Origin of the sequence: Nocardioides glacieisoli (assembly GCF_004137245.1) — a bacterium.
Classification (GTDB): Bacteria; Actinomycetota; Actinomycetes; order Propionibacteriales; family Nocardioidaceae; genus Nocardioides; species Nocardioides glacieisoli.
In genome coordinates this window covers 166,922-223,264 of record NZ_SDWS01000007.1, presented here as the reverse complement: position 1 = coordinate 223,264, position 56,343 = coordinate 166,922, and the positions used below count along the sequence as shown (strand labels likewise).

At 71.9% G+C, this 56,343-nt stretch carries 54 protein-coding genes (2 of these 54 only partly in view); 26 read left to right on the top strand and 28 right to left on the bottom strand.

The features are described 5' to 3' along the window. From pdhA to EUA06_RS16150, 4 genes are all read right to left on the bottom strand, one after another. Positions 1–1,016, bottom strand: the 5' portion of a protein-coding gene (pdhA, locus tag EUA06_RS16165) for a pyruvate dehydrogenase (acetyl-transferring) E1 component subunit alpha (protein ID WP_129477643.1). It extends 145 nt beyond the left edge of the window; 1,016 of the gene's 1,161 nt are visible here — the first part of the coding sequence; its start codon is at positions 1,014–1,016; its stop codon lies off the left edge, out of view. Positions 1,017–1,417: 401 nt separating this feature from the next. Then, complete coding sequence (locus EUA06_RS16160) at positions 1,418–1,984, bottom strand: hypothetical protein (RefSeq protein WP_129477641.1); 567 nt, start codon at positions 1,982–1,984, stop codon at positions 1,418–1,420. A gap of 1,126 nt (positions 1,985–3,110) precedes the next feature. Next, positions 3,111–4,259, bottom strand: a complete 1,149-nt coding sequence (locus EUA06_RS16155; RefSeq protein WP_129477639.1) for a hypothetical protein — start codon at positions 4,257–4,259, stop codon at positions 3,111–3,113. 198 nt (positions 4,260–4,457) lie between these two features. Continuing rightward, positions 4,458–5,447, bottom strand: a complete 990-nt coding sequence (locus tag EUA06_RS16150) for a glutathione S-transferase family protein (RefSeq protein WP_129477637.1) — start codon at positions 5,445–5,447, stop codon at positions 4,458–4,460. Between the two features lie 46 nt (positions 5,448–5,493). Here EUA06_RS16150 and EUA06_RS16145 point away from each other — a divergent pair, with 46 nt between their 5' ends. The 3 genes from EUA06_RS16145 to EUA06_RS16135 are packed head-to-tail and all read left to right on the top strand — an operon-like array spanning position 5,494 to position 8,140. Then, positions 5,494–6,279, top strand: a complete 786-nt coding sequence (locus EUA06_RS16145; protein ID WP_129477635.1) for a metallophosphoesterase — start codon at positions 5,494–5,496, stop codon at positions 6,277–6,279. Positions 6,280–6,329: 50 nt separating this feature from the next. After that, positions 6,330–6,902: an ArsR/SmtB family transcription factor gene (locus EUA06_RS16140; protein ID WP_129477633.1), complete on the top strand. Its 573-nt coding sequence runs from the start codon at positions 6,330–6,332 to the stop codon at positions 6,900–6,902. Further along, the gene (locus EUA06_RS16135) at positions 6,899–8,140 is read left to right on the top strand and encodes an MFS transporter (protein WP_129477631.1); all 1,242 of its coding nucleotides are present in this window, start codon (positions 6,899–6,901) and stop codon (positions 8,138–8,140) included. Before EUA06_RS16140 ends, EUA06_RS16135 begins: the two co-directional genes overlap by 4 nt. Here the strand turns inward: EUA06_RS16135 and hisC are convergent. Together hisC and EUA06_RS16125 are read right to left on the bottom strand one after the other, a co-directional pair. Continuing rightward, a complete protein-coding gene (hisC, locus tag EUA06_RS16130; protein WP_129477629.1) occupies positions 8,130–9,200 on the bottom strand; it encodes a histidinol-phosphate transaminase in 1,071 nt (356 codons plus the stop codon). The genes EUA06_RS16135 and hisC overlap by 11 nt on opposite strands. After that, positions 9,197–9,763 (bottom strand): VanZ family protein, encoded by a 567-nt coding sequence (locus EUA06_RS16125; protein ID WP_129477627.1) that lies wholly within the window; start codon positions 9,761–9,763, stop codon positions 9,197–9,199. The genes hisC and EUA06_RS16125 overlap by 4 nt, the downstream gene beginning before the upstream one ends. A 44-nt stretch (positions 9,764–9,807) precedes the next feature. Here EUA06_RS16125 and EUA06_RS16120 point away from each other — a divergent pair, with 44 nt between their 5' ends. The 5 genes from EUA06_RS16120 (at position 9,808) to EUA06_RS16100 (ending at position 13,782) form a co-directional block, all read left to right on the top strand. Next, entirely contained in the window at positions 9,808–10,197 is a 390-nt protein-coding gene (locus EUA06_RS16120; protein WP_129477625.1) for a phage holin family protein, read from the top strand. A gap of 5 nt (positions 10,198–10,202) precedes the next feature. Further along, positions 10,203–10,727 carry a low molecular weight protein-tyrosine-phosphatase gene (locus EUA06_RS16115; RefSeq protein WP_242498192.1) on the top strand — a complete coding sequence of 175 codons (525 nt, stop codon included), beginning with the start codon at positions 10,203–10,205 and terminating at the stop codon, positions 10,725–10,727. Next, positions 10,727–11,590 (top strand): fructosamine kinase family protein, encoded by an 864-nt coding sequence (locus tag EUA06_RS16110; RefSeq protein ID WP_129477622.1) that lies wholly within the window; start codon positions 10,727–10,729, stop codon positions 11,588–11,590. Before EUA06_RS16115 ends, EUA06_RS16110 begins: the two co-directional genes overlap by 1 nt. A 99-nt stretch (positions 11,591–11,689) precedes the next feature. Beyond that, positions 11,690–12,385, top strand: a complete 696-nt coding sequence (locus EUA06_RS16105) for a response regulator transcription factor (RefSeq protein WP_129477620.1) — start codon at positions 11,690–11,692, stop codon at positions 12,383–12,385. Beyond that, the gene (locus EUA06_RS16100; protein ID WP_129477618.1) at positions 12,382–13,782 is read left to right on the top strand and encodes a sensor histidine kinase; all 1,401 of its coding nucleotides are present in this window, start codon (positions 12,382–12,384) and stop codon (positions 13,780–13,782) included. Before EUA06_RS16105 ends, EUA06_RS16100 begins: the two co-directional genes overlap by 4 nt. Here the strand turns inward: EUA06_RS16100 and pabB are convergent. The 5 genes from pabB to EUA06_RS16075 are packed head-to-tail and all read right to left on the bottom strand — an operon-like array spanning position 13,765 to position 20,349. Beyond that, the gene (pabB, locus tag EUA06_RS16095) at positions 13,765–15,030 is read right to left on the bottom strand and encodes an aminodeoxychorismate synthase component I (RefSeq protein ID WP_129477616.1); all 1,266 of its coding nucleotides are present in this window, start codon (positions 15,028–15,030) and stop codon (positions 13,765–13,767) included. The two genes, EUA06_RS16100 and pabB, sit on opposite strands and share 18 nt — an antisense overlap. Continuing rightward, positions 15,027–15,587, bottom strand: a complete 561-nt coding sequence (locus EUA06_RS16090; RefSeq protein ID WP_129477614.1) for an anthranilate synthase component II — start codon at positions 15,585–15,587, stop codon at positions 15,027–15,029. The genes pabB and EUA06_RS16090 overlap by 4 nt, the downstream gene beginning before the upstream one ends. Positions 15,588–15,603: 16 nt before the next feature. Then, positions 15,604–17,265 carry a sulfatase-like hydrolase/transferase gene (locus EUA06_RS16085; protein WP_129477612.1) on the bottom strand — a complete coding sequence of 554 codons (1,662 nt, stop codon included), beginning with the start codon at positions 17,263–17,265 and terminating at the stop codon, positions 15,604–15,606. A gap of 43 nt (positions 17,266–17,308) precedes the next feature. Continuing rightward, positions 17,309–19,219, bottom strand: a complete 1,911-nt coding sequence (locus EUA06_RS16080; RefSeq protein ID WP_129477610.1) for an anthranilate synthase family protein — start codon at positions 19,217–19,219, stop codon at positions 17,309–17,311. A gap of 44 nt (positions 19,220–19,263) precedes the next feature. Next, the gene (locus tag EUA06_RS16075; RefSeq protein WP_129477608.1) at positions 19,264–20,349 is read right to left on the bottom strand and encodes an NAD-dependent epimerase/dehydratase family protein; all 1,086 of its coding nucleotides are present in this window, start codon (positions 20,347–20,349) and stop codon (positions 19,264–19,266) included. A 71-nt stretch (positions 20,350–20,420) separates the two neighbouring features. Between EUA06_RS16075 and EUA06_RS16070 the strand changes: the two genes are divergently transcribed. After that, entirely contained in the window at positions 20,421–21,359 is a 939-nt protein-coding gene (locus EUA06_RS16070) for a DMT family transporter (RefSeq protein ID WP_129477606.1), read from the top strand. Between the two features lie 19 nt (positions 21,360–21,378). On the opposite strand, the gene EUA06_RS16065 is transcribed toward EUA06_RS16070, so the two are convergent. After that, positions 21,379–22,068 carry a hypothetical protein gene (locus EUA06_RS16065; RefSeq protein ID WP_129477605.1) on the bottom strand — a complete coding sequence of 230 codons (690 nt, stop codon included), beginning with the start codon at positions 22,066–22,068 and terminating at the stop codon, positions 21,379–21,381. 210 nt (positions 22,069–22,278) lie between these two features. On the opposite strand from EUA06_RS16065, the gene EUA06_RS16060 reads away from it, so the two are divergent. Next, positions 22,279–22,512: a hypothetical protein gene (locus tag EUA06_RS16060; protein ID WP_129477603.1), complete on the top strand. Its 234-nt coding sequence runs from the start codon at positions 22,279–22,281 to the stop codon at positions 22,510–22,512. A 13-nt stretch (positions 22,513–22,525) separates the two neighbouring features. Here EUA06_RS16060 and EUA06_RS16055 read toward each other — a convergent pair whose 3' ends face one another. The 4 genes from EUA06_RS16055 to EUA06_RS16040 form a co-directional block, all read right to left on the bottom strand. Continuing rightward, positions 22,526–23,350 carry a DUF6461 domain-containing protein gene (locus EUA06_RS16055; protein WP_129477602.1) on the bottom strand — a complete coding sequence of 275 codons (825 nt, stop codon included), beginning with the start codon at positions 23,348–23,350 and terminating at the stop codon, positions 22,526–22,528. Between the two features lie 119 nt (positions 23,351–23,469). Next, a complete protein-coding gene (locus tag EUA06_RS16050; protein WP_129477600.1) occupies positions 23,470–24,942 on the bottom strand; it encodes an HNH endonuclease signature motif containing protein in 1,473 nt (490 codons plus the stop codon). 162 nt (positions 24,943–25,104) lie between these two features. After that, the gene (locus EUA06_RS16045) at positions 25,105–26,013 is read right to left on the bottom strand and encodes a LamG domain-containing protein (protein WP_129477598.1); all 909 of its coding nucleotides are present in this window, start codon (positions 26,011–26,013) and stop codon (positions 25,105–25,107) included. 82 nt (positions 26,014–26,095) lie between these two features. Then, entirely contained in the window at positions 26,096–28,273 is a 2,178-nt protein-coding gene (locus EUA06_RS16040; protein WP_129477597.1) for a HelD family protein, read from the bottom strand. A gap of 100 nt (positions 28,274–28,373) precedes the next feature. On the opposite strand from EUA06_RS16040, the gene EUA06_RS16035 reads away from it, so the two are divergent. Then, the gene (locus EUA06_RS16035) at positions 28,374–29,336 is read left to right on the top strand and encodes a hypothetical protein (protein ID WP_129477595.1); all 963 of its coding nucleotides are present in this window, start codon (positions 28,374–28,376) and stop codon (positions 29,334–29,336) included. Between the two features lie 6 nt (positions 29,337–29,342). Here EUA06_RS16035 and EUA06_RS16030 read toward each other — a convergent pair whose 3' ends face one another. The 3 genes from EUA06_RS16030 to EUA06_RS16020 form a co-directional block, all read right to left on the bottom strand. After that, positions 29,343–29,771 carry a hypothetical protein gene (locus EUA06_RS16030; RefSeq protein ID WP_129477593.1) on the bottom strand — a complete coding sequence of 143 codons (429 nt, stop codon included), beginning with the start codon at positions 29,769–29,771 and terminating at the stop codon, positions 29,343–29,345. A gap of 60 nt (positions 29,772–29,831) precedes the next feature. Continuing rightward, the gene (locus EUA06_RS16025) at positions 29,832–30,533 is read right to left on the bottom strand and encodes an SDR family NAD(P)-dependent oxidoreductase (protein WP_165354419.1); all 702 of its coding nucleotides are present in this window, start codon (positions 30,531–30,533) and stop codon (positions 29,832–29,834) included. Between the two features lie 71 nt (positions 30,534–30,604). Beyond that, positions 30,605–31,384, bottom strand: a complete 780-nt coding sequence (locus EUA06_RS16020; protein WP_129477591.1) for an enoyl-CoA hydratase-related protein — start codon at positions 31,382–31,384, stop codon at positions 30,605–30,607. A 56-nt stretch (positions 31,385–31,440) separates the two neighbouring features. On the opposite strand from EUA06_RS16020, the gene EUA06_RS16015 reads away from it, so the two are divergent. From EUA06_RS16015 to EUA06_RS15950, 14 genes are all read left to right on the top strand, one after another. Beyond that, on the top strand, positions 31,441–32,982 hold the full coding sequence (locus EUA06_RS16015) for a molybdopterin-dependent oxidoreductase (protein ID WP_129477589.1): 1,542 nt from the start codon (positions 31,441–31,443) through the stop codon (positions 32,980–32,982). 222 nt (positions 32,983–33,204) lie between these two features. Further along, positions 33,205–33,858, top strand: a complete 654-nt coding sequence (locus EUA06_RS16010) for a fasciclin domain-containing protein (RefSeq protein ID WP_129477587.1) — start codon at positions 33,205–33,207, stop codon at positions 33,856–33,858. A 34-nt stretch (positions 33,859–33,892) separates the two neighbouring features. Further along, positions 33,893–34,507, top strand: coding sequence for an ECF RNA polymerase sigma factor SigK (gene sigK / locus EUA06_RS16005; protein ID WP_129477585.1), 615 nt, complete (start codon positions 33,893–33,895; stop codon positions 34,505–34,507). Beyond that, positions 34,504–35,220, top strand: coding sequence for an anti-sigma factor (locus EUA06_RS16000; RefSeq protein ID WP_129477583.1), 717 nt, complete (start codon positions 34,504–34,506; stop codon positions 35,218–35,220). The genes sigK and EUA06_RS16000 overlap by 4 nt, the downstream gene beginning before the upstream one ends. Positions 35,221–35,222: 2 nt before the next feature. After that, positions 35,223–37,226, top strand: coding sequence for an FAD-dependent oxidoreductase (locus EUA06_RS15995; RefSeq protein WP_129477581.1), 2,004 nt, complete (start codon positions 35,223–35,225; stop codon positions 37,224–37,226). Then, a complete protein-coding gene (locus tag EUA06_RS15990; protein ID WP_129477579.1) occupies positions 37,223–38,584 on the top strand; it encodes an SAM-dependent methyltransferase in 1,362 nt (453 codons plus the stop codon). Before EUA06_RS15995 ends, EUA06_RS15990 begins: the two co-directional genes overlap by 4 nt. Next, positions 38,581–39,903, top strand: a complete 1,323-nt coding sequence (locus EUA06_RS15985; RefSeq protein ID WP_129477577.1) for an SAM-dependent methyltransferase — start codon at positions 38,581–38,583, stop codon at positions 39,901–39,903. The genes EUA06_RS15990 and EUA06_RS15985 overlap by 4 nt, the downstream gene beginning before the upstream one ends. After that, positions 39,897–40,673: a DUF1295 domain-containing protein gene (locus EUA06_RS15980; RefSeq protein ID WP_129477575.1), complete on the top strand. Its 777-nt coding sequence runs from the start codon at positions 39,897–39,899 to the stop codon at positions 40,671–40,673. Before EUA06_RS15985 ends, EUA06_RS15980 begins: the two co-directional genes overlap by 7 nt. A 68-nt stretch (positions 40,674–40,741) precedes the next feature. After that, positions 40,742–41,293, top strand: a complete 552-nt coding sequence (locus EUA06_RS15975) for an RNA polymerase sigma factor (protein WP_207208385.1) — start codon at positions 40,742–40,744, stop codon at positions 41,291–41,293. A 34-nt stretch (positions 41,294–41,327) separates the two neighbouring features. Continuing rightward, positions 41,328–42,323 (top strand): hypothetical protein, encoded by a 996-nt coding sequence (locus EUA06_RS15970; RefSeq protein WP_129477573.1) that lies wholly within the window; start codon positions 41,328–41,330, stop codon positions 42,321–42,323. A gap of 209 nt (positions 42,324–42,532) precedes the next feature. Further along, positions 42,533–43,003, top strand: a complete 471-nt coding sequence (locus EUA06_RS15965; protein WP_129477571.1) for a helix-turn-helix domain-containing protein — start codon at positions 42,533–42,535, stop codon at positions 43,001–43,003. Beyond that, the gene (locus EUA06_RS15960; RefSeq protein ID WP_129477569.1) at positions 43,000–43,464 is read left to right on the top strand and encodes a VOC family protein; all 465 of its coding nucleotides are present in this window, start codon (positions 43,000–43,002) and stop codon (positions 43,462–43,464) included. Before EUA06_RS15965 ends, EUA06_RS15960 begins: the two co-directional genes overlap by 4 nt. Continuing rightward, positions 43,461–43,940: a cupin domain-containing protein gene (locus EUA06_RS15955; protein WP_129477567.1), complete on the top strand. Its 480-nt coding sequence runs from the start codon at positions 43,461–43,463 to the stop codon at positions 43,938–43,940. The genes EUA06_RS15960 and EUA06_RS15955 overlap by 4 nt, the downstream gene beginning before the upstream one ends. Then, complete coding sequence (locus tag EUA06_RS15950; protein WP_129477565.1) at positions 43,937–44,500, top strand: protein-L-isoaspartate O-methyltransferase family protein; 564 nt, start codon at positions 43,937–43,939, stop codon at positions 44,498–44,500. Before EUA06_RS15955 ends, EUA06_RS15950 begins: the two co-directional genes overlap by 4 nt. Here the strand turns inward: EUA06_RS15950 and EUA06_RS15945 are convergent. Further along, entirely contained in the window at positions 44,476–45,600 is a 1,125-nt protein-coding gene (locus EUA06_RS15945) for a heparan-alpha-glucosaminide N-acetyltransferase domain-containing protein (protein ID WP_129477563.1), read from the bottom strand. The genes EUA06_RS15950 and EUA06_RS15945 overlap by 25 nt on opposite strands. A 158-nt stretch (positions 45,601–45,758) precedes the next feature. Here EUA06_RS15945 and EUA06_RS15940 point away from each other — a divergent pair, with 158 nt between their 5' ends. Further along, positions 45,759–47,219 carry a phospholipase D-like domain-containing protein gene (locus EUA06_RS15940; RefSeq protein WP_165354418.1) on the top strand — a complete coding sequence of 487 codons (1,461 nt, stop codon included), beginning with the start codon at positions 45,759–45,761 and terminating at the stop codon, positions 47,217–47,219. Here EUA06_RS15940 and EUA06_RS15935 read toward each other — a convergent pair. The 8 genes from EUA06_RS15935 to EUA06_RS15900 all read right to left on the bottom strand — a co-directional run. Then, positions 47,201–47,590 carry an MmcQ/YjbR family DNA-binding protein gene (locus EUA06_RS15935; protein ID WP_242498191.1) on the bottom strand — a complete coding sequence of 130 codons (390 nt, stop codon included), beginning with the start codon at positions 47,588–47,590 and terminating at the stop codon, positions 47,201–47,203. The two genes, EUA06_RS15940 and EUA06_RS15935, sit on opposite strands and share 19 nt — an antisense overlap. A gap of 222 nt (positions 47,591–47,812) precedes the next feature. Then, positions 47,813–48,973 carry an acyl-CoA dehydrogenase family protein gene (locus tag EUA06_RS15930; RefSeq protein ID WP_129477557.1) on the bottom strand — a complete coding sequence of 387 codons (1,161 nt, stop codon included), beginning with the start codon at positions 48,971–48,973 and terminating at the stop codon, positions 47,813–47,815. Further along, positions 48,970–50,910: an ATP-binding protein gene (locus tag EUA06_RS15925; protein WP_129477555.1), complete on the bottom strand. Its 1,941-nt coding sequence runs from the start codon at positions 50,908–50,910 to the stop codon at positions 48,970–48,972. The genes EUA06_RS15930 and EUA06_RS15925 overlap by 4 nt, the downstream gene beginning before the upstream one ends. Continuing rightward, entirely contained in the window at positions 50,907–52,547 is a 1,641-nt protein-coding gene (locus tag EUA06_RS15920) for an acyl-CoA carboxylase subunit beta (RefSeq protein WP_129477826.1), read from the bottom strand. Before EUA06_RS15920 ends, EUA06_RS15925 begins: the two co-directional genes overlap by 4 nt. Before the next feature lie 14 nt (positions 52,548–52,561). Continuing rightward, positions 52,562–53,032, bottom strand: a complete 471-nt coding sequence (locus tag EUA06_RS15915; RefSeq protein WP_129477553.1) for an SRPBCC family protein — start codon at positions 53,030–53,032, stop codon at positions 52,562–52,564. Positions 53,033–53,043: 11 nt separating this feature from the next. Continuing rightward, entirely contained in the window at positions 53,044–54,177 is a 1,134-nt protein-coding gene (locus tag EUA06_RS15910) for an acyl-CoA dehydrogenase family protein (RefSeq protein ID WP_129477551.1), read from the bottom strand. Next, positions 54,174–55,895 (bottom strand): acyclic terpene utilization AtuA family protein, encoded by a 1,722-nt coding sequence (locus EUA06_RS15905; protein WP_129477549.1) that lies wholly within the window; start codon positions 55,893–55,895, stop codon positions 54,174–54,176. Before EUA06_RS15905 ends, EUA06_RS15910 begins: the two co-directional genes overlap by 4 nt. Continuing rightward, a protein-coding gene (locus tag EUA06_RS15900; protein ID WP_129477547.1) for a TIGR03084 family metal-binding protein crosses the window boundary here: on the bottom strand, positions 55,892–56,343 show its 3' portion. 328 nt of this gene lie beyond the right edge of the window; 452 of the gene's 780 nt are visible here — the last part of the coding sequence; the start codon falls outside the window, past its right edge; its stop codon occupies positions 55,892–55,894. The genes EUA06_RS15905 and EUA06_RS15900 overlap by 4 nt, the downstream gene beginning before the upstream one ends.

Genomic DNA, 56,343 nt, shown 5'->3' with positions numbered 1-56,343 from the left:
AGGTGGTGGCCCAGCTCCTTGGCCTCGGCGTCGAGGTCGTCGAAGAACTGCTGGTCGACCAGGCCGTTGCGGCGCAGGTAGACCTTGAGCCGCTCGATCGGGTCCTTGAGCTTCCAGTGCTCGAGCTCGTCGTTGAGGCGGTAGCGCGTCGGGTCGTCAGTCGTCGTGTGCGCACCCATGCGATAGGTGTACGCCTCGACGAACGACGGGCCGTTGCCCTCGCGGGCACGCTGCAGCGCGGCCTTCGTGACGGCGTACGTCGCCAGCACGTCGTTGCCGTCCACGCGGATGCCCGGGAACCCGAACCCCAGCGCGCGCTGGTAGAGCGGGATGCGGGTCTGGCGCTCGATCGGCTCCGAGATGGCCCACTGGTTGTTCTGGCAGAAGAACACGACGGGCGCGTTGTAGGACGCGGCGAAGATGAACGCCTCGTTGACGTCGCCCTGCGAGGACGCACCGTCACCGAAGTGGGCGAGCACGGCCGAGTCACGCTCCGGGTCGCCGGTGCCGACGACACCGTCGCGCTGCATGCCCATGGCATAGCCCGTGGCGTGGAGCGTCTGGGCACCGATGACGATCGTGTAGAGGCCGAAGTTGTTCTCGTTGGGGTCCCAGCCACCTTGGTCGACGCCGCGGAACAGGCCGAGCAGCCGCAGCGGGTCGACGCCCTTGCAGTAGGCGACGCCGTGCTCGCGGTAGGTCGGGAAGGCGTAGTCCTGGGGGCGCATCGCGCGACCGGCGCCGATCTGCGCGGCCTCCTGGCCGAGCAGCTGGGCCCAGATGCCGAGCTCGCCGTGGCGCTGGAGAGCGGTGGCCTCGACGTCGATGCGTCGCGTCAGCACCATGTCGCGGTAGAGACCGCGCAGCTCCTCGGCAGAGAAGTCGTGGTCGAACTCGGGGTGGTGGACGCGCTCACCCTCGGGCGTCAGCAGCTGGACGAGGTCGGGACCACCGTCGGACTGGGAGGGCCCGAAGACCTCTGCCAGGTCGGGGCCGAAGCTCACAGGATCGGACAACGTAGATCTCCTCACAACAGCTAGCGGCAGTCACGGGATCGCCGGACGCCGACGGCTTGCAGGGGTGGTCGTCGGCGTGTGTGACCACGACCACATGGTGGGCCAAACGTAACGGCCGCAGCCTGCCAGCACCAATCAGGAGGGCGGGTTCCCACCCCCTCACCCCACCGGTGGTCCGGGCAGCAATGAGCCGGCGCCGACGGGATCGTGGGTTCCCCGTCGACGCCGGCTCGCCTCCATTGGGGGGTGGAGGTGCGGGCAGCGCTGGGCGCCGCCCGGCCAGGAAGCTCATGCCTGCGCCGTCACAGCACTGCGGCGCCGCGGCTGGACCTCGGGGGTCCGGCCACGACGCCACGTGCGGTGAGTGGTTGGCCGTTGCAGCGCCAACGACAAACCGTCGGTCAGAGGCAGTTGTTGCTGGCGATGGCGCCCTCTGCGACGACGTCAGCAAAGATCTCGGTGCAGTCGGCGTCCAGCAGGCGATACTCGACCCTTGCCGAGAACGTGCTTGAGTTTCCGGTCACCGCCGACACGATGATGAACTGCAGATTCTTCGCTCCAGCCGGCACAGTGATGGTGCCGTTCGGCTCGCCGCCGGGACACGCGGCCGCCGGCGCCAGGGACACCTTGTTGCACAGCGTCGTGTAGATGCCGGTCACACCCTTGTACGCGCCTGAGGTCGTCGGCGTCGGCGCCGTGCCGGTGTTAACGGTGTACATGCCCGTGACCTGGAACTGAATGGGACTCAATGTGGGATTGCTGACGAGCAAGGGCACCTCGATCGTCTTGATCACGCCGCACCCCTTCTGCGATGCGCCGGTGTTTGCGCAAGCACCGCGAAGGTTGACGGTCGGTGGCACGTAGGGCGGCGGCGACACGGCGAACGCCGGCGCCTGTGTGGCGACCGCGACGACCGGGACGGTCCAAGCGGCCCCCCGGACGACGGTGCGGCGTGAGAAGTCAGACATGGTGGATCCCCTTGAATAGGCGTGGTTGACGTGATCGGCGCCCCATAGCCGACGACCACTGCCTGCCTCCTCGCCCCCAAGACGAGCGGCATGCGTGTTGCTAGGTACCAGCGTGGGGGCCCCGTCAGCCGCAACACAGGGGGTGAGCCAAGGTGGAGGGCTATCTGCACCCGGCCTTGACAAACCCTCGGGGTATCACGGGGATTTGTGCCGGATTGGGCAAGGCGTGTGCTAGACCGCTCCACCCCTACGAGGCGAGCCCCGGTGGCGGTCGTGCGGCGTAGTCCCCGTCGAGCGAGCTGCTCGAGGTGGCCCCGGACAGCCCATCTGATGGGGACCACCGGAGGTCCGGACATGGATGAGCCGGCGCCGACGGACTCGTGGGTGACCCGTCGACGCCGGCTCGCCTCCATTGGGGGTGGAGGCTCGGGCGGCGGAGACCGCTACCCGGAGAGGAGGGTCGCCACTGTCCCCTGGAGACAGGTGGCACGACCCCCGAAAGGTCCTCCCGGGCGCGCTCGTGTGCCGAGCGGCGGTCGGGTGCTCGTCAAGCCGATCAGGTGCGCGCGGGCACCGATATGTGCACGGGCGCGCTGTCGGCCGTCGCCCGGGGTTGCACGGCCGTCAGGCCTCCTGCGGTCAGGAAGATGGCGAGCAGCGCCAGTGCGAGCCGGCGCATCAGATGTGGTTGCCGCGACGCGGCGGGTTGTAGGCACGGATGCCCTTCTGCGAGATGACGTACATGAAGATCCCCTTGCTGCAATGCCGTGGATGCAGGACCGGCGCCCCAAAGCCGTCGACCACCGCGCGCCGTCCGCCCCCCAAAGGCGAGCAGCGCTTTTGCTTCGGCGACCACTGTCACCCAGGCGCGTACGGCACGACACCCTCTTCGCCGAGGCGGCGGGCTAACTGCACGAGGCCTTGACGCAGTCTCGTGGTATCTGCCCCGTTAGCGGACGACTGGACCAGACCGATGGGTCAGGCCGCGGCGAGAGGCGTACGCCGACCGGACCGCGCCGGGGCGCACGACAAGGCCGGCGCCGACGAGCTCGTGGGTACTCGTCGGCGCCGGCGGCCTCCGTGTGGGCGGAGGCGTCGAGGGCCAGGCGACAGCCTGGCGGCGGCCTCAGCTCGAGCTGCGGAGGCCGGTGTCGGGCAGCACGCCGGGAGCCTGGCAGCGCTGCGGGAGCTGGGTGCGCTCGATCTGCCGGGACCCGGCCTTGAGCACGACCACCGCCCGAGCAGCGCCCCGGGCGGCGACCGTCTTCCGGCCGAGCGACTTCACCACGAAGCGGTGCATCTTCGTGCCGACGCGCAGGTAGTAGAAGACCGCGCGACCCGACCGGTTGTCCAGGTGGGCGCGGACCGTGCCCTGGCAGGTCGTCCGGACCCGGCCGACGGCCTTGCCGAACGACTGCTCGCCCAGCACCTCGGGCTCCTCGCAGACCCTGACGGTCTCGCTGTCGGTCGTGGCATCGGCGGACTCGCCGGCGACGTTGGTGTGGTCGGCGCACGGACCGGAGCCGACGCCGAGCGCCAGCGACGACGTACGCACGAGCACGCGGTGGTCCGGAGCGGCCCAGACGTCGTCCCAGTCGAGCGTGCCGAGGACGACCGGCGCTGCGCCGTCGCTGGAGGTGGTGACCGTGGTCAGCTCGTCGGTCTTCTGGTCGACGGCGTAGTCGGCCTGGGCCTGCGCGCTCGCCGTCCCGGCGGGGCGCGCGAGCTCCGGCTGCCCGGTGGCGTCCCACGCCACGGTCGCCGTGGTTGCGGCCGGACCGGTCGGCGCGCTGCCGGGAGCGCAGCTGTACGCGAACGAGCTGGCGCCGGACGGGAGCACCACCTGGAGGCCGGCGGCCGGCGAGGTGTCGGTGGCGGCGATCGTGCACGCCCCGGCCCCCGCAAGCTCGGCGGACAGGGTGGCACCGACGGGCTCGCCCGGGTTGGTGACGCCGACCGTGCCGGCGACCTCGAAGCCCGAGCGCGCCGGCGGGCCGAGGGCGGTCACGCCGACTGCGTAGCGCACGGTGGCCGTGCCGCCGGCGGGCGCGTCGGCGCGGTTGCGGTCGACGGCGTTGAAGACCTGCCACGCGTGGTCGAGGTCGTAGGTCGCGGCGACCGAGTTGGTGACCACCGGCGCGGACTCGTCCGCCGCGGTCGCCGCGGTCGGGGTCGCCACGACCGGCAGGACCAGCGCGAGCGCGGCGTAGCGGCCGAGGCGTCGACCCGGGTGCGCGGAGGCACCGGAGGTCGGCGAGCCGAAGAGAGTTCCCACAGTCGTCCCCTGTCGAGCTGCCCGGGCTGCGCCGGGCGGCCGTGCTCCCCACGAGTCGGCCTTCGAGGTGCAACAGTGGGGCACCGACACGCCCCTCGGGCACGGCTAGGCCGAAACGCAGGCTTACCTACAGAGGTCCTTGATCGAAATCACCGGGCTCGACGCCACACGTCCAGTCAATCGTCCCCCTGGTCCCACTCAGCCCCGTCCGTGCGGCTCCTGCCAGACGGCCGGGTCGGGGCCGTCCGGCACGATCTGCGTCGGGTTGATGTCGGTGTGGACGACGTAGTAGTGCCGCTTGATCTGGTCGAAGTCGACCTCGTCGCCGAAGCCGGGCGTCTGGAACAGGTCGCGGGCGTAGGCCCACAGGTGTGGCATCTCGGTCAGCTTGTTGCGGTTGCACTTGAAGTGGCCGTGGTAGACCGCGTCGAAGCGCACCAGCGTGGTGAAGAGCCGTACGTCGGCCTCGGTGATGCGGTCGCCCATCAGGTAGCGGCGGTCGGCGAGACGCTCCTCGAGCCAGTCCATCGCGGTCCACAGCCGCTCGTAGGCATCGTCGTACGCCTCCTGGGAGCCGGCGAAGCCGCAGCGGTAGACACCGTTGTTGACCTCGGTGAAGACCCGCTTCATCACCGCCTCCATCTCCTCGCGGAGGTCGGCGGGCCACAGGTCCGGAGCGTCGGGGCCGTGGTGCTCGCGCCACTCGAAGAAGAGGTCGTGGGTGATCTGCGGGAAGTCGTTGGTGACGACCTTGCCGGACTCGACGTCGACGATCGCCGGCACCGTGATGCCGCGGGGGTAGTCGGCCTCGCGGGCGAAGTAGGCCTGCTGCAGGCGCTCGATGCCGAGCACGGGGTCGACCCCGCCGGGGTCGAGGTCGAAGGTCCAGCTGCGCGCGTCGTGGGTCGGCCCGGGCGCGCCCCAGGAGATGACGTCCTCGAGCCCGAGCAGGCTGCGGACGATGATCGAGCGGTGCGCCCACGGGCAGGCGCGGGCCGCGACGAGGCGGTAGCGATCCGGTGCGACGTCCCACACCTCGACGTCGCGCGGGCTGTCCTTCGACCCGCTCGGGAACTGCTCGTCGAGCGGGTCCGCGGACGCCTCGCCAGCCAGGATCCGGTCGGGGAGGTAGGACATGTCGCGTTCGAAGGGCTTGCCCTTCGTGGAGTAGGTCGCCGTGTCGTTCATCCTTCAACCATACCCACGCACACCTCGGCGTCGGTACGGTGCGAGCGTGCCTGCGACCTTCGCGACCAGCGACCCCCACGGCCACCTCGCGGAGCTGACCGCTGCCCTGCGGGAGGCGGGCCTCCTCGACGGGGAGTCGCGGTGGTCGGGCGGTGACGCGCGGCTGTGGGTGCTCGGCGACCTGCTGGACCGCGGTCCCGACGGGCTCGGCGTCATCGCGCTCGTGCGCCGCCTGGTGGACGAGGCCGCGCAGGCCGGCGGCGCGGTGCTCCCGGTGCTCGGCAACCACGAGGTGATCGCACTCGGGATGCGGCGCTTCGGGGACGCCCGGATCGTGCACCGCGGGTTGGTGCGGACGTTCGAGTCGATCTGGGCGCGCAACGGCGGGCGCGACACCGACCAGGCGGGGATCGACGACGAGCTGTTCGACTGGCTCGCCGGGCTGCCGGCCATCGGGCTCGACGGCGACCACCTGCTCATGCACTCCGACACGACCGCGTACCTCCAGTGGGGCGGCTCGGTCGAGGCGATCAACGACGCGGTGCGCGCGACGCTGGCCGACGACGACCCGGTCGCGTGGTTCGACGTGCTCGTCCGCCTCTCCCAGCGCCACGAGTACGCCGGCAGCGCCGGCCCGCTCGCCGCCCGGCGTCTCCTCCACACCCTCGGCGGGGAGCGGATCGTCCACGGACACAGCATCATCGGCGACCTCTTCGGTGAGCGCTGCGACTCCTACAGCGAGCCGCGCCTCTACTGCGACGGCCTGGCGCTCGACATCGACGGAGGGATCTACGAGGGCGGGCCCTGCCTGGTCGCCCGCCTGTCGGTATGATCCACAAAGAAGTGTTTGCAAATAACCCTTTGCAGTCGTAGCGTGCCGCCATGGGCTCCTCCATCACCCCCGACATCGCCGGGCTGCGCGCCCTCAGCCATCCCGTCCGGCTGCGGATGCTGACCATCCTGCGCGGCGAGGGACCGGCCACCGCGACGTCGCTCGCGCAGCGCCTCGGCCTCAACACCGGGGCCACGAGCTATCACCTGCGCCAGCTCGCCCAGCACGGGTTCATCGAGGAGGACGCCGAGCGCGGCAACGCCCGCGACCGCTGGTGGCGTGCGGCGCACGAGAGCACCCGCACGGACTTCCGCGAGGAGGGCATCGTCGACAGCGACGTCGAGGCCTACCTCACGACCGTGGCACTCATGTACGCCGACCGGATGCGCGCGGCGGTGTCGGAGATGTCGTTCCTCCCCGAGCCGTGGCGCAAGGTCGGCACGCTGAGCGACTGGGAGCTGAGGGTCACCCCGGCGCAGGCCGAGGCGCTGGTGCACAGGCTCGCCGAGCTGATCGAGGAAGCGCCCCATTCCGACGCCGGCGACGCCGCCCCGTTCGTGGTGAACCTCAACGCCTACCCGCGTCCCGGCCAGGTGTGGGGCGAGGAGGACGAGGCGCGATGACCACGCGCACGCCGGTCGTCGGCGCCCTCGTCGCCGAGGGCCTCTCCTTCGTCGGCACCCGCGTCTCGATGATCGCGATCCCGTGGTTCGTCCTCTCGACCACGGGGTCCGCGACCCAGACGGGCCTGGTCGCCGCGGCCGAGATCACCCCGCTGGTGATCTTCAAGGCTCTGGGCGGTCCGCTGCTCGACCGGGTGGGCCCGCGCCGGGTCACCCTCGCGTGCGACCTCCTCTCCGCCTTCGTCGTCGCCGCGATCCCCCTGCTCCACGGTCTCGGGATGCTCGGCTTCCCGACGCTGCTCGCCCTGGTCGCGGTCGCCGGTGCGCTCCGCGGACCGGGTGACGCGGGCAAGTCCGCGATGACCCCCGAGATCGCCCGGGCGGCGGGCTGGTCCCTGGAGCGGGTGTCCGGCCTGGCCGCGGCCGTCGAGCGCACGTCGACGATGGGCGGTGCGGCGCTGGCGGGCCTGCTGGTCGCCGGCGTCGGCGCGGCCAATGCGCTCTACGTCGACGCCGCATCGTTCCTCGTCTCCTTCGTCGTCTTCGCGATCGCCACCAGCGGCCTCGGGCGGCCCGTCCCACGGGAGGCCGACCTCGCCCCGACGTCGTACGTCCACGAGCTCCGGCAGGGCTGGGACTTCCTGCGCACCGAGCCCGTGCTCGTCGCGATCTGCGTGATGGTGGCGGTCACCAACCTCGTCGACCAGGCCTACACCGCCGTCCTGGCGCCGGTGTGGGCGAAGGAGTCTGGCGCCGGAGTGGCCGTGCTCGGCACCCTGTTCGCCGTGATGAGCGGCGCCTCGGTGCTGGGAGCCCTGACGGCGGCGCGGTGGGGCGAGACGCTGCCGCGCTACCGGACGTACGTCATCGCGTTCCTGATCTGCGGTGCGCCGCGCTTCGTCGTGATGGCGCTCGAGTCCCCGCTGTGGGCGGTCTTCGCGGTGACCTTCGTCGCGGGGGTCGCGTCGGGCTTCCTCAACCCGATCCTCGGCGCGGTCATCCTCGAGCGGATCCCGGCCCCGCTGCTCGGGCGGGTCTCGTCGCTCAACACCGCCATCTGCTGGTCGCTGATGCCGCTCGGTGGCGTGCTCGGCGGGCTCGCCGTGGCCGGCCTCGGTCTCTCACCCGCCCTGCTCATCGCCGGTGCGGCGTACTTCGTCACCACGATGGCGCCGACCCGCGTGCCGTCGTTCCGCCGGATGGACCGCGCCCCGGCCGAGGAGTCCGTCAGGGTGTGAAGCGGGCGGCCACCTCGACCACACGGTCGAAGGCCTCGGTCTCGCCGATGCTCACCCGCACACCGTCGCCGGCGAACGGGCGCACCGAGATCCCGACCTCCCCGCAGGCCGCGGCGAAGTCGAGCGCCCGGTCGCCCAGCGGGAACCAGACGAAGTTGCCCTGCGCGTCGGGCAGCTCCCAGCCGATTCCGCGCAGCCGGGCGACCAGGTCCTCGCGACGCGCGACGAGGTCCTCGACCCGCGCCATCAGCTCGTCGGCGGCCGCCAGGGACGCGATCGCGGCGGCCTGCGCGACGTGGCTGACCCCGAAGGGCAGCGACACCGCGCGGAGCGCGCCGGCCAGCGGCGCCGGGGCGACGGCGTACCCGACCCGGAAGCCGGCGAGGCCGTAGGCCTTGGAGAAGGTGCGGGTCAGCACGACGTTGTCGTGGCGCCGGTAGGTCGCGACGCCGTCGATCGCGTCGTCCATCCGCACGAACTCGAGGTAGGCCTCGTCGACCACGACGACCACGTGGGTGGGGACCTTCGCGATGAAGGCGTCGAGGTCGGACTGCGTGACGGCCGGGCCCGTCGGGTTGTTGGGCGTGCAGACGATGACGACCTTCGTGCGGTCGGTGACCGCCGCGGCCATCGCGTCGAGGTCGTGGTGGCCGTCGGCCCTCAGCGGCACCTGGACGCTCGACGCGCCACCGGCGGTGACGGCGATGGGGTAGGCCTCGAAGGAGCGCCAGGCGTAGACGACCTCGTCGCCGGGCTCGCAGAACGCGTTGACCAGCTGGTAGATCAGGCCGACCGAGCCGGTCGCCGCGGCCAGGTCCTCGACCGGCACGCCCATCGCCTCGCCCAGCGCGGCATAGAGCGCGGTGCTGCCCATGTCGGGGTAGCGGTTCATCTGCGCCGCGGCCTCGGTCGCCGCCTCCAGCACACCGGGCAGCGGCGGGTAGGGGTTCTCGTTCGACGACAGCTTGTAGGACGTGAGGCCTTCGCGGGCGACGGGCGGCTTGCCGGCGACGTACGCCGGGATGGCGAGCACGTTGGGCCGGGGCTGGGGGGAGGTCACCCGAGCACCTTAGTAACGCGGCCGCGCCACGGTTTCAGGACGGGGAGCAGGAGGACGCCGACGAGGACGCCCACGCCCGCCCCGAGGATGTTGTCGACCATGTCGGTCACGTCGCAGGCGCGGTCGATGCGGGCCAGCTGGAGCTGCATGAGCTCGACCCCGACGCTGTACGCCGCCAGCAGCGCGAGGCCGATCGGAGCGAGCACCACGCCCGACCACCAGCGCCCGACCGCCAGCACGAGGAACATCCCGGCCGGCACGAAGAGCAGCACGTTGAGGGTGCGCTGGTCGAACCCGAGGCCCTCGAACGCCGCGCCGTTGGGGCCGCCGTAGTCCCACGAGCACGAGTCGCTCCGGCTGTCGGCGGGCACGATCCCGACGTCCGCACGGGTCGGGACCAGCGTTGCCACCGCGATGGCGGCCAGCGACCAGATCAGTCCCGAGATCGCCACCGCGGAGACCGTGCCGAGCCGCGCGCGCAGCGCCAGGCCGACGACGGCCGAGACGATGCCGGCAGCGAGGACGCCCAGCACCATCACGCCCGTCCCGCCGATCGTCACCACGGCGGTGAGGCTAGCCGGTGGAGCCGGTTGGCTACCCTCGCCACATGCGCTTCGTGACGTGGTTGCTGACCTATGCCGCCGGGCTGGCCGTGGCCGCCTGGCTCCTCGACGGGATCTTCTTCGACGGCCCCGCCAACGGGCAGGCCGAGATCCAGGAGAAGATCGTCCCGCTGTTCGTCGTGGCGTTGATCCTCGGACTGGTCTCGACCTTCATCGAGCCGGTCATCAAGCTGATTTCGCTGCCGTTCATCATCCTCACGCTCGGCTTCCTGCTGCTCGTGATCAACGCGCTGATGCTGATGCTCACCGCCCGGCTGGCCGACGCCTTCGACCTCGGCTTCCACGTCGACGGCTTCTGGAACGCCCTGCTCGGCGCGATCATCGTCACCGTCGTCGGCTGGGGCGTCCGGACGGCGCTGCCCTCCCGGGACTGATGCCGGTGCCGCACCTCCCTCCCCACCTTCCGCCGCCCCGCACGCCGGGGAGCTATCGCATCGCCCTGGTCTGCCTCGGCAACATCTGCCGCTCCCCCACCGCCCACGTCGTCCTCGAGCACCGGCTCGCCGACGCCGGCCTCGACGACCGGGTCGAGGTCGCCTCGTCCGGCACCGGCGGCTGGCACGTCGGCAACCCGATGGACGAGCGCGCCGCCGCGACCCTGACGACCGCGGGCTACGACCCGACCCGGCACCGGGCACGGCAGTACGACACGACGTGGCCCGAGGCGTACGACCTGGTGCTCGTGATGGACGAGGCCAACCTCGCCGACGTCGGTGGGCGCACGGAGCGGATCGGGATGTTCCGCGACCTCGATCCGATCGATCCCGGTGGCGAGGTGCCCGACCCGTACTACGGTGGGACCGACGGCTTCGAGGAGGTGCTGGCGATGGTCGAGCGCACGAGTGACGCGATCGTGCACGCCCTCCCCGACACCCTGGAACCACCGGCCCGGGACCACGCCTGATGGCTCGTCAGCCACTGGCGGCCAAGCGCGCCGAGGAGCTCCTCGGGGCGTCCGTCGTCGCGACCTCACCCGTCGCCGGCGGCGACATCGCGACCGCGACCCGGCTGCGCCTCTCGTCCGGGCAGACGGCGCTGATGAAGACGCTGCCGCACGCGCCCGAGGGATTCTTCGAGGCCGAGGCGGCCGGCCTGCGCTGGCTGTCCGCGGTGGAGGACGGCGTACCGGTCCCCGAGGTGCTCGCGGCTGCGAGCGACTGCGTGATCCTCGCGTGGGTCGAGCAGGGCTCGAAGACCCCGGCCGAGGCGGCCGCGACGTTCGGCCAGCAGCTGGCCCGCACCCATGCCGCCGGCGCCGACGAGTGGGGCCTCGACCACGACGGCTTCATCGGCCGGCTGCCGCTGCCCAACAAGACCGCGGGGTCGTGGGCGGAGTTCTACGCCGTGCGTCGGCTGCTGCCCTACCTCAAGCTGGCGCGCGACCGCGGCTCGATCACCGACGGTGACGCCGCCGTCGTCGAGTCGGTCGTCGGGCGGCTCACCGAGCTGGTCCCCGAGGAGCAGCCCGCGCGTCTGCACGGCGACCTCTGGAACGGCAACTGCCTCTGGGGCCAGGACCTCGCCATCCACGTCATCGACCCGGCGGCCTACGGCGGGCACCGCGAGGTCGACCTGGCGATGCTCCACCTCTTCGGGCTCACCCACCTGCCGCGGGTGGTGGCGGCGTACGACGAGACGCACCCGCTCGCCGACGGCTGGGAGGACCGGTTGGGCCTGCACCAGCTCTTCCCGCTCCTCGTGCACGCCTGCATGTTCGGCGGGAGCTACGGGGCGCGCGCCGGGGCGATCGCGGCGCGCTACGTCTGACCCACCAACGGGTCGAGTGCGCACGCGGCAGCAGTCTCCACACGGCTCCGCACTCGACTTCTCAGGACGACCTCAGGAGCCAGTGGCATCCTGTGCACCGTGACGGACACCAAGCCCCGCGTGCTGGTCGTCGACGACGACCGCGCGGTGCGTGACTCGTTGCGCCGGTCGCTGGAGTTCAACGGCTACGACGTCGTGCTCGCCGCCGACGGCGCCGAGGGCCTGGTGGCCGTGGGTGCCCAGCACCCGGACGTCGTGGTGATCGACGTGATGATGCCGCGGCTCGACGGGATCGAGACCACGCGGGCGCTGCGGGCCGCCGGCAACGACGTACCGATCCTCGTCCTCACCGCGCGCGACGCCGTCGGCGACCGGGTCGAGGGCCTCGATGCCGGGGCCGACGACTACCTCACCAAGCCCTTCGCGCTCGAGGAGCTGCTCGCCCGGTTGCGCGCGCTGCTGCGCCGCATCGTCCCGGACGCCGAGGGCGACGGAGAGGTGCTGTCCTTCGCCGACCTCACGATGGACGTGTCGAGCCGCGACGTGGCGCGTGGCGGGCGGCCGATCGAGCTCACCCGCACCGAGTTCACCCTGCTCGAGATGTTCCTGCGCCGACCCCGCCGGGTGCTGGACCGGTCGTTCATCCTCGAGGAGGTGTGGGGCTACGACTTCCCGACGAGCGCGAACTCGCTCGAGGTCTACGTCGGCTACCTGCGCCGCAAGACCGAGGCGGAGGGCGAGCCGCGGTTGATCCAGACGGTGCGCGGCGTCGGTTACGTGCTGAAGGAAGCATGAATCCCGAGGAAGCCCTCGCCCAGGGGCGGTGGCACTACCGCCGCTCGCTGGCGTCGCGCGTCGCGGTCCTCACCACCGTGGCGCTCGGGGTGTCGATCGCGATCCTGTCGCTGACGGCGTACGTCGTGATGCGCCAGCAGCTCATCAGCTCGCTCGACCAGTCGTTGCTCAACCGCGCCCACAAGGCCACCAGCGACACCACCCTGTCCGCGATCGCGGCCGGCGACGTGCCCTTGTGGGTGCTCGGCGCCGCGGACGTGCGGATCATCCTGATCAACTCCGAGGGCCGCGGGATGTCCGGCACGGCCATCCCGACGTTCACGCTGGGCGCGCCGGAGTACACCGTCGTCACGGGGCAGCGCGAGTCGGTGGTGCGCACGCTCGTCACCGAGGAGGGCGAGCGCTACCGGGTCGCGACGGTCCGCGCCGGGAGCGGCCAGGCGCTGATCCTCGCTCAGCCCCTGACCGAGACCGACCGCACGCTGGGCAAGCTCGGGGGCGTCCTGTTCGTCTTCGGCGCGCTCGGCGTGCTGGCGGCGATGCTCGCGGGGTGGCTCGTGGCCCGCAACGGACTGCGACCCGTACGCCGCCTCACCCAGACCGTCGAGCGGATCGCCGAGACCGAGGACCTCGCGCCCCTCCGGGTCGAGGGCGACGACGAGGTCGCACGGCTCGCCACGGCGTTCAACCAGATGCTGCTGGCGCTCGGCGCCTCCCGCGACCGGCAGCGGCGGCTGGTGGCCGACGCGAGCCACGAGCTGCGTACGCCCCTCACCTCGCTGCGCACCAACCTCGACCTGCTCCGCCAGGCCGAGGGCAACATCGCTCTCCCCGCGGAGGCACGGCTCGAGCTGCTCGACGACGTGCGCGGCCAGATCGAGGAGCTCAGCGCGCTCGTGGGTGACCTCGTCGAGCTGGCCCGCGACGAGCCGATGACCCACGTCGTCGCGCAGGTCGACCTGGCCGACGTGGTGGACCGGGCCGTGACGCGCGTACGCCGTCGCGCCCAGGGCATCTCCTTCGACATCGCGACCGAGCCGTGGGTGGTGGTCGGCGACTCGAGCAGCCTCGAGCGTGCGGTGACCAACCTGCTCGACAACGCGGCGAAGTGGAGCCCTTCCAACGGCACCGTCACGGTCCGGCTCTCCGAGGGTGCCCTCGTCGTCGACGACCAGGGCACCGGCGTCGCCGAGTCCGACCGTCCCCACATCTTCGAGCGGTTCTTCCGGTCCGACGAGTCGCGCGCGATGCCCGGTTCCGGGCTCGGCCTGGCCATCGTGCGGCAGGTCGTCGACCGGCACGGTGGCCGGATCGACGTGGCCGAGTCGCCGGAGGGCGGGGCTCGCTTCGTGCTGTGGCTGCCGGGGGTCGAGGCGCGCTCACTCGAAGACGCGTAGCAGCCGCTCGGCCTTCCACTCCGACTCGGCCCACTCCTCGTCGACGTCGGAGCGCACGGTGATCCCGCCGCCCGTCCCGACGCGCCACGTGCCGCTGCCGTCGGTCGTGAGCGAGCGGATGACGACCCCGAGGTCGGCCGGGCCGTCGCCGCTGATCCAGCCGAAGGCGCCGGCGTACACCCCGCGCGGCGACGACTCGACCTCGCCGATGATCTCCATCGTGCGGAGCTTGGGTGCCCCCGTCATCGAGCCCGCGGGGAAGAGCGCGCGCAGCGCACCGACGGTCGTGACGTCGTCGCGCAGCCGGCCGCGCACGGTCGACACCAGCTGGTGCACCGAGGCATAGCTCTCGACCTGCATCAGCGCCGGCACCTCGACCGATCCGACCTCGCACACCATCGACAGGTCGTTGCGGAGCAGGTCGACGATCATCAGGTTCTCGGCGCGGGTCTTGGGGTCCGTGGCCAGCCGCTCCCTCAGGGCGTCGTCGTCCTCGGGCGTCGCGCCGCGCGGTGTCGTGCCCTTGATCGGCTTGGTCTCGAGGTGCCGGTCGGGCGTCACCAGGGCGTACCTCTCCGGCGAGCTCGACAGCAGCCACCCCCGCGCGCCGTCGACGTCGTGCTGGAGGAACCCGCTGTACGGCGCGGGGTTGAGCTCGCGCAGCCGGAGGTACGCCGTCACCGGGTCGAGGTCGTCGGTGATGGTCAGCCGGTGGGTGAGGTTGACCTCGTAGGAGTTGCCCGCGTGGAGGTGCTCCTGGACGCGCGTGAAGGCGTTGGCGTACGGCTCGGGGGTGGGACTTGTCAGGCTCTCGCTGAACTTGTCCGGCCGTGCACGGGCCGACATGTTCAGCGATCCCCGGTCAGCCGGGGATTCCGAAGGAGGGTGCTCGAACACCCGCACCGCCGTCGGCCGCATCCAGATCGCGTCGGGCAGGAGCGGATCGGGTGCGGCGGGGAGGTCGGGGCGCGAGGCGTAGCCGAGGTAGCCGAACCACTGCTCGCCGGCGCGCATGCGCGCCTCGAGGACGGTGAAGATGTCGTCGCCCACGACCGTCGACGTGCCGCCGACGTGGAGGAGCACCTCGCGCCGGGAAGCCGACCACGACAGCGACTCGTTGTGGTCCGCGAGCCACCCGATGATCGACCGGCGGCCCGACCACTCGCGCGCACCGCCGCCGTCGAGCCAGAAGCACCGCTGGTGCTGGGCAGCGACGTCGAGGAAGAACGCGGTGGCGTCATCAGTCATCGCAGGAAGTTCCCCACGAGTTCCGCGCCGTGCTCCGACAGGATCGACTCGGGGTGGAACTGCACGCCCTCGAGCGGCAGTTCGCGGTGCCGCACGCCCATCACCACGCCGTCCTCGCTCCACGCCGTCGCGACGAGCGACGGAGGCAGGGCGATCGCGCCGAGCGAGTGGTAGCGCACGGCGGCGAAGTCCTGCGGCAGCCCGGCGAACACCCCGTCGCCGTCGTGGTGGATCGACGCGACGTCGCCGTGCGACGGCTGCAGGCGCGAGACCTGGCCGTCGTACGTCGTCACCAGGCCCTGCATCCCGAGGCAGACCCCGAGCACCGGGCGGGACGCGTCGAGCAGGACCGCGGTCCCCACCGCGAAGTCGGACGGGACGGCCGGATGGCCCGGCCCCGGCGACAGCACGACGTGGGAGTGGCGCAGCACGTCCTCCGGCGCCACCTCGTCGTGCTGGACGACGCGCGGCAGCACGCCGGTCACCGCGGCGACGAGGTGCACCAGGTTCCACGTGTAGGAGTCGTGGTGGTCGACCACGATCACGTCCGGCGTCACGCGCCAGACAGTAGTGCTACCGGCGCACGGCGCGACACGCCTCCGACACCGGCTGCGCACCCGTCTCCCGGCACTGGTCGAAGGCGGCCAGCCTCGCCATCAGCAGGTCGATCTCGGGTTGGCGCTTCTTGCTGGTGAAGGTGTTGCGCTTCTCCCACCGGTCCTGGCGATAGCTGTAGTACTCGTAGCCCCACGACGTCCGCTTGCGCCGCGGGTCGAGGTCGAGCCGCACCAGCAGCGCGAGGCGGCTGCGCACCGCGGTGAAGGACGGGATCCGGTCCAGCTCCGAGCCGCTGAAGGCGGCGTCGGGGTCGCCGCCGGTGAGCGTCTGCTGCGTGTGCTCGAGGAAGGCGTACGACTGCCGCACCAGCCCCGGCTGCGCGAAGGTCGGCGCCAGCGACAGCCCGCTGCGGTAGGGCGCCGGCGGGAGGCCGGCGAGCTCCTCGAAGGTCGGGGCGAGGTCGATGTTGCTGGTGACCTCCTTGCGCTGTCCGGGCACCACGCCCGGCCCGGTGACGAGGAGCGGCACCCGCACGTCGGTGTCGTACGCCGTCCCCTTGCCGCGCGCGAGCCCGTTCTGCCCGAGGTGGAAGCCGTTGTCGGAGGTCAGCACAACGTAGGTGTCGGGGCCGACCGTCCGGAGGATCTTCGAGATCAGCCGGTCGGCAGACTGCGACATCCGCGCGCGGTCGCGCAGGTCGCGGACGGCGACGGCCTTCGACAGCGGGGCGCCGGTGTTCCACGCGCGCGCCTTTTTCCCGGACGCGGTGCGCGGCCGGTTGTCCGACGTGTCGTCACCGAAGCCCGGCAGGTCAGCGGCGGTCAGCTTGGCGCACGCCACCCGCCCGCAGCTCCGGGCACCCTCGCGATCGCGGAACATCGGCGGGAAGAGCGGGTCTCCGGGGTAGTGCCCCTTCGGGTTGGTGCGGTTGTGCGGCGCGTAGAGCGACACCTCGAGGAAGTACGGCGCCTCGGCGGCCTCGTTGGCGGCGAGGAAGTCCATCGCCAGGTCGCCGGTCACCGTGCCGGCGTACGCCTCGTCCTTGGCGCTGTTGCTCGCGCTCGCCGGCGGCGCGTCGTGCTGGACCAGCCGCATCCGGCCGTCGACGACCGACGTGCTGGCGAAGTCCCAGCCGTCGTAGGCCGATCCGAAGACCGTGTTGAAGGTCGACCAGCCGGGCACCACCGGAGGCAGCTCGCGGCCCGGCGACCACTCGTACTCGTTGAGGAACTTGCCGACGAACCCGGTCGTGTAGCCCGACTCCTGGAGCCGCACGTTGATGGCGCGCTCGGGGTTGCCGTTCGCCGCGTAGGCCGCCCAGCCGCCGAGCATCGACCGGCCCGCGTTGCTCGTGTTGGTGAGGACGCCGGTCTGGTGGGGGTACTGGCCCGTGAAGAAGCTCGACCGCGACACGCAGCACAGCGAGTCGGTGACGAAGGAGTGCGGGTACGACGCCCCCGTGCGACGCATCGTCTGCACCGACCGCATCGTCTGGGCGAGGTCCATCGAGAAGTCGTCGAGCATCACCACGACGATGTTGGGCCGGGCGTCCGGCGCTGCGGGCGCCGCCCCTGCCGGCGTCGGTCCGGCCGCGGTCCCGAAGGCCGCTGCGCCGGCGACGAGCGCCGCGATGCAGAGGCTCGACCATGCTCGTCGTGCTCGTCCGAAGTGCTGCACGTGTCCCCCGTGGTGGTCCCGAACCGATGTCCAGTCGGTGACCCTACGTCGCCTGCGTCTCCGACCTCAGCAGGTCACGCACCGAGGCGTGGAGCAGGTCGTAGCCGTTCTCGGTGAGGATCGACTCGGCGTGGAACTGGATGCCGCGGTAGTGCGGGCCGATCACGGCGTGGATGTCACCGGTGGCCTCGTCCGCCTCGACGCGCACACCCTCGGGCAGGGCGCCTCTGTCGGGCACCCGGCCGACGAAGGTGTTGTAGAACCCGACCCGCTCGGTGCGGCCGTCGAGCTGCACCGGCGACTGCGTGCCCTGGAAGACCACGTCCTTGTAGTCGAGGTCGAGGCCGAGCCGCTGGCACAGCGTCTGGTGGCCGAGGCAGACCGCGAGGAAGGGCTGGCCGGAGGCGAGCAGGTCGTCGACGGCCCGGCGGAAGGCCGCGATCTTCGGGTGGTCGCCCTCGCGCGGGTCGCCCGGCCCGGGCCCGACGATGACCAGGTCGGCTCCGTCGAAGGCCCCGGTCGCGTAGTCCTCGTGGCGGACCACCCGTGCCGTCATGCCGAAGACGCCGAGCACGTGGACGAGCATGTTCACGAAGTCGTCCTCGCCGTGCAGGATCACCACCGACCTGCCGGCCAGCGACGGGTCCGGGGGCTCGCCGGCCTGATCGGTCAGCCAGAAGCGGGAGAGCCGCTGGTTGCGCGTCCCCAGGGCCAGTACGACGTCCTCGTCCCGCGCGAGCTCGGCGATGTCCGTCCCGTCGGAGGTCGCTGCCGGCGCCAGCCCGAAGGCGCTGAGGATCCCCCCGGCCTTGGCCCGGGTCTCGGCCACCTCGTAGGCGGCGTCGGAGTCGCGCACCAGGGTCGCGCCCGCGGTCACCTTGAGCTCGCCGGTCGGCGAGACGTCGGCGGTGCGGATGAGGATCGGGCTGTCCATCGTCGGGGTGCCGTCGGGCGATCGGCCGAACAGCGCGAGCGCGGCGCCGTAGTAGCCACGGCCCTCGGGCTCGTAGTCGGCGATCAGCCGGCAGGCGTTCTCGACAGGGGCGCCCGTCACCGTCGCGGCGTACATCGTGTCGCGCAGGATCTCGCGGTGGTCGCGGTCGGAGCGCCCGGCGAGGAGGTACTCGGTGTGGATCAGGTGCGTCATCGGCTTGAGGAACGGCCCGAGCACCTGGCCACCCTCGTGGCAGATGTCGCACATCATCTTGAGCTCTTCGTCGACGACCATGAAGAGCTCGAAGACCTCCTTCTCGTCGGCGAGGAACTCGAGCAGGTTCGCCTTGAGGTCGTCGCCGTGGCCCGCGACGCGGAACGTCCCGGAGATCGGGTTCATCCGGACGTCGCCGGAGCGCACCGACACGTGCCGCTCGGGGCTCGCACCGATCAGGAACCGGTCGCCGGTGAAGAAGCAGAAGGTCCAGTACGCCCCGCGCTCGCGCTCCATCAGCCGACGCAGCACCGTCAGCGCCTTGGTCGCGTCCCAGTCGGCGAGGACGGCGCGGTAGTGGCGGCCGATCACGAGGTTGGCGCCCTCGCCCTGGCCGATCTCGTCGCGGATGATCGACTCGACGACCTTGCCGTAGTCGTCGTCGGACGTCGCGAAGCCGCCGCGGTCGGCGAGCTCGACGGGCACGTCGGGCAGTGCGGCGAGCAGCTCGTCGACCGACACCTCGTGCTCGGCCTCGATGTCGACGACCGTCAGCGGGGCCCCGTCGTCGATCGCCGCGAAGCCGCGCTCGCGCACCTGCCGGAACGGCACCGCGACCAGCCGGTCGGCGCTGCGACCCGGCTCAGGGGCGCCGGTCGCCAGCGGGATGTCGAGCAGGCTCGCGACCTCGTGGGGCGTGCCGCCGACCAGACCTGCCGTCGGTGCCGCCTTGCGCCGGATGACCGCCCACGCGCCGTACCCCTGGATCTGCTCCAGGAGGTCGGCGACGGTGGGGGTCGAAGTCATGGCCGAAACCCTACGGCGGCACGGAGGGCCGGCCGGCCGGCGTCTCAGTCCAACTGAGTCGCGATCCACTCCTGCAGACCCGCGACACCGTCGCGCAGGCTCACCCGCGGCTGCCAGTCGAGGGACCGCAGGGTGTCCTCGACCGTGCAGGAGGCGTGCCGGACGTCGCCGTCGCGGTACTGGCCGGTGACGTGCGGCTCCGGCGCCGAGTGGTAGCGGGCGATCTCGCGGGCCAGGTCGCCGATCGTGGTGCGTACGCCGCTGCCGACGTCGACCGTCCGCATGTGGTCGGCCGGCTGGTGCGCGATCGCGGCGACGAGCGCGCTGACGACGTCGTCGATGTAGACGAAGTCGCGGGTGATGTCGCCGTCCTCGTAGAGCGGGATCGACTCGCCCTCGCGGGCCAGCCGCGAGAAGAGCGAGACGATGCCCGTGTAGGGGTTGGACAGCGACTGGCGCGGGCCGTAGACGTTCTGCAGGCGCAGCACCGAGAGGCGGGTGTCGTGCGAACCGGTCCACGCGGACAGGATCTGCTCCTGCGCGAGCTTGGTCGCGCCGTAGACGTTGATCGGGTTCGGGTGCGTGCCGGCCACGGTGTTGGGCACGTGGGCGGCGCCGTCGCCGTGGTCCCACTGCCCCGCCTCGAGCTGCGCATGCGTGCGCAGGCCGGGCTGGAAGGTCGAGCCGTCGGCGTTGCGCCACACGCCCTCGCCGTAGACCGCGCGCGAGCTGGTGAGCACGAAGTGGCCGGGCACGTGGCCGGCCCGGGTGAGGGAGTCGAGCAGCTGGGTGGTGCCGACGACGTTGACCATGCCGTGGCGGGTGCTCTCCGAGAGCGACTGCGCGGTGCCCGTCTCCGCGGCCAGGTGGACGACGGTGTCGGGACGCAGGTCGGCGACGACGGCGTCGAGGTCGTCGGCGCTGGTGACGTCACCGATGCGCAGGTCGACGGAGTCAGGCAGGTCGGCCGGGGGCTGCGAACCCGGGTGCACCTGGGGGTGCAGGTTGTCGAGCACGACCCACTGCTCGGCGGAGTCGGCGAGCTGCCGCGCGAGGGTCGTACCGATGAAGCCGGCGCCACCCGTGACGAGGACTCGACCACCTGCTTGATTCAGCCGCGATGAGGACATGGCCCACACCCTAGGAGTCGAGGGGCGAAACCCGGATGTCGAGGCGGCGTGGCGCTGACAGACTCCCGTCCATGAGCCAGGGGTCGCGGTCACACCTGCGCGGCCTGCTCGAGGTCGGCGCTGCCAGCGTCCTGTGGGGCACCGGCGGGCTGGCCGTGCAGCTGATCCGCGAGCACGAGGCGCTCTCGCCCGTCACGATCAGTGCCTGGCGGATGGCGATCGCGGCCGCGGTGCTGCTGGTCGCACTCGTCGCGCTGCGGCGCGGTGGCGAGCTCGTCGATCTCGCCCGCCGGCACCCGCGCCAGCTGCTCGTGGTCGGCGCCGGCACGGCGGCCTACCAAGGTTTCTACTTCGTCTCCGTCACCCAGGTCGGCGTCGCCGTCTCGACGGTCGTCAGCCTCGGGCTCGCGCCCGTGCTGCTCACCGTCCTCGAGTCGGCACGGGACCGCCGCGCGCCGGCGCCGTCCCGGCTCGGCGTGCTGGGCGCGGCCCTCGTCGGGCTCGTGCTCGTCAGCGTCGCCGGGCACGCGTCGTCGACCGGCCCCGACCCGGTGGCCGGAGTGCTGCTCGCGGTCGCGTCCGGGACGACGTACGCCCTCACGACCGTGGCGGGCGGATCGGTCAGTCGTACGTCGTCGCCGCTGGTGCTGACGAGCGGCATGACCCTCGTCGGGGCGGCCGTCCTCCTGCCCTGCCTGGCCGTCGTCGACGGGCCGCGCGTCACCACCGACGTGGTGGCGCTGGCGTGGTTGGTCTACCTCGGTGCGCTGACGATGGCGCTGGCCTACGTCCTGCTCTACTCCGGGCTGCGCGTCGTCGCGCCGAGCACCGCGGTGACCGCCAGCCTGGTCGAACCGGTGACCGCTGCGGTGGTCGCGGCGGTGGTGCTCGGGGAGGCGCTCGGCCCGGTCGCCGTCGTGGGGATCGTGCTCGTGCTCGGCGCCGTTGCCGGCCTCGGCCGACCTGCCGCTGCCGCCGGGCCGGTGCTGCCGGACGCGCGCCTGCGCTGACACCCGCGCGGTCGGTCGGCTACGACGCGCTGCGCACCAGGCGTACGCCGGTCGCGATCAGCCACACGAGCCAGGCGGCGTACCCCGGCATCCCCACGAACAGGAGCGACGAGCCGTCCGCGATCGGCAGGCAGGCCGTCCCCGCGACGACCAGCAGTCCTCCCCCGGCCAGGCCGAGCCACCGCTGCCACGGCGCCGTCAGCCCGCCCGCGTGGGTGGCCAGCGCGACGGCGACGAAGGTGGTGCCGAGCGCCGGCATCACCAGCGCGAAGGCGCCCGCGTGCATCTGCCAGACGAGCTCGAGGAGCGGGGTCGGTTCAGTCAATCCGTCCGCGGCCAGGACGACGCCGATCCAGAGGACGGCGTAGAGCGCGAAGACCGCCGAGAGGACCGCGCCCGCGGCCACGGCGAGCCGCGACCAGGCTGCTCCCGCTCCCCCGCGTCGCTCGACGAGCCCGACCATGCAGACGAGGAGACCGAGCAGCAGGGGCAGGTTCAGCGCCTCGAGGCCGACCGCGATCGCGACCGCGCTCCGGTGGTCCGCGTGGAAGGCGAGCACCTCGGTCATCGGGTCCGCGTAGCTCGGTGCTCCGACCCAGATCACCACGGCGTTCTGGACCGCCAGCGAGGCCGCCAGTGCGAGCGCCAGAGCGCCCGCGATCTGCTCGTCGCGCGCCACCCGGACGTCCGGCAGGGTCGTCGTGCTCATCTCGTTGCTCCTTCGCCGCGGTCGGACGACCGCGTGCCTCCACGGTCGCCGACGCGGACGTCGGGCGGATCGTCCTCGGAGCCCGATCTCGACCGGCCGGATGACCGGTCTGCGGCTCGTACTTCCGGCCGATTCAGACGCGGGGCAGCGCGCTCTGGCGGGTCATCCGGAACATCAGCGGAGGGACGGGGCGCGTGGCAGGATCCGCGCATGATCCGACGTACTGGCCAGCAGGTCGACGACCCGACTCCGTCGACGGCGGCCTTCGCGCTTGTTCCTGGCGTCGTCCTGACCTTCCTGGGGGCGTGGACCCTCGCCGAAGCAGAGCTCCCCCTGCTCCTAGGACTGGCGCTCCTCGTCGTGGGGGTCGCGTTCCTGCTGACCGGCGCGATCGCCAAGGGCGTCGCCTGGGGCCTCGACCTCCACATCACGGGTGAGAGCTGAGGCGGCGTGAGGGTCAGTAGTCCTCCATCACTCCCCACGGCACCGGCACGACGTACCACTCGTCGGCGTCCAGGACCGACGGCGTCGCGCGGACGCCGGTGACCTTCTCGCTCATCGCTTGGGCGACCGCCGCCCAGTCGGCGATCTCGACCATCGGGCCCTCCGGGTCGGACCACGCGAGCCTCGCGAGGTCACGCACCTCGGCGGGGATGTCGTCGAGGCTGTCGACGAACGCGTACTCGAACGCGTCGAACACGATCTCGCCGTCACGCGCGTAGCCGAAGCGCGTCATCGCCTCGATGTTGTCCGTGGCCACTGCGCTGACCGCGCCACCCTCGGACAACGCCGCCAGGAGCCGCTTGGGAGGGTCCGCGAAGCCGGTGTCCTCCCAGGCGACGACACCGTCGCCCACCTGCAGGAAGGCGTACGCCGAATGGTCGAAGTCGACCTCGGCGTCGAGCTGCTTCGCGGCCAACGGCTGCGCGCCGGGACCGAGCAGCCGCTCCTTGGCCTCGGCCACCGTCAATGGAGCGGCGACGATCCAGGTGCCCTCGTCCATGCGGTCGGCGCCCTTGGCGTGCAGGTAGTGGTCGGCGAGCGCCGCGTCCTCGGCCGAGAGGGCAGCCAGGTTGGCGTCGAGCTCGGTCCGGTCGAGCTCGGGCGGCTCGTAGGTCGGAGCCGGCGTCCCGGTCGGCGTCTCGGGTGACGTCTCGGTCGCCGTCCCGGACGGGGACGGCTGCCCGGCGGCACCTGAGGAGTCCTGCTCGCCGCAGGCAGCCGCTCCGAGCACGCCGAGCAACAGCACCACGGCGTACCCCAGCCGTCCCCCTGAACGCATGACCTCAGTGTCGTCGACGCAGTGCGGCCGCGGAAGAGAGGTGGACGGAGCTGCTGCGAGCACGTCCGAGCATGGCCATGCCCCCGCCATCGTGAGGACTGGCGGGGTGCGGGGCGGCGTCATCGTCGGCGGGGTCGTGGGATGCCGGGTGGGTCGGGGTGGTCGTTGTGGATCGGGGTGGTTCCGGTGGGGTCGCGTCGGAACTGGTGGCCGTGGGGGCTGGTCCACTCGAAGCAGCCTGGTCCGGTGACGCGGTAGCGCCAGGCGGTGTGGGTCTTGAGTCGGTGGTGGAACCGGCACAGACACGCGAGGTTGTCGGACGTCGTGGGTCCGGGTTGTGGTCGGCCTTCGGCTGCGGCGTCGTGGTCGAAGGCGATGACGTGGTCGATGTCGCAGCCCCGTGCGGGTCGGGTGCACCACGGGAACACGCACGTCTGGTCCCGGAGAGTCACTTGGTCGCGGATGCGGTCGGGGATGTCGTAGCCGGGTGCGGTCAGGTGGGTGTTGAGGTCGATGACGGGCTTGATCGTGATCGTGGTGAGGGAGTCGCCGCACCAGCCCTTGATCTGGGCGAGCAGGAGCAGCCGCTGGCGTTCTTCCATCCGGCCGGTCGGACCGAACACCGTCTGCTCGCCGACAGTGCTGGCGTCGAAGTGGGCGTGAAGGACCACCTCGCGGGCGGTGGGGAGGTCGGGTCTCGATACGCCGGCTCGTTCCTCACCGGCTACTCGACCGTCGAGGGGTGTTGCTCGTTCCTCACCGGCTACTCGACCACCGGAGGAGTTGAGGAGGTCGAGGGCGGTCTGGGTGCGGGCGAGGTCACCCAGTGCCTTGGCGCGTCGTACGTCCAGGGACTCGGTCGAGCCGAGGGCCTTCTGCTCGGCTGCCTTCTGGGTCAGGGCGTGGTTGAGGTCGAGGGCGTCGGCGATGTCGAGCTCAGCCTCGAACCGCATGGTCCCGGCGAAGTGGACGTCCTCGTCGTGCAACGTCGCGTGGCGGGGGTCGACCGAGAGGTAGCCGTCTTCGGGGTCAGAAGCCGGGTCCGCAGTGGCGAGGTCGTAGCGCTTGATGGTCTCCGCAACCAGCCGGTCCAGCTGTGCAGGTCCGATCCTCCCGGCGACCGCAGCGACCTGCGCGTCCACGAACGCAGCAGCCTCGCGTGTCAGCGAAGGAGTCGAGTGGATGGTCGTCTCGGCGACGGTGCGTGCCCGCCACGCGGGCACGTGCCCGGACTGGACCTGCGTCCACAACCGGGGGAGCCGGTGGCGCAGCTCGAGGGCGTGGCCGATGAGCTTCTTCGCCGACGTGGAGGAGATCCCGAGGACGGTGCCGAGCTCGGCGATGGCGAACTCCGCGATGAGCGGGCAGCCTTCGCCGGCGAGGGGTTCCTCGTGGTCGGTGCCCGGGACGGTGAAGGCGGCCGCGGAGTGGATGGACTCGGGTGGGTGGAGGTCGGCCCAGCGGGCAGCGAGGTCGAGCTGACGAGCTGCTTCGGCGTTCTCGAGGTCGCGTGAGGCACGGATCGACGCGAGCAGGTCGGAGGCGGTGAGGGCGTCCTCGCCTGTTCCGAGTCCCCTCAGCGTGTCGATCATGTGTTCGATTGTAGACGAGATCACCGACAGTGGGTTCGTCGTCAACAGGCCGGTTTCGAGGCTCGCTGCGCTCGCACCTCAACCAGCAACCGGTAGGTCTCGATACGTCCGCTCGTTCCTCGCCGACTACTCGACCAGCGGGCAGCCGGGCGGACGCTGGCGTCAGCCGACGGCGGTGGGGTACTTGACCTGGACCGCCACCCAGTCGACGAGCATGCTGTGCTGCTCGCCGCCGACGACCGCGTCGTCGGGAGCGACGTCCTTGTTGGACAGCCGCAGGTGGAAGGGGACCACGTTGCCCGGCACGCGCCGCACGTCGGGCAACGTGGCCGCGGTGTAGGCGAGGTTGCCCGAGCCGTCCCGCGCCTGGAACCAGACCCGGTCGGAGCCGACGGTGAACTCGGCGTGGTACTCCCAGTAGGACTGCCACGGCTTCACGCCGTCGGCGAAGCTGTGGCTGACGCCCGCGAGTTCGGCCGTGCGGCCCACGGCGCCGCACTCGTCCACGCCGTTGTCGAGCGTCTCGTCGTAGCAGAGGTGGGAGCCGAGCTGGGCGCCTGCGGCCTTCAGCGGGCCGTAGCTCTCGATCACGTCGATCTCGCGCGGGTCACCGGCGTCGGGGTGCTGCACCCACAGGGCGGCGTAGTTGCTCCCCGTGTCGGGCATGATCAGGCTCGCGGAGACGCGCACCTGGGTGCCGACCGGCAGGGACCAGCCCGGCGTTGACCGGATCTGGCTGAGGTGGCCCACGTCGAGCTGGCCCGATCCGTTGAGGGTGGCTCCGTTCCAGCCGGTCATCGGGTGCCACTGGCCGGGGGGCGTGCCGGCAACCCCGTCGAAGTGGTCCATGAAGACCTCCTGCCACTCGGGGGCGGCAGGAGGCTGCGTCGTCGGCGGAACCTCCTCCGGCACGACGGTCTCCGTCGGGGACGTGACCGAAGGAATGTCGGAGATCTTCCTCGGCCACGAGCCCGGGCTCACGCAGGCCGTGGCCAGGAACAGCAGGGTGCCGCCGAGCACGGCGGCACGCCACAGGGACCTGCCCACCAGCGTGTCCGAGTGCCGGGTCATCGGCCTCCCCACAAGGTCTCGTCGCATCCGTGTCCGACGATGCTACGAAGAGCCACCAACAGCGGTGGAATCGACGCGCGGGTCAGCCGACCGTGGTCAGCAGCTGCGTCGCACGCGTGAGCACGACGTAGAGCGTCGCTCGACCCGTGGCCGACTCGTCCTCGATCTCCTGCGGCGACACCACCACGATGCCGTCGAACTCCAGGCCCTTGGTGTCCAGCCCGGTGAGCACGACGACGCGGTCCTCGCCGCTCGGCGTGACGCTGGAGTCCACCGCCGCGCGGGCACCCGCGGCGTCGGACGCCAGCTCGGGCCACGACGCCAGCCACGCGTTGACCTCCGAGCGCCGGGCGACCGGGACGACGATGCCGACGGTGCCCTGCACGCGCCCGGCCGTCTCGGTCACCGCCGAGCGGACGGCAGCCTCGAGGTCGTCGACCGGACCCACGACCCGCGGGTCCTCGCCGGTGCGGCGTACGGCATCGGGCAGGTCGGCGTCGAGGCCCACGCGCTGGGCATAGTCGGCCGCGAAGGCGTAGATCTCCGCGGAGTTGCGGTAGTTGGTGGAGAGGTGGAACTCGTGGAGCTCCTTGCCCTCCAGCGCCTCGAGGCGCGCGCGGGTGGCCTCGGGTGCGTCGGGCCACGACGACTGCGCCGGGTCGCCGACGATCGTCCAGCTCGCGGCACGACCGCGGCGACCGACCATCCGCCACTGCATCGGCGTCAGGTCCTGCGCCTCGTCGATGAGGACGTGGGCGTAGCCGTCGTCCTCGATGCGGTGGGTCGGTGCCGACCAGGGCAGGCCGCCGGGGGCGTACTCCCGCTCGGAGATCGTGGTGAGCTCCTGGAGGTCGACGCCGCCCTCGAGGAGGCCGGTCTCGTCGAGGTCGCGCTCGTCGTCGGTGCGCTGCGGCACGTCGCCGAGGGAGTAGCGCAGCTCGTCGAGCAGCGGCACGTCCTCGATCGAGACGCTGTCGGCGGCCCACGACTTGGCGAGCAGCAGCTGCTCCTCGCGGCTGATGACGCCCTCGCCGACCCGCGACAGGAACTCCGGGTCGCGCAGCCAGCCGAAGACGGTCTTCGCGTCGAGCGGCGGCCACCAGGCCGAGGCGAACTCGACGAAGCCGGCGTGGCCGAGCATGTCGTCGTCAAAGGCTTCACGCCCACGCTCGCGACCGCGCTCGCCCTGCACCTGGCGCCACATCGCGTCGAGGAGCGTGCGCGCGACGCGCGGCAGCTGGCGGTTGCGGCGGCCCTGCGACATCAGCTGGCGGCGCAGCCGGCCGAGCAGGCCGGGGTCGAGCACGATGGTGTCGTCGCGCCAGTAGATGCGGAAGCTGGTCGGGGCGCCGGGCGCGTGCTGGCGCGACGTACGCCGCATCAGCTCCGCCATCCGCGAGGAGCCCTTGACGTCGGCGACCGCCGGCTCGTCGTGGCGCGTCGCGCGGACGCCGCCGACGACCTCACCGAGCGACCGCAGTGCGACAGCCGTCTCGCCGAGGCTGGGGAGCACGCGCTCGATGTAGCGCATGAAGACGCCGCTCGGGCCGACGACGAGCACGCCGCCACCCTCGTAGCGACGACGGTCGGAGTAGAGGAGGAAGGCCGCGCGGTGCAGCGCGACCACGGTCTTGCCGGTGCCCGGTCCGCCGGAGATCGACACGACGCCCTTGCCGGGCGCACGGATCGCCTTGTCCTGCTCGGCCTGGATGGTCGCGACGATCGAGTGCATCGACCGGTCGCGGGCGCGGGAGAGCTGCGCCATCAGCGCACCCTCGCCGACGATCGGCAGGTCCGTCTCGGCCTGGTCGTCGAGGAGCTCGTCCTCGACACCGATGACGGTGCGGTGCTGCGAGCGCAGCACCCGGCGGCGTACGACGCCCTGCGGGGTCGCGGCGGTGGCCTGGTAGAACACCCCGGCCGCGGGCGCGCGCCAGTCGATGAGCAGCACGTCGCGGTCGGCGTTGCGGACGCCGATGCGACCGATGTAGCGCGGCAGCACGTCGATCGACGGGTCGAGGTCGAGGCGGCCGAAGACCAGGCCCTCGTGGGCGGCGTCGAGCTGGGCGATCCGCTTCGCGGCCTGGAAGAGCATCGCGTCGCGCTCGACGAGACCGCCCTCGTGCTCCAGCCTGCCCCGGTTGCGTCCCTCCGCTGCGAGCGCCTTCGCGTTCTGCGTGGACGCCTCGAGCTGGACGTAGACCTCGTCGACGTAGTGCTGCTCCGCGGCGATCTCGCGTGCTTCGAGCTCCTCGCTCACGTCCTGCTCCTCATCCCCCGATGACCTGTGTCCAACCCGCTCGGACAGACCGACAAGCCTAGCGCCGCAAGGCCGCACCCACTCATTTAGCGTGCATCTCGTGACACTTCGCACCGGGTGGTCCGTGCTGGCCGCCGTCGCGGTCGGCCTGCTCGTGCTGGTCGCTGCCCTCACCGTGCCCGGCCTCGTGGCCGACGACGAGCCGGCTGCGGCTCCCCGGTCCTCCGACTGCGTCGTGCGGGCGACCGCCCCGACCGACGAGATCGGCGCGCAGGAAGCGGAGTGGGTGCGCTTCTGCCCGCTGGCCGCGGAAGGAGACTCCCAGCGTGTACGCCACCCGGCCGGGGTGGTCACGGGCGACCTGGCCGTGGCCGTCGCCGCGACCCTCTGGCAGACGCAGGACGGACGCCGCGTGTGTGCCGTCGACGGCGGCCCGACAGCGGGTCCTGCCCGCCGGTTCCGGATCGAGGTCGGCCTGGCCGACGGCCGGATCGCCGAGCTGGCGGGCGACACCGGGTGCAGCACGCGCGACACCACGCTCTTCAGCCAGCTCGAGACGACCCTGCTGATGGACGCCGCCGGCCAGGCGCCCGCCGACCCGCCGCCGGGTCCCGTCCGGTGTCCGCGGCGCTTCACGACGACCGCGACCAACTCCGACGGCGCGTCGGCCGCGCAGCTCGCCGATGACGCCGAGCAGCCGTGGCAGTCGACCGTGCCCGTGCTGCCGATGCCAGCAGTCCTCGTCGACGTGTGCGCCTACTCGGGCGACGGCCAGCGCCGCACGCTCGTCGACCAGTGGCGGGTGCCGCCCTCGGCCTCCGACGCGATCCGCGCCGCGGCCACGACCGGCTACCTGGACGGGGTGGCCGAGTGCGCCCCCGACCCCGACGCGACGTCGTACGTCGTGGTGCTGGGCGACCAGACCGGGACGATGCGCACGCTGGCGATCGACCCGACGCAGTGCGGGACCCTGCAGGCCGCCCTCGGCCTCCCCGCCACCGAGACCTACCTCGGCCTGGCGTCACCGCGGCTGGTCAGGATGATCGCCCGCAGCCGGCCCTGACCCGGTTCACCCGACGAGCAGAAGGGCCCCGACCACGCACACGACCGCCCCGAGGGTGCGCACGCGGTCGGCCCGTCCGAGCCGGTCGAGCAGGACCTCCCGCTCGTCCGCGTCGACCGACGAGAGCCGCCCGTGGATCGGCGCGGCCACCGCCGCGGTCGCCCCGACGGAGACCAGGCCACCGGCGAGCGCGACCCAGGTGCCGACGTCGCGCGGATCTGCGACGGCGACCCAGCCGAGCACCAGCACCAACGGGACGTAGACAAGGGCGACGACCGGGGTGATCCGTCGCGAGTGGCCGGCGTGGGCGCTCGCCCACCCCTCGGGCCCGACCTCGCCGAGGGCCGGGTAGACGACCAGGTCGACCGTGAGCTGGAAGCCCAGGTGCGCACCAGCGACCAGGAGCAGCCACGGAGCGGGATCGGCAAGGCTCATCGCGCTGTCACCGGGGTCCCCGTGGCGTTGTTCGGAGGAGCGAAGCGGAGGAGAAGAACGTCATGGGGTGGTTTCGAAGGCCTCGGCAGCGAGGTCCTGCTCGCCGGCCGCGATCGCGTCGACGATCCGGCGGGCGACATCGGCCGCGTCGAGCCCCTGTGGCAGCGCGGGCGCCTCGCCGGACAGGGGACGGGAGGCCAGCCCTGTCTCGGTGTGCGGCGGGCGGACGTCGTACACGTCGACGCGGCTGCGCCGCAGCTCGGTGCGAAGCGCCGTGGCCACCGCGCTCAGCGCGGCCTTGCTGGCGGAGTACGCCGCCATCCGTGGCAGCGGCCGCTCGGCGACGACGGCGCTGATCTGGACCACGAAGCCGCGCGACTCCTCCAGGAGGGGCAGGACCCGGCGCAGCAGGAAGAGCGGTCCCACGACGTTGGTGAGGAACAGCTCCTCGACGACCTCGTCCGGGGTGTCGACGAGCGTCCCGAAGGCGACCACGCCGGCAGCGTTGACGAGTCCGTCGAGACCGCCGAGGTGCTCGTGAGCCGCGGCGACGACCGCGGCGCCGGCGCCGGCGTCGCCGAGGTCGGCGACCACCGGGATGCCGGTCCCGAGGGCGGCGAGGCGATCGGCGTCGCGCCCCACCACGAGCAGCCGGGCGCCCCGGCGCTCGAGCTCGGCCGCGATCAGCGAGCCGAGCGCACCGCTCGCGCCGACCACCGCGATCCGGGCTCCGGACAGCTCACGGGTGGTGGACGGTGCCATGCGGGTCTCCTTCGTCGGACGGTGTCACCCACTTCTCCGGCCCACCGGGGTCCGCAGATGCAGCCAGTGACCTACCGACCGCGGGACAGGAAGGCCGTCATCGCCTCGCGGGCCTCGTCGCTCGCGAAGAGCCGCGCGCTGGTCGTGGCCATCTCGTCGCCGAGGGCGTCGATGCGGGCCACGAGGTCGCGGTTGAGGATCCGCTTCGACTCGCGCAGGCCCTGGGCCGCCCCCGTCGCCAGGCTCGCGCAGATCGCGGCGACCTCGTCGTCGAGCCGGTCGGCCGGCACCGCCTTCGTCACGAGGCCGTACGCCGCCGCCTCGACGCCGGTGAACACCTCGCCACCGAGCGTGGTGAGGGCCGCTGCCCGTGGGTGCATCCGCTGGTGGACGGTGAGGCTGATGATCGCCGCGGCCAGACCGAGCTTGACCTCGGTGAGCGCGAAGGTCGCGTCGTCGGCGCTGACGGCGATGTCGGCCGCGGCGACGATGCCGATGCCGCCTGCGCGGACGGCGCCGAGGTTCTTCGTGACCACGGGCTTGTCGAGGGTGACGATCAGCCGCTGCAGGTCGACGATGCGCCGCGCTCCGACCTCCATCCCCTCCGTGGTGGCCTCCGACAGGTCCGCGCCGGAGCAGAACACCTTGCCGCTGCTCTCGACCAGCACCGCGCGTACGTCGTCGTCCGCGCCTGCCCGCTCGAGGTGCCCGAACAGCTCGGTGACGAGCTGGCGGCTCAGCGCGTTGCGGTTGGCCGGGCTGTCGAGGGTGATCGTGGCGACGGCGTCGGACACGGCGTAGTGGACCAGCGCCGAGGACGACTGGTCGGGGGCGTCGGTCTCGTCTGGCATGGCGGTCATCCTGCCGCACGGCCCATCCGCAGGGCCTCTGGCTCCGAACACCCGGCATGCAGACCTCCGCCCCACGCGACCGACGCCGCACCTTGCTCCACGCGACGTACGGCGTCCTCGCGACGCTCGTCGGCCTTGCTGCCGGGCACCTGGTCGCGGCCCTCACCGTGCCCGCCGCCTCCCCGGTCCTGGCGACCGGCTCCACGGTCATCGACCTGACGCCGACCCCGCTCAAGGAGTTCGCGATCCGGCAGTTCGGCACCGCGGACAAGCTCGTGCTGGTCGGCTCGGTCACCGTCGTCGTGCTGCTGCTCGCCGCGATCGCCGGCGTGATCGCGGACCGCCGCGAGACGGTCGGCCTGCTCATCCTCGTCGGGCTCGCCGGTGTCGCCGGCGTGCTCGCAGTCCTGCGCCCGGGCTCCGGGCCGCTGGACCTCCTACCCGCCCTGGCCACCGCGGCCGTTGCCGCCACCTCTCTCTGGTGGCTGCACCGTGTCTCGGACCGGGGTCCCGATCGGTCGTCGCGTGGGGTCGACGGTCCGAGCCGGCGCGGGGTCGTGCTGGCGACCGGCGGCCTTGCCGCGGCCGCAGTGACCATGGGGGCGCTCGGTCGCTTCGTGACGTCGTACCGCCTCGGCGGAACCGACATCGCGCTGCCGACCGCCGCCGACCCCGCGCCTTCCTTCCCGCAGGGCCTCGAGGCGACGTACGACGGCATCAGCCCGCTGCGGACCCCGAACGCCGACTTCTACCGTGTCGACACACGGCTCACGGTGCCCGCCGTCGACGTCGACTCGTGGACGCTCACCATCGACGGCGACGTCGACCAGGAGATCACCCTGACCTTCGCCGAGCTCGCCGCGATGAAGACCGTCGAGCGCGACATCACGCTCACCTGCGTCTCCAACGAGGTCGGCGGGCCCTACGTCGGCGGCGCCCGCTGGCTCGGAGTCCCGCTGAAGGACGTGCTGGCCAAGGCAGGCATCGACTCCACGAAGGCCGACCAGATCCTCTCGACGGACGTCGACGGGATGACCATCTCGACGCCGCTCGGCGTGGCCATCGACGGCCGCGACGCGCTGATCGCGATCGGCATGAACGGCGAGCCGCTCCCCCGCGAGCACGGCTTCCCCGCTCGGATGGTCGTCCCCGGGCTCTACGGCTACGTGAGCGCGTGCAAGTGGATCACCCGGATGACCCTGACGACGTACGACGCCGAGCAGGCCTACTGGACCGAGCGGGAGTGGGCGATCGACGCCCCCATCAAGATCTCGAGCCGGGTCGACACCCCCAAGCCGTTCTCCGACAGCAAGGCCGGGAAGGTCGTCATCGGCGGCATCGCCTGGGCGCAGCACGTCGGCATCGACAAGGTCGAGGTCCGCATCGACGGCGAGGCCTGGCAGCCGGCCGAGCTCGGCCCGCAGGTGACCGACGACTACTGGCGGCAGTGGTACTTCGAGTGGGACGCGAAGCCCGGTCAGCACTTCATCTCCTGCCGCGCGACCAACAAGGACGGCGAGCTCCAGACCGACGTCCGGGCGCGGCCGTTCCCCGAGGGCTCGAGCGGGCTCCAGGAGATCTCGGTCTCCGTCGGCTGACCCCGGTTCCGCACACCTCCCACGGCGGGTGGTGCGTGACGCAGGTCCTGCGCCTCCAGGACCTGCGCCACGCTCCACCCGCCGTGCCGCGTTCGCTTTGTCCACAGATTGTCCAAAGTTTTTTTCCGAAATCACCCATCCACCGTCCGAGGGGTGCCGAACACCTCTCGACAGCGGGCCGCACGGCCCCACCACACGTCTTGACCAAACGAAAGGCACGCCATGAACACCAAGCTCCGCACCCGTTCCATGGGCCTCGCCGCCCTCGCCCTGACCGCTTCGATGGGCCTCGCGGCCTGTGGCAGCGAGGACGACTCGACCACGGCCTCCGACGAGACCACCACCTCGGAGACCCCTTCGGAGACGCCTTCGGAGGAGCCCATGGAGTCCGAGGAGCCGATGGCCGACGGTCCGTTCGGTCCCGGCTGCGCCGGCGTCCCCACCTCGGGTGAGGGTTCCGTCGAGGGCATGGCCGACGACCCGGTCGCCACCGCCGCCTCGAACAACCCGCTCCTCAAGACCCTGGTCGCCGCGGTGACCGAGGCCGGTCTCGTCGACACGCTCAACTCGGCCGAGGCCCTCACGGTCTTCGCGCCCACCGACGACGCGTTCGCCGCCATCCCGAAGAAGGACCTCAACGCCCTCCTGAAGGACAAGGAGGCGCTGACCACCGTCCTGACGCACCACGTCATCGGCGAGCGCCTCGCCCCCGACGCCGTCGCGGGCGAGCTCGAGACCCTGGCCGGTGACACCCTCACCGTCGAGGGCGAGGGTGAGAACTTCACCATCGGTGACGCCACCGTCGTCTGCGGCAACGTGCAGACCGCCAACGCGACGGTCTACGTCGTCGACCAGGTCCTGATGCCGGCGATGTGATTCGTCACCTCGACGAATACGCAAGGATGCTGACGTGGAACACGTGAGGCCCGTGCCTGTACCGGACGGGGCGCCCGCAGCGGGCGCCCCGTCCGGGGGCGACGCAGCCCGACTGGCCGGCCTCCTCGGACAGGCGGCACTGGGAGACCAGGCCGCCTTCGCCGAGTTCTACGACGCAACGTCCGCCCGGGCGTACGGACTGGCGTTGCGCGTCGTGCGCAACCCGGCCCACGCCGAGGAGGTCACCCAGGAGGCCTACCTCGACGCCTGGCGCTCCAGCGCCAGGTACGACGCCCAACGAGGGAGTGCAGCCGGCTGGCTGCTCACCATCGTGCACCGCAAGGCCGTCGACCGGGTCCGCTCGGTCGAGGCGGCCACCGCTCGCGACGTGACCTGGAACCGCGAGACAGCACCGATCGACCACGACCAGACCTCAGAAGCAGCACACGCCTCGCTGGACGCCACTCGCGTCCGCAACGCGGTCGCCACCCTGACCGACGTACAACGCCAGGCCGTGGAGCTCACCTACTTCGGTGGCTACACGCACACAGAGGTAGCCACCCTGCTCGACGTCCCGTTGGGCACGGCCAAGACACGAATACGCGACGGACTGATCCGTCTGCGGGACCTGATGGGAGTCACCTCATGAGCGATCTGCACAAGCTCACGGGGGCCTATGCCGTCGACGCCCTCGACGACCTGGAGCGTGCGCGCTTCGAGCAGCACCTCGACGAGTGCGACGACTGCCGCTTCGAGGTTGCCGAGCTGCGGGAGACCGCGGCCCTGCTCGCCGACAGCGTCTCGATCTCCCCGCCGGCCTCCCTGCGCGACTCGGTGCTCGCCGGGATCGCCCAGGTGCGGCCCCTGCCGCCCGTCGTGACTCCCATGCCGACCCCCGCGACGACCCTCCGGCGCCGCCTCCCTCTTCTCGTGGCTGCGGCCGCCGTCCTGATCGTCGGTCTCGGCGCCGTCGTGTGGCAGCCGTGGTCGGAGGAGACGCCGACCCGCCTCACTGCCGCCGAGCAGATCCTCGACGCCCCCGACGCACAGGAGGTCTTCCTGGACCTCGGTGACACCGGCCAGGCGACCGTCACGCGCTCCAAGTCGCACGACCGGGCCGTCATCCAGACCGAGGACATGACCGCCGCGCCCGAGGGCAAGGACTACGAGCTCTGGCTCATGTCCCCCGACGGCGTCTTCACGTCCGCCGGGCTGATGCCCGACGCCGCCGACCAGACCCTGGTGCTCGACGGCTCGGCCGCCGACGCAGCAGCGGTCGGCATCACCGTGGAGCCCGACGGCGGGTCGACCAAGCCCACCTCCGAGCCCATCGCCCTGTTCGACCTCACCCAGGCGACGTGACCATGGCCGCCCCACGACGGATCGCCGTCGTCGGTTCCGGCGTGGCCGGACTGACTGCAGCGCACGTCGCGTCGCGCACGGCCCACGTCACGCTCTACGAGGCCGACGCCCGGCTGGGCGGGCACGCCGACACGCACCGCGTCCCGACCGACGACGGTGAGCTGGCGATCGACACCGGCTTCATCGTGCACAACCGACGCACCTACCCGACGCTCCTGCGGCTCTTCGCCGAGCTCGGCATCGCGACCCAGCCCAGCGAGATGTCGCTGTCGGTCAGCGACGCCGGCACCGGTGTGGAGTACGCCGGTGCGCTGGGCGCGCGCGGGCTCTTCGCCCAGCGGTCCTCGCTGACGTCGCGCGCCCACTGGCGGATGCTGCTGGAGATCCCGCGCTTCCACCGTCGTGCCCGGGCGGTCCTGGCGGCCGACGACGACGGCTCCGACCAGACGCTGCGCGAGTTCCTCGACGAGGGCCGCTTCACGCCCGGCTTCGTGCGCCACTTCATGGAGCCGCTGGTCGCGGCCGTGTGGTCGTGCGACCCCGCCACCTCGCTCGACTACCCCGCGCGCTACCTCTTCACCTTCCTCGAGCACCACGGCATGCTCGGCGTCTTCGGGTCGCCCGAGTGGCGCACGGTGACCGGCGGCTCCGGGACCTACGTCGCTGCCGTGGCCGCCGGCCTCCACGACGTACGCCTCGACACCAAGGTGACCTCGATCCGCGAGCTGGCCGACGGCGTCGAGGTCACCGACGGCAGCGGCACCACGACGACCTTCGACGCGGTCGTCGTCGCGACGCACCCGGCGCAGGCGCTCGGCATGCTCGAGGCGCCGACCGACCTCCAGCGCGAGCTGCTGTCCGCCCTGCCCTACAGCAGCAACCCGGCGCTGCTCCACACCGACACCTCGCTGCTCCCGGCCGCCGAGGGTGCCCGCGCGTCGTGGAACTTCTTCCGACCGGCCGACCAGACCGGTGCCGTGACGGTCACCTACGACCTGACCCGCCTCCAGCGGCTGCCGACCGACACCCACTACCTCGTCACCCTCGGCGGCGAGGACCTCGTCGACCCGGCCACGGTGATCGACCGGATGGAGTACGAGCACCCGCTCTACACGCCCGAGTCGGTGGCCGCCTCGCGCCGCCTGCCGGAGATCGACACCGACCGGATCGCCTTCGCGGGTGCCTACCACGGCTGGGGCTTCCACGAGGACGGTGCGCGCTCCGGCCTGGCCGCCGCGACCCGGCTCGGCCTCCCGTGGACCCGCACCGCGCCGGTCCTGCCGACGCCCGGCCGCTTCGAGACGACGATCCGCCACACGCGGCGTACGCCCTTCAAGCGGTCCTTCGAGCACTCCTCGAGCTTCTGGCTCGTCGACCTCGACGACCTCCCCGACCACGGGGTCCTCGCCCGCTTCGAGGCTCGCGACCACCTCGGCGACCCCGACCGCACCCTGCGCGCCAACGTCGAGTCGTTCCTGGAGCGTCACGACGTGCGGCTCGGTGCCAGTGGAACGAAGGGTGCCGGCACGATCCTGATGGCCGCGAACCCCCGCTCGCTGGGGCACGCCTTCAACCCGATCAGCGTCTTCTGGTGCTTCGACGACGAGGGCCGGCAGGCCGGCGTCGTGGTCGAGGTGCACAACACCTACGGCGACCGCCACGCCTACCTCGTCCACCCCGACGAGCAGGGGCGCGCGACGACCGACAAGGCGATGTACGTCTCGCCCTTCCACGGCGTCGACGGCACGTACGACGTCGCGGTGCCGATCCCGACCGACCGGCTCCACGTCGCGGTGACCCTGCGCGACCACGACCGGTCCGGGGCGGGAGGCGCGTCGCCCTTCAGCGCGAGCCTCACCGGCACCCGCAGCGACACCGGTGTCCGCACCACCCTCGGCGCCGCGCTGCGCGGCAGCGCGCTGATCCGGGCCCACGGCATCTGGCTGTGGGCGCGACGGCTGCCGATCCGCCCCCGCCCCACCCACCGACAGGAGGGCGTCCGATGACCCTCGAGAAGAACCGACGCGACCAGGGCGCACCCGTCGCCTCCACCCAGGGCGTGCCCTCCCTCGAGCCGCTGCGCGGCGGCCCCCGCACCGCGATCTCCGCTGCCGTCGCCAAGCGCCTCTTCCACGCCGCCGTCAACCGCCTCGACATCACCGTGGTCGAGGGTCGCTCGGGCAGTCGCCTCGGCCAGGGCGGCCCGACGATGCACATCCACCGTCCCGACGAGTTCTACGCGCGCCTCGGTCGCGACCACCTCATCGGGTTCGGCGAGGCCTACATGACCGGCGCCTGGGACGCCGAGGACCTGGCCGGGTTCCTCACCGTGCCCGCCGCTCGGATCGCCACCCTGATCCCCGAGCCGCTGCAGCGGATGCGCGCCTTCCTCGCGCCGCGCCTGCCCGGGCACCAGCGCAGCACCGAAGCCAACAGCCAGGCCAACATCTCGCACCACTACGACCTGTCGAACGAGATGTTCGAGCTCTTCCTCGACGACACCCTCAGCTATTCCTCCGCCCTCTTCGACACCTCCTCCACACTGACCACTGCCGGGCCCGGCTCCGTCGGTGACCACCTCGTCGCCACTCCACCAGAGCCCACCGACAGTGCGGACCCGGTCCTCCACAGCCCCGACCTCGCCGAGGCGCAGGGCCGCAAGATCGAGCGGCTCCTCGACGAGGCCGGCGTCACCGACGGCACCCGCGTCCTCGAGATCGGCACCGGCTGGGGCGAGCTCGCGATCCGCGCGGCCCGTCGCGGTGCGACCGTGCGCACGATCACCCTGTCGATCGAGCAGCTCGAGCTCGCCGAGGAGCGGATCGCCGCGGCCGGGTTCGCCGACCGGGTGACGGTCCAGCTGATGGACTACCGCGCGCTCGCCGCCACCGGGGCGACGTACGACGCCGTGCTGTCCGTCGAGATGATCGAGGCCGTGGGCCACGAGTTCTGGGGCACCTACTTCCAGACGATCGACCAGGTCCTCGCCCCCGGCGGCCGCGTCGCCATCCAGGCGATCACGATGCCGCACGACCGGATGCTCGCCACCCGCGACGGACAGACCTGGATCAACAAGTACATCTTCCCCGGAGGTTTCCTGCCGAGCGTCGAGGTGATCGACCAGATCACGCGCAACGAGACCACCCTCCGCCTCACCGAGCAGCTCGAGATGGGCAGCCACTACGCCGAGACGCTGCGCCGCTGGGACCGCCGGTTCCTGTCGCAGCGCGACGCCGTGCACGCACTCGGCTTCGACGACCTCTTCATGAGGGTGTGGCACTTCTACCTCGCGTACTCGCAGGCTGGCTTCGCGAGCGGCTACATCAACGTCTCGCAGCTGACCTTCACCAGGGAGAACACGTGACCCAGACGGCACCCCGTCCGACCGCACCACACCCGACGGCCACCGGCGTCGCGCACCGACTCGCCGAGGCGGTCCGTCCCTTCATCGGCGGCGACCTCCCGGTGCGGCTCGAGGCCTGGGACGGTTCCGTCGCCGGTCCCGCGGGTGCTCCCCTCGTGGTGCTCCGCTCGCCCGACGCGCTGCGGCGGCTGCTCTGGCACCCGGGCGAGCTCGGAGCGGCCCAGGCCTACGTCACCGGCGAGCTCGACGTGCCCGAGCAGGACGGCTGGACGCTGGAGTCCGCGCTGACGCACGCCTTCGCCGTCGGCGCCGAGCGCGGCCTGTCCGGCGTACGCCTCTCGCCGCGCGCGATGGTCGACGCGATCCGCACCGCCTCCGGCCTCGGCGCGCTCGGCCGCCCGCCCGCGGCACCGGCGTCGCAGGCGAAGATCAAGGGACGGCTGCACAGCCTGGCGCGCGACCGCTCGTCGATCAGCCATCACTACGACCTCTCCAACGAGTTCTACTCCCTGATCCTCGAGCCGCAGATGGCCTACAGCTGCGGCTACCACGCGACCCCCGACGTCCCGCTCGAGGAGGCGCAGCGCGCCAAGCTCGACCTCGTCTGCACCAAGCTCGGACTCGCCGAGGGCATGCGGATGTTGGACGTCGGCTGCGGCTGGGGCTCGCTGTCGCTGCACGCCGCCGAGCACTTCGGCGCCCAGGTCACGGGCGTGACGATCGCGGCCGAGCAGAAGAAGTTCATCGACGCCCGGATCGCCGAGCGTGGCCTGCAGGACCGGGTCGAGATCCGGCTGCAGGACTACCGCGAGGTGCCCGAGCGCGACCACTTCGACGCGGTCGGCTCGCTCGAGATGGGCGAGCACGTCGGCGCCACCAACTACGCGACCTACGTCGAGGTGCTCCGCCGCGCGGTGCGACCCGGTGGTCGCGTGCTCGTCCAGCAGATGTCGCGCCAGGGCGTCGGCGGTGGCAAGCACCCCGGCGGCGGCCCCTTCATCGAGTCGTTCATCGCCCCCGACATGACCATGCGACCCGTCGGCGAGACCGTCGGCCTCATCGAGGCGGGTGGCCTCGAGGTCCGCGACGTCCACGCGATGCGCGAGCACTACGTGCTGACCGTCGCCGGCTGGATCGAGAACTTCGAGGCCAATCTCGACCGCATCCGCGACCTCGTCGGCGAGGAGGTCGTCCGCGTCTGGCGGCTCTACCTCGTCGGCGGCGCGCTCGCCTTCCGCGACGGCCGGATGGGCGTCGACCAGATCCTGTCGGTGCGCCCCGGCGGTGACCACACGCTGCCCGCCGTCCGCACATGGTGACCCAGAGCCTCGTCGCTCTCCTCGCGGCGCTCGCGGTCATGGGCGTCACGGCCGCGGTCAGTCGCCGCGTGGACCGGGTCGCGGTCGTCGACGTCGCGTGGGGCTCCGTCTTCGTGGCGATCGCGCTGGTCCTCGCCGTCGTCTGGCCCGACCCGCACTCCTGGCTCCTGGCCGTGCTCGTCACCTTCTGGGGCGGTCGGCTGGCCTGGCACATCGCGAAGCGGTCGAAGGGCCACGGCGAGGACCCACGCTACGAGGCGATGCTCGGCGGACCGGGCTGGCACGCAGGCGCCGCCAAGGTGCTGCTGCGCGTCTTCCTGACGCAGGCGGTCGTCGCCTGGGTGATCTCCTTCCCGCTGCACGTCGCCGCGGCCTACGACGTCCGCTGGTGGCCCGTCGTCTGGATCGGCGTGGCCGTGTTCGCGATCGGCGTGTTCTTCGAGGTGGTCGGCGACGCCCAGCTGTCGGCGTACCGCTCCCGTCCCCGCGACCAGCGCCCGCCGGTCCTCGACACGGGGCTGTGGGCGTGGACGCGACACCCCAACTACTTCGGCGACGCCTGCGTCTGGTGGGGACTGTGGGTCGCCGGCGCGCTGTCGCTCGGCTGGGTGCCCGGGCTGGCGACGATCTTCGCGCCCGTCGCGATGACCTACTTCATCCGCAACGTGACCGGCGCCAAGCTGCTCGAGAAGACGATGTCGCAGCGACCCGGATGGGACGAGTACGCCGCTCGCGTCCCGCTGTTCTTCCCCCGCCCGCCGCGGGGCTGAGCGCCCCGGGCGCACGACACACACCGCCCGACCTGTGATCCATCACGTCCGTGGGGTAGAACCAGCCTGTGCCCGGTCCGGACCCGCTCGACCCTGCCGTCGAGCAGATGCTCGCGGGGGACGAGCGAGCGTTCCGCACGGTCTATCGGGCCGTCCAGCCTCCGCTGCTGCGCTACCTGTCGGTCCTCGTCGGGCGGGGCGAGGCGGAGGACGTCGCCAGCGAGACCTGGGCGCAGGCGTTCCGCGACCTCGACCGCTTCACCGGTGACGCGGACGGGTTCCGTGGCTGGGTCACCACGATCGGGCGCAACCGCGCCCTCGACCACCTGCGCCACAACCGGCGCCGACCGACCGACGAGCGGACGGTCGAGGAGATGGTGGACCTCCTCGACGACGCCGACGTCGAGGGCGACACGCTCGGGCGGGTGGACTCGCAGGCCGCCCTCGCGCTCGTCTCGTCGCTCCCGCCCGACCAGGCGGAGGCCATCATGCTGCGCACCGTGCTCGGCTTCGACGCGGTGACCGCGGGGGAGATCCTGGGCAAGTCACCCGGCGCCGTGCGGGCCGCGTCCTTCCGCGGACTGCGGCAGCTCGCGAAGAAAATCGACCGCCACCCGTAACACCCGCGCCCCCTGCGGCGCTGAACGGAGTGAGATGCGCATCCCTCATCGCCACCTGTCCCGCCGCGAGGCCGAGCGACTGCTCGACGACCCCGCAGGGCACGGCAGCGCGCTGGGCAAGGCGCTGGCAGCGGCGGGCGGTCCGGCCCAGCCGGGTGAGCTCGGCCGCGAGGACGCCGCTGCAGCGGTGTTCCTGCGCACCGCGATGGTCCCCTCTCCGGGCGCCGGGACGGTGATCGTGCCGCCCCCCCGCCGCGGAGGCCGTGCCGCCGTGCGCGCCGTCGTCGCGACCGGCGCGGTCGTGGCGCTCGCCACGGGCGGCTTCGCGCTCGCAGGTTCGGCCGACCTGCCCCACATTCCTGGCCTTCCGGGCCAGGCCTCCGACCGGGCCACCGAGTCCGTCGCCAAGAACCCGTTGCCGTCGGAGGCATCGAGCACCTCTGCGACCCCGGGGGACGAGGCGTCCGAGACCGGTGGACCCGGGACGAGCGGGTCGGGCACACCGCAGTCCACGACCACGTCCCCGTCCACGGGCACGTCGAGCCCGTCCGCCGGCACGTCGAGCCCGTCCGCCGGCACGTCGAGCCCGTCCGCCGGCACGTCGAGCCCGACCCCGAGCTTCGCGGGCCTCTGCCGGGCGTTCCAGGCGACCGACCACTCGAGCAAGGGGTCGTCGCTCGACAGCGCCGCCTTCGCCGCGCTCGTCGCCGAGGCCGGCGGCGCGGAGCAGGTCGCGGCCTACTGCGTCGGCCTGATCGGCCCGCCGACCTCGAAGCCGACACCGACGTCGAAGCCCACGCCGACCTCGAAGCCCACGCCGACCTCGAAGCCGACCGGCAAGCCCACTGCTAAGCCGACCGGCAAGCCCACCGACAAGCCGACCGGCAAGCCGTCAGCGACGCCGACGCCGACACCGAGCACGCCCACCGGCAAGCCCACCGACCAGCCCACCGGCAAGCCGAGCACGCCGCCCGGCAAGCCGACGGACCAGCCGTCACCGACCGACGAGGGAGGCGGCACGACACCCTGAATGTCCGGTCACTGATGAGACCGGAGCGGCCGCGTTCCGCGGGCCCGCTCCCGCCGCCACCGTATTCATCCCCCCCGACCGAGTACGGCGATCTATCCCCGCATCACCACGGCGACGGGCACTGGCCCTCAACGCACCGCAGCGGCACGGCTTCCCCCCGGGGCCGTGCCGCTGCCCTTTCCCCGCCGCTCCCGGCTAGGTTCGGCCGCATGGCCCCGTCGCTGTCCGCCCAGGAGGACACCAACCGTCGGATGCTCCGTGCCCGCGACGAGATGGACCGCCGCTACGCCGAGCCCCTCGACGTACCCACGCTGGCGGCGATCGCGCACCTGTCGCCCTCCCGGTTCGGTCGGGTCTTCAAGGACGTCTACGGCGAGACGCCGCACCGCTACCTCCAGCGCCGCCGGGTGGAGCGGGCGATGACGCTCCTGCGCCAGACCGACCGGCCCGTCACCGACGTCGCGTGGGACGTCGGCTTCGCGAGCCTCGGCACCTTCAGCCGGACCTTCAGCACCATCGTCGGGCTGTCCCCGACCGAGTTCCGGACGCAGCACGCGCCGGTCGCGGTGCCGTCCTGCTTCATCGCCGCGTGGACGCGCCCCCGCGCGGCGGAGGAAGCCCGGGACAGTCGTTTCGGAGAAGCGGACCGGGGCGGAGGCTCGTTAGCGTCGTCGTCATGAACTCCAACCACATCACCTCACTGCACATCCGCTCGGTGCCCGTCCTCGACCAGGACGAGGCGCTCGACTTCTACACCACCCACCTCGGCTTCGAGGTCCGCGACGACATCGACCTCGGCTTCATGCGCTGGCTCACCGTCGGTGTGCCCGGCCAGGACACCTCGCTGCTCCTCGAGCTCGTCGGCGGGCCGCAGCACGACGAGTCCACCGCGACCCAGGTCCGCGAGCTCGTCACGAAGGGCGCGCTCGGCGGGCTCTTCCTCCAGAGCAGCGACGTGCACGCCACGTACGCCGCCCTCAGTGACGCAGGCGTCGAGATCACCCAGGAGCCGGTCGAGCAGCCCTACGGCACCGACTTCGGCATCCGCGACCCGTTCGGCAACCACGTCCGGATCAGCCAGCCCAACACGGCCGCGCCGCAGGACGTGAAGGACACCTACGAAGGAGCCACTGCCCGATGAGCTACCCACCGCCGATCTACCACGGCGGCTCCGGCGAGGTCTCCGCCCACGTGGTGCGGGCGGGGATCGAGCCCGCGGTCGTCTACCCCAACGGCAACAAGGTGTTCTACCTCGCGCAGGGCACCGAGACGCAGGGCACCTTCGGCCTCTACAGGTGGGAGTTCGCCGGGCCGCAGAGCGGTCCGGACGCCCACTTCCACCGCTCGATCACCGAGTCCTTCTACGTCCTCGAGGGCATCGTCACGATCTACGACGGCACCGACTGGGTGAAGTGCGCGGCCGGCGACTTCGCCCACGTGCCGGCCGGCGGGATCCACGGGTTCCGCAACGAGGACGGCCCCGCGAAGATGCTGCTCCACTTCGCGCCCGGCGCCCCGCGTGAGGCGTACTTCGAGGGTCTCGCCGCCGGCATGGGCGACCTCGACGCAGATGCGTACGACCGCTTCATGCGCGAGCACGACAACACCTGGCTGTGAGCGACCCCGTCGACCCGGTGGGCGAGGCGTTCGCCGCGACCCCGCGGCGGGCCTTCCTCCCGCGCGGGGTCCGGCGGCGGGCGACGTACGACGGTCCGCTGGCCATCGCGGCCGGCCAGACGAACTCCCAGCCGCGCACCGTCGACGACATGCTGCGGCTGCTCGACGTACGTCGCGGGCAGCGGGTCCTCGACGTCGGCGCGGGGTCCGGCTGGACGACCGCCCTGCTGGCGCACCTCGTCGGTCCGGAGGGTGTGGTGGTCGGCGTGGAGCTCGAGCCGACGCTCGTCACCTTCGGGTCCGGCAACCTCGCCGCCGTCGACCGCCCGTGGGCGAGCATCCGGCTCGCGACGCCCGGAGTGGTCGGTGACCCGGACGGAGCGCCGTACGACCGGGTCCTGGTGTCTGCCATGCCCGACGCGCTCCCCTCGACGCTGGTCGACCAGCTCGCGGACGACGGCGTGCTCGTGATCCCCGTGGCCGGCACGATGCTGCGGGTGACCCAGCCGGGCGCGGTCGTGACCGAGCACGGTCGCTACCGGTTCGTGCCGCTGCGCTGACCTGGTGCCACGCGCCGCGCCAGCCGGACCGGCAGCCCCGCCACCACTTCGAGCGGCCCGCGCAGCCGGAACAGCCTCAGGGCGGCGCCGAGGCCGAGGAGGACGACGACGTGGGAGAGGTACGCCGACGGCTCCTCCGGCGGCCACACGTCGTCCGTGCGCATCACCACGTGCAGGGAGTAGAGCGTGAGCGTCGCCGCGCCGGCGCCGAACACGACCGCCAGGACGCGGGTCCCCGCGGGCCGCAGCGACCGCTCGAGCAGGAGGCAGCACGCGATCACGAGGACCGCGCTGCCGATCGTCTGGGCGAGGTCGAAGGGCGTCGCGGAGTGGGGTGCGGCGAGCAGCAGCCAGCTCCAGTCGCCGTCGGGTGGCGTGGTGCCGTACATGCCGGTGGCGTTCTCCGAGGCGATCGCCGGGTCGGCGAGCGTGCGCGAGACCTGCGTGGCGAGCACGGCGGTGCCGAGGCCGCCGAGGGCCAGCGCTCCCAGCAGGGAGCGGTCGCGCAGGTCGAGCCGGCCGAGGGCGAGCCCGGCGAGCAGGTAGGCCAGCCACGGGAGGGCCGGGTAGTAGCCGGTCAGCAGCAGCTCGCTCGCCAGCTGCGGGAGATCGCCCAGCTGGTCGAAGGCCGGGCTCTCGAAGCCGCGGTCGGGCAGCTCGGGACGGACCAGGTGCGAGACGACCGGCGCCGCGACGACCCAGACGACGGCGAGCGGCGCGAGCCAGCGCACGCGCAGGAACGTGAACGGCAGGCCCAGCACGAACAGCACTGCGTAGTAGGTGAGGATGATCGCGATACCGGTGTCGAGGGCGCCGAGCAGCAACCCGAGCGCCCCGATGAGGAACGCCCGTCCCGCGATCGCCAGGGTGCGCGCCGCCAGGGGTCGCCCCCGCAGCGGCTCGCGGGTCATCAGCGCCAGGCTGACACCGGCGAGCACGGCGAAGAGCGCGGAGGCGCGACCGCCCGCCAGCCACTGCGCCGCGGTGAGGTCCCCCGACGACGTGCGCTCGTCGAGGACATGGGTGGCGACCATGCCGAGCAGCGCTAGGCAGCGGGCGACGTCCAGCCCGACGAGGCGGGTCTGCGACGTCCCGGTCATGGCCCCATGGTGCCGGTCCGGTCCTGACGACTCGGCGTCTCAGGCGTTCGCGGGTACGGTCGACGGCGTTGTCTGCCCGGCCGTGAGTGTGTACGACGCCATCGGCCGGCGTGTTGGTCCGCGATGCGCCACCGTGGGGGTGGCCAGAGGGGTGCGTCTTGTCGAGGTCTGCCTTCTTCCTGCTCGTCCTGTGCCTGATCGTCGGCACCCCGGGAGGGGAGGCAGCGACCGCTGCCGCCCCGTCGGGGGCGGTGGTGGCGGCGGACCGGCCGGGGGCCGGCGACCTGGCGCTGTCCTCCGAGAGGCGCCGTTGGACCGCACCGCAGGGGCCGTTCTTCAACGATCCCCGCCGCAAGAAGGGCTACTTCCGCATCGAGCGGAAGGTCATCCAGACGATCCGCCACACGAGGCCCGGGTCGACCATCCGGATCGCGGTCTACTCGTTCGACCGGATGCCCGTCGCCGAGGCACTGGTCGCCGCGCACAAGCGTGGCGTGAAGGTGCAGATGCTGCTCAACGACCACCAGTACACGAAGGCGATGCGGGTCGTCCGCAAACGGATCGGCGCGAAGCGGAGCGCCGACAGCTTCATCTACCGCTGCACGGCAGGCTGCCGCGCAACGGACAACAAGTTCAACAACATGCACTCCAAGTTCTACCTCTTCTCCCGGGCCGGGGCGTCGCGCGACGTGGTGGCCGTGGGTTCGGCGAACCTCATGCTCAACGCGGCCATCCACCAGTGGAACGACCTCTACTTCACCTCCGGCGACCACGCGCTCCACCGCCAGCTCGCGGGGCTGTTCGACGACATGGCCGTCGACCACGAGACGCGCCGGCCGGCCCGCTTCTTCTGCGGCACGCCCACCGGTCCCGCGTGCGACGAGGCCGTGGACAAGCACACGGTGTGGGCCTATCCGCGGCCGTCGGGACCGCGCAACGACCTCGTCCTCGACACGCTCGCCAAGGTGCAGTGCCTCACCCCGACGGCCTCCGGCGGGCAGACCCGGACCCGCCTCGCCCTGTCGATGCACACGATGCGTGGTCGCCGCGGTGACTACCTGGCCGCGGCCATCCGCGACAAGTTCGCCGAGGGCTGCAAGGTCCGCGTGAGCTACGGCCTGATCGGCTTCCACACCAAGAAGGTCATCGGGAAGCCCACGAGCCGTGGCCGGATCCCGCTGCGCTCGACCGGGCTCGACTACAACCCGGACGACAACTACGACCTCAACAAGGACGGCAAGGACGACCTGATCCTCAACTTTTACTCGCACCAGAAGTACCTGACGATCCAGGGCACCTTCGACGGCGTCCCGAACTCGCACCTGGTGGTCACCGGGTCCTCGAACTGGGCGAGCCTCAGCCCGGGCAACGACGAGGTCCGGATGACCGTCAAGGGGGCGAAGCTCACGCGGAAGTACGTCCGCAACTTCGACTACCAGTGGAAGAAGAAGCGCAACTCCCGCAACGCCTACACGACGACCTACGTGAACTTCCGGGTGGCGCGGATGGTGCGCGGCGACGACGGACAGCTGCGCCGGACGTACGTCACCGAGCGTCGCCCCGTCGTGACGATCGAGCGCGACCCCTACCGACGCGGTCCCTACTGGGAAGCGGACTGACCGGGGCGCTCGACCTTCTCGGCGAGTCGGGCGGGTGCCTGGATGCAGTAGGAGTCGGTCAGCAGCTCGGCGAGCTCCTGCCAGTCGGTGTCCTCGTCCAGCAGCATCCCGATGGCGTTGCCACCCCAGCCGGAGCGGAAGTAGGGATCGCCCAGGTGCTCGAAGGCCGCGACCTCGTCGGGCTCACCGCGGAACGTGATCCGGAAGAGCTGGTCCTCGCCCCCGAAGACGTGCGCGATCGTCGCGCCGCCGACCCGCCAGCGGGTGCCGGTCCACGCCGCCTCCTGCTCGCAGCGCGGCAGCCTGCCGAGCACGGCGTCGATCCGCTGCACCCACTCCTCGGGGACGAGCGGACGGTCTGCGAGGGCCACGGCGTACACCCTGCCACCGCCCGCCGACACCATGCAGGCCGTTCGCGCCAGTGGCCGTCAGCCCCCCGCTCAGCCGCGCCGGAGGAGCGGCGAACTGCCTTCCTGGTGCTGGGCGCGGACTAGGGTTTCCGGCTACGACGCCGACGGCGAGCTCATCAGGACTGTCGTCGTGGAGGGCCCGGTCGAGTGGCGGGTGGCCCGCGTCGACACCTGCGAGTGATCTCAGTAGGACTTCGGGAGCCCGAGCGAGTGCATCGCGACGAAGTTGAGGATCATCTCCCGGCTCACCGGGGCGATCCGCCCGGCGCGGGCGGCGACGAGCATGCCGGCCATGCCGTACTCCTGGGTGATCCCGTTGCCGCCGTGGGTCTGCACGGCCGCGTCGACGGCGTGGACGGCGGCCTCGGCGGCGGCGTACTTCGCCATGTTGGCGGCTTCGCCTGCAGCCATGTCGTCGCCGGCGTCGACGAGCGCGGACGCCTTCTGGGTCATCAGGCGAGCGAGCTCGTTCTCGATGTGGGCCATCGCGAGCGGGTGGGCGATCGCCTGGTGCGACCCGATCGGGGCCTTGAAGACCGTGCGCTCCTGGGCGTACGCCGACGCCTTCTCCAGCGCGTGGCGCGCCAGGCCGGTCGAGAAGGACGCCGCCATGATCCGCTCGGGGTTGAGCCCGGCGAACAGCTGCACCAGACCGCCGTCCTCGTCGCCGACGATCGCGTCGGCGGGGAGCCGGACGTCATCGATGAACACCTGGAACTGGCTCTCCGGGCTGACGATCTCCATCGGGATCGCAGTGAACTCGAAGCCCGCGGAGTCGGTCGGGACCACGAAGAGGCAGGGCTTGAGCTTGCCCGTCCTCGCGTCCTCGGCCCGCGCGACGACCAGGACGTTGGCCGCCTCGTCGACACCGGAGATGTAGATCTTCTGGCCCTTGAGCACCCACTCGTCACCGTCGCGGCGGGCCGTGGTGGTGATGTTGTGGGAGTTGGTGCCGGCGTCCGGCTCGGTGATCGCGAACGCCATCGTGCCGGTGCCGTCGCAGATGCCGGGGAGCCACCTCTGCTTCTGCTCCTCGGTGCCGTAGCGGGCGATGACCGTGCCGCAGATCGCCGGGCTGACGACCATCATCAGCAGCGGGCAGCCCTGCGCGGCGAGCTCCTCGCAGACGGCGGCCACGTCGCCGATGCCGCCGCCCCCGCCGCCGTACTCCTCGGGGATGTTGACGCCGAGGTAGCCCGCCTTGGCGATCTCCATCCAGAGGTCGGTGGTCTTCTCGCCGGCGCGGGCGCGCTCGGTGAACCACGCGCGGCCGTAGCCCTTCGCGAGCTTGGCGACCTGACGCCGCAGCTCGATGCGCTCCTCGGTCTCGCTGAAGTTGCTCATGCGTCTTCCTCCACTACGGCCAGGACTTCCCCGGACGCGACCTGCGCACCGGGCTCGACGTTGATCTCGGTGACGGTGCCGGCGTGCGGCGCGGTCACGGTGTGCTGCATCTTCATCGCCTCGAGGACGAGGACGACGTCGCCGGCGGCGACCGGCGTGCCGGCCTCGACCGCGACCTTGACGACCGTGCCCGGCATCGGCGCGAGCAACGAGCCGCTCGCCACCGCGTCGGCAGGATCGGTGAAGCGCGGGACCTCGCGTAGACGCGCGGACAGAAGTGGTCCGTCGACCCACAGCTCACGCGGCGACCCGGGTGCGTCGGACGACATGTGTCCGCGCGTCTCCGTGGTGACGCCGTCGCTCTCGAGCCGCGCGTGGGTCGGGGAGACCCCCAGCACCGTCACCCCGTCGACGACGAACCCATCGCGCGTGCCCCACCACTCGACCGGCTCGTGGCCCTCGAAAATGGTGCGCTGCGGCTGGCTCACGACGTTGCGCCAGGCTGCGGGGATGCCCTGCTGGACCGTACGTCGCTCGGCGTCGTCGGCGGCCAGCATGAGTGCCCCCGCGATGACCGCAGTGCGCGCACTGGCCTGTGAGTCGCTGGGAGACTCAGCGGAGATCGGACGCGACTCGAGCCAGGTCGTGGTCATCTCCCCCGCCACGAAGACCGGGTCGCCGAGGATGTCGACGAGCTGGTCGCGGTTGGTGGTGACACCGTGGATCCGGGCGCGCTCGAGGGCGCCGACGAGCATCCGGATCGCCTGCTCGCGCGTCGGCGCCCACGCCATCACCTTGGCCAGCATCGCGTCGTAGAAGGTCGAGACCTCGTCACCCGACGAGAAGCCGCTGTCGACCCGGACGCCGCTGCGCCCCAGCAGGTCGAAGCCGCCGTCGGCCGGGAGGTCGAAGGTGAGCAGGTGGCCGCTCTGGGGGACGTACGTCGCGTCCTCGGCGTAGAGGCGCACCTCGATCGCGTGGCCACCGCGATGGGGGACGTCGTGCGGCAGCGCGCGGCCCTCGGCCACGGCCAGCTGTGCCTCGACGAGGTCCATCCCGCGGACCAGCTCGGTCACCGGATGCTCGACCTGGAGCCGGGTGTTCATCTCCAGGAAGAAGAAGCGGTCGGCGCCCGGGTCGTGGAGGAACTCGACGGTTCCGGCGCCGCGGTAGCCGATGCCCTCGGCCAGCCGCTCGGCCGCCTCGCACATCGCCGCCTCGGTCTGGGGGGACAGGCCGGGAGCGGGCGCCTCCTCGACCACCTTCTGGTGCCGTCGCTGCACGGAGCAGTCGCGGGTGCCCATCGCGACCACGCCGGCCGCGTCGGCCATCACCTGCACCTCGACGTGGCGCCCGGCCTCGACGTAGGGCTCCACGAAAACCGTGCCGTCACCGAACGCCGACTTGGCCTCGGCCCGGGCAGCCTCGATCTCGGCATCGAGCCGGTCGAGGGTGCGTACGACGCGCATGCCGCGTCCACCGCCACCGGCCGACGCCTTCACCAGCAGGGGGAGGTCGGTCTCGGTCGGGCGGTCGGGTGCCGACAGGACGGGTACGCCGGCCGCGGCGGCGATCTCCTTGGCGCGGACCTTGTCGCCCATCGCCTCGATCGCCTCGGGCGGCGGACCGACCCAGGTGAGGCCGGCGTCGATGACCGCGCGGGCGAAGTCAGCGTTCTCGGAGAGGAAGCCGTAGCCCGGGTGGACCGCGTCGGCACCGGACCTGCGGGCGGCCTCGATGAGCAGGTCGATGCGCAGGTAGGTGTCGGCGGGCGCGTTGCCCGGGAGGCGTACGGCGTGGTCGGCCTCCGCGACGAACGGAAGACCGGCATCGGCGTCGGAATGGACGGCGACGGTCTCGATGCCGAGCCGTCGGCAGCTGGCGAAGACCCGGCGGGCGATCTCGCCGCGGTTGGCCACGAGGAGTCGCGAGATCATCGGAACACCCCGTATCCGCCGGCACCGGTCCACGTGGTGTTGGAGATGACGGACAGGCAGATGGCCAGGACGGTGCGGGTGTCGCGGGGGTCGATGACCCCGTCGTCGTAGAGCATCCCGGACAGGGCGTAGGGCATGGACTGCTCCTCGACCATCTGCTCGACCATCGCGCGCATGCCGGCGTCGCCCTCCTCGTCGTACTCCTGCCCCTTGGCCTCGGTGGCCGCGCGGGCCACGATCGAGAGGACGCCCGCGAGCTGCGCCGGCCCCATCACCGCGGACTTCGCGCTCGGCCAGGTGAAGAGGAAACGCGGGTCGAAGGCGCGGCCGTTCATGCCGTAGTTGCCGGCGCCGTAGGACGCGCCCATGATCACGCTGAGGTGCGGGACGGTGCTGTTGGAGACGGCGTTGAGCATCTGGGCGCCGTGCTTGATGATCCCGCCCTGTTCGTAGTCCTTGCCGACCATGTAGCCGGTGGTGTTGTGCAGGAACAGCAGCGGGGTGTCGCTCTGGTTGGCGAGCTGGATGAACTGCGTCGCCTTCTGCGCCTCCTCCGAGAACAGCACGCCCTGCGCGTTGGCGAGGATGCCGATCGGGTGGCCGTGGAGCTCTGCCCAGCCGGTGACGAGCGAGGTGCCGTAGAGCGGCTTGAACTCGTCGAACGGCCGTCCGTTGCGCTCGGACACGCCGTCGACGATCCGGACGATCACCTCGCGGGGGTCGAACGGCTCCTTGAGGTCGGTCGGAATGAGGTCGAGGAGGGTCTCGGGGTCGGCGTCGGGCTCGGCGAAGCCCTCGGTGGTCGAGTAGCGGCCGTGAGGGACGAGCGGCCGCGTATCGAGACCTCCATCGTCAGCGGGTCTCGATACGCCTCGCTCGTTCCTCGCTCGGCTACTCGACCAGCGGGAGGAACGGTTCAACCGCGCCACGATCCGCCGCCCGATCCGGATCGCGTCGAGCTCGTCCTCGGCGAGGTAGTCGGCGAGGCCGGACACTCGGGCGTGCATCTCGGCGCCACCGAGCGACTCGTCGTCGGACTCCTCGCCGGTCGCCATCTTCACCAGCGGCGGGCCGCCGAGGAAGACCTTGGCACCGCCGCGGACGAAGACGGTGTAGTCGCTCATCCCGGGGACGTAGGCCCCACCGGCGGTCGAGTTCCCGAAGACCAGCGCGATCGTCGGCTGCTTGCGCGCCGACGAGCGCGTGAGGTCGCGGAACAGCCGCCCGCCGGGGATGAAGATCTCCTTCTGGGTCGGCAGGTCGGCACCGCCGGACTCGACGAGCGAGAGGGTGGGGAGGTTGTTCTCCTCGGCGATCTGCGAGGCGCGGAAGATCTTCTTGACCGTCCAGGGGTTCGACGCGCCGCCCTTCACGGTCGGGTCGTTGGCGCTGATCATGCACTCGACGCCCTCGATCACGCCGATGCCGGTCACGACCGACGCGCCGACGGTGAAGTCGGAGCCCCAGCCCGCCAGCGGCGACAGCTCGAGGAAGGCCGACCCGGGGTCGACGAGCAGCTCGATCCGCTCGCGGGCCGTCAGCTTGCCGCGTGCGTGGTGGCGGTCGACGTACTTCTCGCCGCCGCCGGCGACCGCGACCGCGTGCTGCGCGTCGAGGTCGGCGATCTTCTCGAGCATGGCCTCCCGGTTGGTCACTTCTCCACCACCGCCTTCATCCGCTCCAGCGTGGTGCGCATGCCGTTGCGGTTCGTCCGACCACGCAGGGCGCCGAGCAGGGTCCAGTAGACGCGCGTGTAGAGCGACGGCTCCATCCGGAAGTACTCCGTGACGAGCGTCCCGCCGTCCTTCGGCTCGAGCCGGTAGCCCCAGTTGTTGACGGTGATGACGTCGGTGCCGACGGAGAACTCGAAGACCTTCTCGGGCTCGCAGGCGGTGACGCGGCACGGTGACCAGTACGTCGGTCCGACCCCGTTGCGCTTCACGTGGCCGGCGAAGTAGGCACCCACCTCGGGCCCGGTCGAGCCACGGGTCCACTTCGCCTCGAAGGTCTCCGGGCTGAACTCGCCGATCCGCGTGACGTCGCTGACGAGGTCCCACACCTCGGCGGGCGGGGCGTCCATCCAGACGGACACCTCGTCACCGAGGGAAGGCAGCTTGATCATCGGGAGTCCTTTCAAGACGCATAACCCATCAGCTTGGCCGTCAGGTCGCGGAGCACCTCGTCGGCGCCGCCCCCGATCGGCAGGATCCGGGCGTCGCGGTAGTGCCGCTCCACCTCGGTGCCGTGCATGTAGCCGGTGCCGCCGAACAGCTGCACCGCGCGGTCACAGACGTACGCCGCGCAGTCCACCGCGGTCTGCTTGGCCAGGCACGCCTCGGCGACGACGAACTCGCCCGCGACGTGGCGGGCGGCGACGTGGCGCGTGTAGGTGCGGGCGACCTCGACCTGGCGACGCATCTCGACCAGCGTGTGCTGGACGGACTGGTTGTCGGTCAGCGGCCGCCCGAACGTCTGCCGGTCTCGGGCGTACGCCGCCGCGAGGTCGAGGGAGCGCGCCGCGATGCCGTAGCCGTGGACGGCCAGCGCGATCCGCTCGACCACGAACTGGTCGGCGATCTGGCCGAAGCCGCTGCCCTCCGACCCGACGAGGTTCGCGGCCGGCACGCGGCAGTCGACGAAGGACAGCTCGGCGGTGTCGGAGCAGTGCCAGCCCATCTTCCGCAGGCCGCGGTCGACGGTGAATCCGGGCGTGCCCTTCTCGACGACGAGCAGCGAGATCCCGGCGTGGCCCGGGCCTCCGGTGCGGACGGCGACCGTGACGAAGTCGGCCCGGACGCCGGAGGTGATGAAGGTCTTCGCGCCGTCGACGACGTAGTGGTCACCGTCGCGGGTCGCGGTGGTCCGCAGCCGCGCGACGTCGGACCCGCCGCCGGGCTCGGTGATCGCCAGCGAGCCGACGAGGTCTCCGGCCAGCGTGGGTCGGACGAAGCGGTCCACCAGGTCGGGGTTGCCGGACGCCGCGATGTGCGGCAGCGCGATCCCGCTGGTGAAGAGGCCGGCCATCAGGCCGCTCGACGCACCGGCGTCGAACATCGCCTCCTGCATCGCCACCGAGTCGAGCAGGTCGCCGCCGCTCCCGCCGACCGACTCCGGGAAGGCGATGCCGATCAGCCCGAGGTCACCGGCCCTGCGGTGCAGCGCGCGCGGGATCTCGCCCGCGTCCTCCCACTCCTGCAGGTGCGGCGCGACCTCGCGGCGGGTGAACTCCGCCCCGGTCGCCCGCAGAGCTTCGCGCTCGGCCGTCACAGGAGCGAGTCCTCGATCGAGACCAGCCGCGACCGCAGCCACTCGCCGAGCCCCTTGGCCTGCGGGTCGAAGCGCGGCGAGGCGGCGACCCCGTCGCCGAGCAGGCCGTGGAGGACGAGGTTCACCGCACCGAGGTGCGGCAGCAGCCACACCTCCACGTCGAGTCCCTCGGCCTCGGGGATGAGTGCCGGGATCCCGCGCGGCGACATCAGCTTGAACAGCCACTGCACGCGGGCGTCGTACGTCCCGGCGCCGACGCCGTCGTGCGCCACCCAGAGCCCGACGTTGGCGTCGCCGCCCTTGTCGCCGGATCGCGCGTGGACGAACGTGCCGAGCGGCAGGCGGCGGGTGAGCACGTCGGTGCGCCCGGGGTACGGCGACGGGCGGGCGCCAGGTGCCTCGCCCTGGGGCACGCCGAGGCCGGGGTCGGCGACGACCTCGCGGGTGCCGTCGGCGTGGACGACGGTGTGGGTGACGTCGGCACGGTCGACGTACGCCGCGCGGTAGATGCCGAACGGCGTGGCCGCGGCGGGCGGGGCCGTCATCGTGAAGCCGGGGTAGGAGCCGAGCGCGAGCTCGACGACCGCGGAGGTGAACGCGCGGCCGACCGGGTCGGGCGACGGGTCCTTCACGGTGCAGCGGAGCAGACTCGAGGCGGACTCCTCCGTGGGCGCATCGGCCGGGGGTGCGGTGACGTCGGACCAGACGACCTCGGCCGCAGCGAGCCGGCTGCCGAGCTGGTCGCGCACCCACTCCGCCTTGGCCTCGACGTCGAGCCCGGTCAGCACGAGCTCGGCGGAGTTGCGCCAGCCGCCGAACTCGTTGACGCAGACCTTGAGGTGCTCGGGCGGCGCCTCGCCGACGACGTTCGTGATCGCGACGCGGTCCTCGCCGACCTCCTCGAGCCGGATCGCGTCGAGGTGGACCGTGACGTCGGGGCCGAGGTAGCGCGTGGACTGGATCTCGTAGACGAGCTGCGCGGTGACGGTGTCGACGGTGACCGCGCCGCCCGTGCCGGCGTGCTTGGTGATGACGCTCGACCCGTCAGCGGCGACCTCGGCCACCGGGAAGCCGAGCGGCCGGTCACGGTGCGGCAGGCTCAGGAAACCGCTGAAGTTGCCGCCCGTCGCCTGCGTGCCGCACTCGATGACGTGGCCGGCGACGACAGCGCCCGCCAGCTCGTCGTACGACGTCGCGCTCCAGCCGTGGTGCGCGACGGCCGGGCCCACGACGAGCGAGGCATCCGTGACGCGGCCGGTCACGACGATGTCGGCGCCCGCGCTCAGCGCGGCTGCGATGCCGAACCCGCCGAGGTAGGCGTTGGCGGTGAGCGCGCCGTCGAGCTGCAGATGGCGTACGTCGTCGCCCTCGACGTGGGCGATCGCCGGGTCGAGACCGAGGCCGGTGGCGACCTCGCGGAGCCGGTCGGCGAGGCCGGCGGGGTTGAGGCCGCCCGCGTTGGCGACGAGCTTCACGCCGCTCTCGAGCGCGAGGCCGAGGCAGTCCTCGACCTGGCGGACGAAGGTGCGGGCGTAGCCCAGGCTCGGGTCCTTGAGCTGGTCCTTGCCGAGGATGAGCATGGTGAGCTCGGCGAGGTAGTCGCCGGTGAGCACGTCGAGGCGACCGCCCTCGAGCATCTCGCGCATGGCACTGAGCCGGTCGCCGTAGAAGCCTGAGCAGTTGCCGATCCGCACGGCGGGTCGCTGGGCGTCGATCATCGCGGCGCCCTCCCCTCGCCCGGCTGGCCCGCGAAGGCCTGGGCGATGTCGAGCCAGCGGTCGACGTCGGCACCGGTGGCGACGAGGTCGGTGTCGGCACGGTGGACCCGCTGCGTGACGAGGCGGCAGAAGTCGCCGGCGCTCCCGGTGAGGGTCTGGCCGGCGTCCTCCGGTCCCCACGACCACACGTCGTCGGACGGCGCGACGAGGTCGATGCGGAACTCCTCAGCGGGTGCGTCGAGACCGTGGACCGCGAAGGCGAAGTTGCGGGTGCGCACGCCGAGGTGGGCGACGTGGCGGATCCGGTCGGTGTCCTCGACCGGGACGCCGAGCCCCTCGTGGACGTCGAGGCTGTGCGCCCACGTCTCCATCAGCCGCGCGGTCGCCATCGACGTGGCCGACATCGGCGGGCCGAACCACGGCATCTTCTCGCCGTGGGGGTACGCCG

Bases quoted from the DNA above. Each gene is read 5' to 3' on its own strand.
- EUA06_RS16160 (WP_129477641.1), bottom strand. From the start codon at position 1,984: ATGTCTGACTTCTCACGCCGCACCGTCGTCCGGGGGGCCGCTTGGACC.
- EUA06_RS16150 (WP_129477637.1), bottom strand. From the start codon at position 5,447: ATGAACGACACGGCGACCTACTCCACGAAGGGCAAGCCCTTCGAACGC.
- EUA06_RS16140 (WP_129477633.1), top strand. From the start codon at position 6,330: ATGGGCTCCTCCATCACCCCCGACATCGCCGGGCTGCGCGCCCTCAGC.
- EUA06_RS16135 (WP_129477631.1), top strand. From the start codon at position 6,899: ATGACCACGCGCACGCCGGTCGTCGGCGCCCTCGTCGCCGAGGGCCTC.
- EUA06_RS16120 (WP_129477625.1), top strand. From the start codon at position 9,808: ATGCGCTTCGTGACGTGGTTGCTGACCTATGCCGCCGGGCTGGCCGTG.
- EUA06_RS16110 (WP_129477622.1), top strand. From the start codon at position 10,727: ATGGCTCGTCAGCCACTGGCGGCCAAGCGCGCCGAGGAGCTCCTCGGG.
- EUA06_RS16100 (WP_129477618.1), top strand. From the start codon at position 12,382: ATGAATCCCGAGGAAGCCCTCGCCCAGGGGCGGTGGCACTACCGCCGC.
- pabB (WP_129477616.1), bottom strand. From the start codon at position 15,030: ATGACTGATGACGCCACCGCGTTCTTCCTCGACGTCGCTGCCCAGCAC.
- EUA06_RS16080 (WP_129477610.1), bottom strand. From the start codon at position 19,219: ATGACTTCGACCCCCACCGTCGCCGACCTCCTGGAGCAGATCCAGGGG.
- EUA06_RS16075 (WP_129477608.1), bottom strand. From the start codon at position 20,349: ATGTCCTCATCGCGGCTGAATCAAGCAGGTGGTCGAGTCCTCGTCACG.
- EUA06_RS16070 (WP_129477606.1), top strand. From the start codon at position 20,421: ATGAGCCAGGGGTCGCGGTCACACCTGCGCGGCCTGCTCGAGGTCGGC.
- EUA06_RS16065 (WP_129477605.1), bottom strand. From the start codon at position 22,068: ATGAGCACGACGACCCTGCCGGACGTCCGGGTGGCGCGCGACGAGCAG.
- EUA06_RS16060 (WP_129477603.1), top strand. From the start codon at position 22,279: ATGATCCGACGTACTGGCCAGCAGGTCGACGACCCGACTCCGTCGACG.
- EUA06_RS16055 (WP_129477602.1), bottom strand. From the start codon at position 23,350: ATGCGTTCAGGGGGACGGCTGGGGTACGCCGTGGTGCTGTTGCTCGGC.
- EUA06_RS16050 (WP_129477600.1), bottom strand. From the start codon at position 24,942: ATGATCGACACGCTGAGGGGACTCGGAACAGGCGAGGACGCCCTCACC.
- EUA06_RS16045 (WP_129477598.1), bottom strand. From the start codon at position 26,013: ATGACCCGGCACTCGGACACGCTGGTGGGCAGGTCCCTGTGGCGTGCC.
- EUA06_RS16030 (WP_129477593.1), bottom strand. From the start codon at position 29,771: ATGAGCCTTGCCGATCCCGCTCCGTGGCTGCTCCTGGTCGCTGGTGCG.
- EUA06_RS16025 (WP_165354419.1), bottom strand. From the start codon at position 30,533: ATGGCACCGTCCACCACCCGTGAGCTGTCCGGAGCCCGGATCGCGGTG.
- EUA06_RS16020 (WP_129477591.1), bottom strand. From the start codon at position 31,384: ATGCCAGACGAGACCGACGCCCCCGACCAGTCGTCCTCGGCGCTGGTC.
- EUA06_RS16015 (WP_129477589.1), top strand. From the start codon at position 31,441: ATGCAGACCTCCGCCCCACGCGACCGACGCCGCACCTTGCTCCACGCG.
- EUA06_RS16010 (WP_129477587.1), top strand. From the start codon at position 33,205: ATGAACACCAAGCTCCGCACCCGTTCCATGGGCCTCGCCGCCCTCGCC.
- EUA06_RS16000 (WP_129477583.1), top strand. From the start codon at position 34,504: ATGAGCGATCTGCACAAGCTCACGGGGGCCTATGCCGTCGACGCCCTC.
- EUA06_RS15995 (WP_129477581.1), top strand. From the start codon at position 35,223: ATGGCCGCCCCACGACGGATCGCCGTCGTCGGTTCCGGCGTGGCCGGA.
- EUA06_RS15990 (WP_129477579.1), top strand. From the start codon at position 37,223: ATGACCCTCGAGAAGAACCGACGCGACCAGGGCGCACCCGTCGCCTCC.
- EUA06_RS15980 (WP_129477575.1), top strand. From the start codon at position 39,897: ATGGTGACCCAGAGCCTCGTCGCTCTCCTCGCGGCGCTCGCGGTCATG.
- EUA06_RS15970 (WP_129477573.1), top strand. From the start codon at position 41,328: ATGCGCATCCCTCATCGCCACCTGTCCCGCCGCGAGGCCGAGCGACTG.
- EUA06_RS15965 (WP_129477571.1), top strand. From the start codon at position 42,533: ATGGCCCCGTCGCTGTCCGCCCAGGAGGACACCAACCGTCGGATGCTC.
- EUA06_RS15960 (WP_129477569.1), top strand. From the start codon at position 43,000: ATGAACTCCAACCACATCACCTCACTGCACATCCGCTCGGTGCCCGTC.
- EUA06_RS15955 (WP_129477567.1), top strand. From the start codon at position 43,461: ATGAGCTACCCACCGCCGATCTACCACGGCGGCTCCGGCGAGGTCTCC.
- EUA06_RS15945 (WP_129477563.1), bottom strand. From the start codon at position 45,600: ATGACCGGGACGTCGCAGACCCGCCTCGTCGGGCTGGACGTCGCCCGC.
- EUA06_RS15930 (WP_129477557.1), bottom strand. From the start codon at position 48,973: ATGAGCAACTTCAGCGAGACCGAGGAGCGCATCGAGCTGCGGCGTCAG.
- EUA06_RS15925 (WP_129477555.1), bottom strand. From the start codon at position 50,910: ATGATCTCGCGACTCCTCGTGGCCAACCGCGGCGAGATCGCCCGCCGG.
- EUA06_RS15920 (WP_129477826.1), bottom strand. From the start codon at position 52,547: ATGCTCGAGAAGATCGCCGACCTCGACGCGCAGCACGCGGTCGCGGTC.
- EUA06_RS15915 (WP_129477553.1), bottom strand. From the start codon at position 53,032: ATGATCAAGCTGCCTTCCCTCGGTGACGAGGTGTCCGTCTGGATGGAC.
- EUA06_RS15905 (WP_129477549.1), bottom strand. From the start codon at position 55,895: ATGATCGACGCCCAGCGACCCGCCGTGCGGATCGGCAACTGCTCAGGC.